Below are 56316 nucleotides of genomic sequence, written 5' to 3' on the forward strand. Positions count from 1 at the left end.
GCCTATGACTATCGGTGCGCGGCCAGTCGACTGCGCTACATTACACCCGACTATCGTTACCTTGTAGAAGCTGCCCACCTTGTGCCTTTTTCGGAAAGCCAAGATGATCGCCCAACGAACGGCCTGGCACTTACACCAAACCTGCATTGGGCAATGGATAACCATCTCATTGCTCCTGGGCCAGACCTTCAATGGCATGTAAGCCCAGGCATTGACCGCTTCGTGACCGATAATAGCTGGCTTTGGGAGCTAGATGGGCAGTCGTTAGTACTACCCAGATCAGCTCGCTACCAGCCTGATCGCGAGGCACTTGTGTGGCGTATGGATCACCTGCAGCAATAAATCATCTACAAAAAAACGCCCCAGCACCTAAAAGATGCTGGGGCGTTTATCATGCAGCGAATTGCATCGCTGTTACGGCTTCATATCTTCAAAAAAGCTCTTCACGCTGTCGAAGAAGCCGGTTTTCTTCGGCGAGTGGTTGTGGCTGTTGCTGTCGTCAAAGCTCTTCTGGAGCTGGCGCAGTAGGTCGCGCTGCTCGTCGTTAAGCTTGACCGGCGTTTCCACTACCACCTTGCACAGCAGGTCGCCGGGCATGCCACCGCGCACTGGCTTAACGCCCTTACCGCGCAGGCGGAACAGCTTACCGGTTTGGGTTTCCGGCGGAATCTTCAGCTTCACGCGGCCGTCTAGCGTGGGTACTTCAAGCTCGCCACCTAGCGCTGCGTCGACGAAGTTGATCGGCACATCGCACTGCAGGTGCTTTCCGTCACGCTGGAAGATATGGTGCGGCTTGATCGCCACTTGTACGTACAGATCCCCAGGCGGGCCACCGTTAACGCCGCTCTCGCCTTCGCCATTCAAGCGGATACGATCGCCGGTATCCACGCCGGGCGGAATCTTAACGGACAGCGTGCGTGTCTCACGTACCCGGCCTTCGCCATTACACTTATGGCACGGCACTTTAATGTGCTGGCCAGAGCCATGGCAGGTGGGGCAGGTCTGCTGCACGGCAAAGAAGCCTTGCTGCATACGCACTTGACCGTGACCGTGACAGGTCGGGCAGGTCTCCTTCGAGGAGCCTGGCTCGGCGCCACCACCATCGCAGCGGTCACACTCGATATGCCGCGGAACGCGAATATCGACTGTGGTGCCGGCAACGGCGTTTTCCAGATCCAGCTCTAGGTTATAGCGCAGGTCGGAGCCGCGTGCCGGGGCATTGGGGCCACGGCGACGACCACCGCCTCCGCCAAAAATATCGCCAAATACATCGCCGAAAATGTCGCTGAAATCGCCAGCGCCAGCACCGCCGAAGCCACCGCCGCCACCTTGGCCATCAACGCCCGCATGGCCGAACTGGTCATAGGCAGCGCGTTTTTCGCCGTCGCTGAGCACTTCATACGCTTCGGACACTTCGCGGAATTTTTCCGCTGAGGTTTTATCGTCCGGGTTTCGATCAGGGTGGAATTTTTGCGCCAGACGGCGATAGGCCTTCTTGATCTCTTTCTGATCGGCCCCTTTTTCGACACCCAGGACTTCGTAATAATCGCGTTTGGACATAGGCCCTACGCCTCCTGGTTAGCTACGCACTCAACTGCACATTTAGCGATACTCATTTAGCTACATACCTAGCTATATACCTAACTACGTGCGTCTTGGTCTCGGAAACAGCAACGCGGGAGTAAGCTCCCGCGTCACCGCTTTCCTTGGCAGAAAGAGGATGTTACTGCTTTTTCTGATCGTCGTTGACTTCTTCGTACTCGGCGTCAACCACATCTTCTTCTGGCTTGGAGGTGCTTTCAGCACCTTCGCCGCCTTCTTGCTGCGCTGCTTCTGCCTGCTCGGCGTACATCTTCTGAGCAAGCTGGCCAGAGGCTTCGGTCAATGCATCCAGTTTCTTCTGGATGTTATCGACGTCGTCGCCTTTAACCGCTTCTTCCAGTTCGCTGATGGCCGTCTCAATCGCCTGCTTCTCGTCGTCAGTGGCCTTGTCACCGGCCTCTTCCAACGTTTTGCGCGTGGCGTGAATCATGCCATCGGCTTGGTTACGCAGCTGCACCAGCGCTTCGAACTTTTTGTCTTCTTCAGCGTGCGCTTCCGCGTCACGTACCATTTGCTCAACTTCTTCGTCCGACAAGCCGCTGGAGGCTTTAATGACGATAGACTGCTCTTTGCCAGTGGCCTTGTCTTTCGCCGATACGTTCAGGATACCGTTAGCGTCCAAGTCAAAAGCGACTTCGATCTGCGGCACACCGCGCGGTGCGGGCGGAATGTCAGCGAGGTCAAAGCGACCCAGCGACTTATTCTGCGCGACTTGCTTACGCTCGCCCTGTACGGCGTGGATGGTAACCGCCGTTTGGTTGTCATCCGCAGTTGAGAAGGTTTGGGTCTTCTTGGTCGGGATGGTGGTGTTCTTGTCGATCAGCGGCGTCATGATGCCACCCAGGGTTTCGATGCCCAGGGTAAGCGGGGTAACGTCAAGCAGCAGTACGTCTTTAACGTCGCCACCCAGTACGCCGCCCTGAATCGCGGCACCCACGGCAACCGCTTCGTCCGGGTTAACGTCTTTGCGGGCTTCTTTACCGAAGAAGTCAGCGGCTTTCTTCTGCACCATCGGCATACGTGTCTGGCCACCGACCAGGATCACTTCGTCGATTTCAGATGCGGACAGGCCAGCGTCTTTCAGTGCCATTTTGCACGGCTCGAGCGAGCGCTGAACCAGTTCTTCTACAAGCGACTCCAGCTTGGCGCGCGTTACCTTAACGTTAAGGTGTTTCGGGCCAGTGTTATCGGCGGTGATGTAGGGCAGGTTCACGTCGGTCTGCTGGGCGCTGGAAAGCTCAATTTTGGCTTTCTCGGCGGCTTCTTTCAGACGCTGCATGGCCAGGTTATCGCCGGAAAGATCAATGCCGCTGTCAGACTTGAACTGGTCAACCAAATAGTTGATCAGCGCCAGGTCAAAGTCTTCGCCGCCCAGGAAGGTGTCACCATTAGTGGCCAACACTTCAAACTGGGTTTCGCCGTCAACATCAGCAATTTCGATGATCGAAATATCGAAAGTACCGCCACCCAGGTCGTAGACCGCGATGGTTTTGTCGCCGCGGGATTTGTCCATACCGTAGGCCAGTGCGGCAGCGGTCGGCTCGTTGATAATGCGCTTAACGTCTAGACCCGCAATGCGGCCGGCGTCTTTGGTCGCCTGACGCTGACTGTCGTTGAAGTAGGCCGGAACGGTAATGACCGCTTCGGTGACCGCTTCGCCCAGGTAGTCTTCGGCGGTTTTCTTCATTTTCTTCAGCACTTCCGCGCTTACCTGCGGCGGTGCCATTTTTTTGCCTTTTACTTCAACCCAGGCATCACCGTTGTCGGCTTCGGTGATTTTGTACGGCACCATTTTGATGTCTTTTTGAACAACGTCGTCTTTAAAGCGACGGCCAATCAGACGCTTGATGGCGTACAGAGTGTTTTCTGGGTTAGTGACGGCTTGGCGTTTAGCGGCCTGACCAACCAGCGTTTCACCATCATCGGTATAGGCGATGATAGAAGGCGTTGTGCGGCCGCCTTCGGCGTTCTCAATTACTTTAGCGCTGTCACCATCGAGCACGGCCACACAAGAGTTAGTGGTGCCCAGGTCGATACCAATTATACGTCCCATAGCAATACCTCGAATTCGGTTGTTACAAAACTGGAAATTTATCTTTTAAAGCGTGTCTGCGGGTTTCCCCGCGGGGTTGCTCTTTATTTGGGGGCCGCCGCTGACATTTCAAGGGCTTTTTTTCACACTCTTATTTAAGACTCTGTGCCGCCGGTGGCTTAATCGGCCTTTTTACTCACTACGACCATGGCTGGGCGCACCAGGCGTCCATTGAGCAAATAGCCTTTCTGCATAACGTCCATCACGGTGTTCGGATCAAGATCCGGGTTAGGCACCATGGTCATGGCTTCATGCACCTGTGGGTCGAAGGGCTCGCCATGGGGCTCAATGCTTTCCACGCCGAACTTGTTGAGTACCCCCAACTGCATCTTCAAGGTCATTGAGACGCCTTCCCGGTGAACCTCAGAGGCGCCCTCTTCCATGGTCTCAAGGGCTTTTTCCAGGCTATCCACCACCGGCAGCAGCTCTTTAACAAACTTCTCTAGAGCAAACTTGCGCGCTTTCTCGGCTTCCTGCTCAGCGCGGCGACGCACATTTTGGGCTTCAGCGGCGGCGCGCAGGGCTTGATCCTTGGCATCGGCCAGGCTTTGCTCTAACTCGCCTACTTGGGCGGCCAGCATTTCCGCTTCAGGGTTGTCGGAGCTGCCTTCTAGCGGCTCTTCGTCATTGATCAGGCCTTCCAACTCGCCCTCCATCAAGCGCTCTTCAACGACCCTCTCAGCCGCTTGCTCGGCGCCCTCGGCTTCATGCTCGTGGCGGGCCAGCTCATCGCCCATGGGTGTTTGCGGTTCTTTCGCCATGTTGTGCTCCTAAAATGTAAGGCGCTGCCACACCGGGCTTCGCGCAAAAAGTGAGGGTATTAAATAGCTATGCACGCTATATGGGGGCCATAAATTCCATCTCAAGAGGTGCATTGAAGTGAGTTATTAACTACTGTATAAATCAACAACTATTGGATAAGTATCCAGCTTCTATGCTGTACCGCCTCAGGAGGCGCCATGCTTACTCAGCTAGCTATTCAAGATTTCGCCATTGTCGATCACTTAGAACTCGACTTAACCGGCGGCATGACCGCAATTACCGGGGAAACCGGGGCGGGCAAGTCGATTCTGTTAGGCGCCCTTGGGCTGTGCCTGGGCGAGCGCGCTGATGCCGGTAGCGTGCGCCACGGCCGCGAGCGTACCGACCTCTCCGCGCGTTTTGATATTCAGCACCTGCCCGCCGCCGTCGAGTGGCTGACCGCCCGGGAGCTTCCGGCAGAAGAGTGCTTACTGCGCCGCGTGGTCACCGCCAACGGTCGTTCCAAAGCATGGATCAACGGCCAACCCGCGACCATCTCCGACCTGAAATCTCTCGGCGAGCAGCTGATTCAAATTCATGGCCAGCATGCTCATCACGCTTTGATGCGCGAAGAGACCCACCTTGCCTTGCTGGACGATTACGCCGGCCTAAACGATGCCACCGCTCAATTAGCCGAGACGTTCCGCGAATGGCGCAATGCACGTCGTCAGCTGAAGAAGCTAAGCGAAGAAGGCAGCGAAGTAGAGGCCAAACGGCAATTGCTGCGCTACCAGGTAGAGGAGCTGGATCAACTCGCGTTAGCAGAGGGCGAATTAGCCACGCTAGAAGAAGAGCAGCACACCCTCGCCCATGCTGAAGAGACGCTGCGCGAAACCCAGTTTGCCGCCGACTGCTGCGCCAGCGATGAGGGCGGCGCACTGTCTTTACTCAATCAGGCCTTCGCTCACTTAAGCGCACTACCAGGGAGTGATAAAGGCACCCTGGCCAACACGCTAGCCATGCTGAGCGATGCGCGCATTCAAGTGGAAGAGGCCTCCAGTGAACTCAACCGCCTCGCCAGCACCACCGAATTAGACCCTGAACGGCTCGCCTGGGTAGAAGAGCGCATGACCGATGTCCATCGCATTGCTCGCAAGCACCACGTTGCCCCTGAAGAGCTGTGCGCCCTGCATGCCGACTTACAGCGGGAGGTCGCGCAGCTCGAAGAGGGGGGCAATGACCTGGAGGCCCTCAGTGCACGGGTAGTCGAGCTCCGCGAAGCGTACCGCCAAAAGGCGAAGAAACTCACCGAGAGCCGTCAAAAAGCCGCGCTTCGTTTGGGCAAAGAAGTGCAGCAGCAGCTGGGCTTTTTAGCCATGGGTAAAGCGCGCTTTGAAGTGGAGGTTACCGCCAAAGACGCGCCCTCCCCTGAAGGCCTTGACCGCGTGCAGTTTTTAATTAGCGCCAACCCCGGCCAGCCTGCGCGCCCATTAACCAAGGTCGCTTCCGGCGGCGAATTATCGCGGATTAGTCTCGCCATTCAAGTCGTCGCGGCGACGCACTCAACGGTGCCCAGCCTGGTATTTGACGAAGTGGATGTGGGTATCTCGGGCGCCACCGCAGAGATCGTTGGCCAACTGCTGCGCAAACTGGGTGAAAACGGTCAGGTAATGACCGTTACTCACCTGCCGCAAGTAGCCGCACAGGCGCACCAGCACCTACATATCGAGAAACAGGCGAAACGTGACACCACGCTAACCCAAATGGCGCTGCTCGACGAGCAGGGCCGCATCAGCGAACTGGCACGCATGCTGGGCGGTGTAACGCTTTCAGACCAAACACTCGCCCACGCGCGGGAGATGCTTCACGCCAGCCAGCGTCCGCCACACTGATACCGGATACCTGATACGCCCAATAACTGGATAAACACAAACGCCCCTATCCACTGGGCGAATTCACTTAGCGAATTCGGCCCAGTAGATTAGGGGCGCTGACATTTCGAACAACGACTAACGCTTTAAACTAGCGATGACCTAGGAACGTTATTTTTTGTTCGTCGGCCCGCTGTCCTGGCGTGTTACGTCGGAACCACGCGGACGCACATATAGCACCAGGGCATGATCCACTAGTTCGTAGCCGTGCTCTTCAGCAATTTCTTGCTGACGACGCTCGATGATCTCATCAACAAATTCAATGATTTCACCGCTTTCAAGGCACACCATGTGGTCATGGTGATCCTCTTGGGTCATCTCGAATACCGCATGTCCTCCGTCGAAATTATGACGAATTACCAAGCCCGCTGACTCAAACTGAGTCAAAACGCGGTATACGGTTGCCAAGCCAACATCTTCGCCCGCATCGATCAGTGTTTTGTACACTTCTTCCGCGCTAAGGTGGTGCTGACCCGAAACATTTTCGAGAATTTGAAGTATCTTGACGCGCGGCAGGGTCACTTTTAGACCGGCTTTGCGCAATTCATGGTTCTGATCGGCCATGGTCGCTCTTCGCAGTAACTGGTTAGGTCGGGTATGATCAACCGAAACCACGATAGTGAAGAATAGGCCCAAATGCAAAAATTGACTCAAATCATCACGCTCTCCGTTGCCCTTACCGTCATTAGCGGCTGCAGCTACGTCGGCGTGTACAAGCGCGATATTCCCCAAGGCAACCTGATCACCCAGGAAATGGTCAGCCAGCTTCAGCCAGGAATGACCCAAGAGCAGGTGACTTATGTGATGGGCAGACCGCTGCTAGAAGCGCCCTTTGACGCCAGCCAGTGGGATTATGTGTTTCGTTTAGATAAAGCGTATGGCGATGTAGAGCAGCGCCGCGTAACGCTCACCTTCGATCCCCAGGGTCGTCTAGTGAACGTTGAACAAGAAGGCGATTTATCTAAGCCGTTGCCACTCGAAGGTGAGAGCAGCATGGGGCCTGCAACGGAAGGCGTTGACCCAATGGATGCGCTACCTGAAGAGAGCACCCAGACACGGCCACCAGCGAGCTTACAGCCAGTTCAACAGCTTTAGCTTTAGCGGTGCCCTAGGTCGCTCGCTTGGCGCTTAGCGCGCTCTAGTCGAGCGGCCTTGGGGTCAATGGCCAATGGCCGGTAAACTTCAACCCGATCCCCGTCACGTAACGGCTGGGTATCAGGGTTGCGTAGCGCCTTACCGAAGATACCCAGCGGTGCCTCGGCAAACGTATCGCCGGGCACCTCAGGAAATAGTGCGGGCAAATCAGCCAAGGCAACGGCCTGGCGCGCTGTAGTGCCCTCAGGCACTCGCAGAGCCACTATGCGCTGTTTTGATGGAAGCGCATAGGCCACCTCAATGGCGAGCGTTTCAGCGACCATACAGCTCGTTAGCGCGCTTGGTGAAGGCATCAACTAGCTGTCCGGCGATTTGCTGGAAGAGTTTTCCGAATGCCATGCCGAGCAGGCGATTGGCGAATTCAAACTCCATTTCCAAACTCACTTTGCAGGCGCCCTCTCCCATGGGGATAAACAGCCAACGGCCTTTAAGTCGCTTGAAGGGGCCTTTTACCAGCGAAAGCTCTATACGCTCGGGCGCATAAAGCTCGTTGCGAGTCGTAATAGTCTGCTCGACGCCGGCGCGTCCTAGGGTCATTTCGCCGATCAGATGCACATCATCATGCTCAAGCAAACGCGCCTGACGGCAGCCTGGCAAAAACTCCGGGTAGCGCTCGAAGTCATTAACCAGATCGAACATTTTCTGGGGGGTGTGCCGCACTAAGGCGGAACGATTGACGGTTGGCATTGACCTCTCCGCTGACTTCACAGTGCCCAAAGCGTATCATGGGAAACAATTTTCAGACCTTAAATGGTATCACGCCTCCCCAAATAACGAAGGGGATGCCACTGACAGATTAATTATGAGGTTCCATGGCCACTAAGAAAGGTAACAGTAAAGGTTCCGGTAGCAGCGTCATTGCCCAAAACAAGAAGGCCCGATTTGAATACCATATCGATGAAACCTTCGAGGCAGGTCTAGCACTCGCTGGCTGGGAAGTTAAAAGCATGCGGGCCGGTAAAGCTCAGCTCACCGATACCTACATTTTGGTACGCAACGGCGAGGCGTTTCTGCTGGGTAGTCATGTGATGCCGCTTAACACGGCAAGCACCCACGAGATTGCCGACCCGACGCGCACCCGTAAACTGCTGCTGCATCGTAAAGAGATCGCTAAGATCTTTTCAGTCACCCAGGACAAAGGTCATACCTGTGTGCCCCTTAAGCTTTACTGGAAGCGCAATAAAGTGAAGTGTGAGCTGGCGCTCGTGACTGGTAAACAGCTGCATGACAAGCGCGCGACAGAAAAAGACCGCGACTGGAACCGTCAAAAAGGGCGGATTATGCGGGAACATACCAAGGCTTAACTGGTCAATCAGCTGTGAGCACGTTAGAATGCTCACCTGTATTAAGGGGGCGACATGGTTTCGACGCTGGTGACAACCCTTGCGGTGCATGCCGAGAGCGTGATGTATCTCGTAAATCCCACATCACGAAAAAATAGTCGCAAATGACGAAAACTACGCTCAAGGCGCGCTAGCAGCTTAAACACTGTTAGCTTCTTGTCTGGCCCCAAGGTGATGTGCCTATTCATCGCTGCGGGGATACGAGCTAAAGCTGATAGGACCGCGTTTGGTGGTGTCTTCTCGCCAAGCGTTAAACTTTAGAAGGCTCGCGTTGCTGAATCCTGACCGTCGGAGTCAGTCGCGCTAAACTAAATGACGGAATCTAAGCATGTAGAGCCAATAGGCGCGTGCTGGCGGACGCGGGTTCAATTCCCGCCGCCTCCACCACCTTAATATAAAAATCAAGCACCTACGGGTGCTTTTTTTGTGCCTATGGGCTGTAAAAAGGCTGTTTTAGGCATAGTGTGGTCAGCTTTTTGGTCAACATTTCTGATTTATATTTTCAGTTAGGCAAGATTAGTTAGCTTGGCGCCCTACCCTCTCTGCAGGTTTATTGGTCATTGTGCTTCAATATTCTTTTCTGTCATGCGGCCTGCCTCCTGCACCGTACCGAATTTGACCGAGTACAGGATGCTTAAGGCAGCTGAGTATCGTAAGCTTGAGTTTTCTACATCCAACCGACCAGATGAGCAGTATCCACTATCGATAAGAAGGCCCTCAACGCGCTATCTGTATCAAGTAAATTACCCCTGTACTGGAGCAGATTGAGAGGGATATCGAAACGCAGTTTCGTTAAGAGGAAGCCTTTAACACCGGGCGGATCAGCTACTACTTTTAGCGGCACCACATTGTCCAAAACGTTGATTAGCTTATGATTTTCTGCGTCCAGCTCAAGGAACGCTTGAATCAAACTAGCGAACCACGCCGCCAGTTGGTGGTAGGGGCGGTAGAAAAATGACCGATTACTCCAAGCCCTGGCTTAGCCACCTTGAGCAATTGCAGCAGCTTAAGGATCGTGGCCTGACAGTCACGGACGACCAGCGCGCCCTAGCTCATCTTCAACGCATTGGCTATTACCGGTTAAGCGGGTACTGGTTCGCTTTTCGTCAGCGCTCAGGTGTATGCACGCCTTTAAATAAACACGGCAAGCCTCTGCTCAAAAAAGGCAAAACGGATCACCTAGTGCTAGATACGTTTAAGCAAGCTACGACCTTCCAGCAGGCAGTTGACCTGTATGTGTTTGATAAACGGCTGCGCCTTCTCGCGCTGGATGGCCTTGAACGTATCGAAGTTGCGCTGAGGGTAGATATTGCCCACACGCTGGGGCGATTAGATCCGTATGCTTATTTGAACCCTGAACTACTGCACGATGATTTTGCCTATAAAATTGATCAGAAAACAGGCGTAACCCGTTTGCACAAATGGCAGGAAAGCCACGCGCGTTTAATTAACCGTTCTCGGGAAACGTTTATTGAACACCATAAAAAGAAGTATGGATTGCCGTTACCGATCTGGATTGCCAGTGAAGTGTGGGACTTTGGCACGCTTTCACATCTGTTTGGAGGAATGAGAGAGGAGGAGCAAGATGCCATTGCCGCCCGTTATGGTATTGGTAATGGGCGCGTATTCGCTTCTTGGCTTCGAAGCTTGAATTATTTACGTAATGTCTGCGCCCATCACAGTCGGTTGTGGAATCGCAATATGACGGACCAACCTCGAAAGCCCGCCCATGGCGAAGCCGCTTTATTTTTCCAGGGCTGGCAAGATTCGCACGTTCAAGCGCGCCCTTTCCTGCTGCTCTGTATTGTTCAGTATCTATTAATGACGATTAATCCGACGACCACATGGTGGACTCGTATGTCAGAATTGTTATGCAGTTTCCCAGAGCTGGGTGAAGCCAGCCTAAATCTAAAAGGTATGGGAATTATAGAAGGCTGGGAGCAGTGGAAATGGTCAGAGACAATAAAAAACCCCTAAGCAATGCTACTGCGTGGCAGTCTCACTGATAGGGGCCGTGTTGATGTAAATACTAGGCCTCCACGTTTCGAAATACAACACTTTTTAACACCTGTAGGGTAGCGAATTACTATGGCCATTGAGCAAGGGATCTGGAAACTCGCGAGCACTCCTGGCAAGTTACCGCAAAAGCTACGCCCTGCAGGGCTGGCGGATGAAAGCTTGCTAGAAGAGCAGATTATGCAGGATGTTTCGATCTTGAATCGGGACTGGCTGCTGATTGGCCGCCAGGTGCGCACTGGCTTCGACAAGTTGATTGATCTTCTTGCTGTGGATGCCAATGGTACGGTAATCGTGATTGAGCTCAAGCGCGATAAGACACCCCGTGATGTGGTGGCTCAGGCTATCGACTACGCCTCCTGGATCGTGACGCTAGCCGATTATCAGTTGATCGATATTTACCAGCAGTTTGCCGAGCGCTATACGCGCCCCTACACCACGTTAGGTGATGCTTTCGAGGCCAAGTTTGGTATCTCGCTAGACGGTGTCACGCTCAATGAAAGTCACCAAATGGTGGTGGTCGCCACGCAACTAGATGCCAGTAGCGAACGGATTATCAATTACCTTAATGAGCACGCTCAACTATCGATTAACGCCATGTTCTTTAGTGCGTTTGAGGATAACGGCAATCGCTATCTCAGCCGTGCCTGGATGATCGACCCCGACGAGCCACCTAAACCGGCAGCCCTAAAAGCCAACAAAGAGCCCTGGAATGGCGAGTTCTATGCGTCATTTGGCGATGATAGGCCTTGGGAGCTAGCACAGCGCTTGGGCTTTATCGCAGGCGGTGGCGCGGCGTGGTATTCCAAAACCCTTTCAATGCTCTCAGAAGGCGACCGTGTGTGGGTCAACATTCCCAAAACGGGCTATGTCGGGGTCGGCGAGGTAATTGGCGAGCGCTGTCGTGCCACGAAATATCACTTTGAAACTGAAAGCGGCGCTAAAACGCTGCTAGAGCTTTCTTCAGCGGACGAGTACCCACATCTTTATCGAGTACTTGATGACGAAGACGATAGCGCTGAATATTTGGTCCCCGTGCGCTGGCTTTATACGGTAGAGCGCAGCGATGCGTTCAGCGAAGTGGGCTTATTCGGCAACCAGAACACGGTTTGCAAGCCCACTACACCGAAATGGTCGCATACAGTCGAACGACTGAAGCAGGCATGGAGCATGACGCGGTTATAAATATTCATCCCATCTATAGGTGTACTACATAAACCATAAAACTTTCTTACTTCACCGTCTTTATTCGTGAATATCACTTTCATAACGTCTTATCTCACGTGTGCCGGTCTTTCGAAGGCGGATAACCAAAATATAAATTTAAAACCCAGATGGACTACTTAACCTCTCTTCCTCCACTTTCGCGGATCAATGCGCACTTCGTACATGGGTAACTCCAGCACTGGGTCATCCTCTCGGAACTGGGACCACACACGGTTTAGGCCCACGGTGCCGAAGGTACGCACCCGCTCGACCTCGTCCAAGTTAAGTACATCGGTGAGTATGCCCGGTGTGGCGCCAGGCATTCGCGCGGGATGCGGCCTTCGGGGTCGACGATCAGGCTCTGCCCCTAACCAGAGGGCGTGGCCGCATTGGCGCTGACCATATACACCTGATTGAAAATGGCATTGGCCTGCACAAGGATTTGCTCTTGAGCGCGGTCACAGGTGGTGGCCACCTGATTGATGATTACATCGGCCCCCAGCCAAGCCAGTTGTCAACACCGTCTTGGGGAAACCAGATGTCGTAACAGATGACTAAGCCGACCCGGCCTTTCAGCCAACTGAAGTTCGCCCTCGACCAGTAGAATTCTCACCATAGCACCTCATATCGGCACCGGCGAGCGCTTACCGGGGCGATGACGGCTGTAAGCGCCGAGCATATTCGACTATAGGTTGCGGCAGCATTGCATTCCCGGTCAGAAGGATACTTTTGAGTCGATGGGTGTCCACTTAAGTGAGAGAAGTCCACTCTTTACCTTAACTACGAAATGGATGAGACTGATAATTTTCATATGTGCGCTCACTTCTTGCTATGTTGGGCGTATAGAAGAATATAGTAAAACCAAAAAAAGGTAGGGAACATGGATATAACACAAAAAATCGCTGCGTTGGCCAGCCGCGCAAAAGAGCAAATTGACCATATAGTTAACGAAGAGGCGACAAAGAACGCCATGGTTATGCCCTTCATCCAAAGCTTGGGTTACGACGTATTTAACCCAACCGAAGTGCTTCCAGAATTCACAGCGGACGTCGGATTGAAAAAGGGTGAGAAAGTGGATTACGCCATCAAAAATGAAGGCGTTCTATCTATACTAATCGAGTGCAAGCCCCGAACCACCGATCTTGCTAACGCTCAATTTAGCCAGCTATACCGCTATTTTAATTGTACTGAAGCCAAATTTGCCATTCTTACCAACGGCATTGAGTACCGTTTCTACTCTGATCTCGATGATGCCAATAAATTAGATACTCGCCCTTTTTTCACCTTCCGTTTAACCGACTACAATGAAAGAGATATTGAAGAACTGAAGAAATTTGCAAAACCGGTCTTCAATGTCGACACCATCCTCAGCACTGCCAATCGCCTTAAGTACACTAACCTAGCTAAGGCATCCTTCAGCAAGTTGATGAAAGAACCACCACGCGATTTTATCAAATTTATCGCTCAAGACTTCTTTGATGGACGAATGACACAACAGGTACTCGATGAGTTCACCCCCATCATTCGTGACGCAATGGCCCAGCACATCAAAGAACAAGTTTCACAACGCTTAAAATTGGCTTTAGCCACGACGAGTGGCGAAGAATCATCCACCGTCGTCGCACAACCCGGTCAAGACAATACTGAAGTGGCTTTAAAGCCTGAAGACGAGATCGTTACGACCCAAGAAGAAATTGATGGATACAACATGGTCAGAGCCATCGTAGCCAGCGCCGTTGCTCCCGAACGCGTATACATGCGAGACGCCAAATCCTATTGTGCAATTCTGCTGGATGACAACAACCGCAAACCTATTTGCCGCCTACATTTCAATTCAAAAACTCTTAAGCGACTAGAAATTCGCCAAGATGATCAGCAAGTTAAACATGACCTAGCCACGCTGACTGATATTTTCAGCCACAGTGAGGCATTATTGGCAGCTGTAAAAAGTTACGAATAGTTTTTTCGAGTCGGCTTTATGCCGACTTTCCATAAACAACCTTAATAACGTAATAACATAGTCAAATAAATATATTGTTCGCTTTCTGGCGATCACGTTGGCTTATAGCTCGCTGTAGGTTTTCGGGCAACACTTTGTCCATAGGTTGCATCCGTTTAACGTCCCGGCCTGTGAGCTCTCTTACTTCACCTGCTTTATTCGTGAGGCGCGTTTTCATAGCGTCTTATCTCCCATGCACGGGTATTTCTAAGGCAGATAACAAATATATAGATCTCAATTCCCAGATTGAGGCCGAGACCGCTTCCCGTAGAGCGTAAAAGGGGGAATTCCAAGCCCTAAACATGCGCTTTTTATGTGTTCGTCTCAATTAAAAATCGCACTGAATAAGGGCGCTATGGGCCATAACCAAGTTATTAACCTTTAGGTATTGTTTCAGGACGAATATATGGAAACATGTGGGCTACATAGTCAGCTTTTCCAAGTTCGATCTTCTCACTGCGCAATATTGAATAAGCGGTCATGAGGTGGAAGTAAAATTGGGCTAGTGTCCAATCACGGGCATATTGTTCAGCGGTCAGATCAAGAATCATACCGTTCGGAAGTTCGTGCACAATGGGTTTATCGGCGTTTGCATCCAGGGCGCTGGGAGCGAGGCCGTCTAGTAACACGATAGTTTCATCAATCCGAGTTTGAGCATCCGCGAGCGAACCAGGTCGCTCACCTGCATTTCGCCCTTCTTCAAGCAGCTCATCGATAGATTTAGGGAAAGCCTCTCCTTTCAGTCGGAATATTGCCTCTTGAGCCTGCACGCAGGCAAACCGAACCTGAGTCGATAGGGGAAACATGTCTGGCGCGAGACGCGCGGATAACAGCGCTTCCGCATCTGCTTTCGGCATTTGTTCCTGGGCTTTCTTCAACCAACCTGAGAGCGCTCTGAGCATTTGCGTATAGGTTGGGACGAGTAGCTTCGTTAATGACATGGATTTCCTTCCTTCTAAATTGATGGTTGCTACCGTCCGCTACTGAGAGCACATTTTGAAAACTAGGCTGTATGTAAAGGGTAGCAAGGCGGACGCTTCGAAACACGTAACGCTGAGCACAGCGGCGACCTTGGAATTGCACCGAAGGAGCCATGCAAAGGTCGTCCAGCGGCCATTGGCCGCGTACTGCTGCGACTTGTTATAAATCAGTAATTCTGGTGCTCATGAGAGCACTGTTCCCAGAAAAGCCGAACTTTTCGTACAACCCTTGAGCATCACGAGTTTGCAACACCATTTGAGTTCCCTTTACAGACGGGTGCGTAACCAAGCATTCCATCATCCACTGCCCTAAGCCGGTACCCCGATACTCGGACTCAACCACAATATCCGCTACCCAGGTAAACGTAGCACTATCGGTGACTGCCCGCCCAAAACCAATCTGAGTGGTACCACGGTAAAGACTGAAGCAGATGGAACCAGCAACCATGCGCTCTACAATTTCCCTGGGGCGGCGGTCACCCCAATAGGTTGCAGCAAGCAAGCGGTGGACGACATCTAATTGCACCTTGGATGTGTCGTCAGTGATTAGATAATTGTCCTTGCGCCATTCCATCGATGGCTACTCCCTGATTTATAACAGGTATTAGATTTCCCATCCTATGATTGGGTGAACGTGTCGGTACGTTTACCCGACAAATGCAGCCTACAAAACCTACTCTTACTCATTGATAAGCATAGTTGCTAATTTATATTAGGCTGCATATCCAAAACTCGCCCGCCTGCTGCATTTCCCACCACCTCTGCCTTGGGCGACACCTGTCTTGCTGTTTTTCTCATTCACCCCACCAAATCTAGATTAGCACAGGATTCTTAAGACGGCTGATTATCTTAGGTCTGGGCTTTCAGCTCCGACGTTGTAAGGTCAGCAGGAGCTGCTATAGATAAGAAAGCTGATAGCCGCGCCCATTCGCTGCCCTTGCAAGGAAGCAGACCGGAGGGATATCGAGACGCAGCTGCGGGAAGAAGTAACGTTTACCGCTAGGTGGGGTAGCTGCTCAGCTATTTGAACAACCAACGTATTGCAGGCAATAGCCATCACCTGGTGATGGCATATTGCACGGAGTGGGAATAACGCGGGGTTGGAGAGAGTCGGGATCGACTGTTTAATGCCTTTCCCTCCACTTACGTGGATCAATTCGCCCTTCGTACATCGGTAATTCCAGCACCGGGTCATCCTCCCGGAACTGAGACCACATACGGTTCAAACCTGCGGTGCCGAAGCTGCGTACACGCTCGACCTCATCCAGGTTGAGTACATCGGTGAGAATGCCCGGGGTGGCACCGGGCATTCTGACGCGGATACGGCCTTCGGGGTCGACGATTAGGCTCTGCCCCTCGCCAGAGGGCGAGGCCGCATTGGCGCTGACCATATACACCTGATTGAAAATAGCATTGGCCTGCACCAGGATTTGCTCTTGGGCGCGATCGCAGGTGGTGGTGGCCACCTGATTGATGATCACGTCGGCCCCCAGCCAAGCCAGTTGGCGCACCGTCTCGGGAAACCAGATATCGTAGCAGATGGCCAGGCCGACTCGGCCTATGCCTGGCACCTCGAACACTTCAAAGCGTTCTCCCGGTTGATAGGGTTCAAAAGGTCGCCAGGGGAAACACTTACGGTAGGCGGCTACGCGCTCACCTTCGGGCGAATAGACCGGCGCGGTGTTGTACAGGTGCCCATCCTCCCCCCGTTCACATACCGTGCCGGGCAGCAGCCATATCCCCAGGTTGCGGGCGATCCGTGACAAATGCTGGTTGCGTGGGCCATCTATGGGTTCAGCAGCGGCTTCCAGTTGCTCCTTGCGCTGCTGAGGCGTCCCCGTAGCAGCGCACAAATGGATCTCGGGATAGACCACCATTCTCGGCTGTTCAAAATCAGCGCCGAAGTCGCTCAGGTGCACCGCCAGTTCGGCCTCGAAGTCCCGCAGTTCGGTGTCAGTGCCATGCTGCCGCGAGGCTTCCTGCACCACGAGCACGGGCAAATATCTGGACATGGTCGGTCTCCGTTTTAAAGGGTCGCTTTTACCTAGCTGGATGCTGGCTCAGGCTCTGACTCATCAAAATCCACTTCCGGCGGTTCACGACGGAAAAAGCGGGTCAGATAGGCCAGTTGGGCAAGTCCGATGGAAAGCCAGATCAAGCCCAGAATAAAGGCGTTGACGTCTAGCTTACTCATCAGCCAAAGATTAACCAGGGCACCGATGAGCGGCACCAGCATCCCTCTAATAACACCATACTGGCGCCTTGCTTCGGCGTCTTTGCTGACCAGAAAGATCACCGACAGGTTCACCATCGTGAAGGCGATAAAGGCACCGAAATTAATAAACGAGGCAGCCGATAACACATCGAGGAACAAGGCGATGATGCCGATAGCGCCCGTGAGGACGATATTGAACACCGGTGTATGAAAGCGTGAATGCAGCGCACCGAACAGCTTTGGCGGCAGTACCGCATCCCGCCCCATAGCAAACAGCAGCCGAGAGGCACTGGCTTGAGCGGCCAGGCCAGAGGTGAACTGGGCGAGCACCATACCGGCCAGAAAAATAGCCCCGAAAAGATCGGCACCGATGGTTGTGGCAATTTCAAAGGCAGCGGAGTCGGAATTGACAAAACTGCTGCCAGGATGCACCAGCTGGGTTGTGTAACCCACCAACACGTAAATACCGCCACCGATCAGCGCGGTGAGCATAATGGCCTTGGGAATATTGCGCTTCGGGTCGATGGTTTCTTCGGTCAGTGTAGTAACGGCGTCGAAGCCAAGAAACGAGTAAGCGGCCACCGCGGCACCCGCAGCGATCGCGGTAAAGCCAGCCTCTTCACCCAAGAACGGCCCCAGGCTAAAAAGCGCATCGCTGCCGCCGGTTGCAAACACGTGACGCACCGACAGCAGCACGAAGAAAGCGATCACCAATATCTGGAACACCATCAGCAAAGAGTTCACTTTGGACGCCAGCTTGATGCCGTAGATATTCAGAAAGGTGGTGATACCAATGAAGCCGAGCAGAAATATCCAGCTTGGTACTTCAGGAAAGCGCGCGTTCAAATAAGCAGCGCCTATCAACCAGATCACCATGGGCAGGAAGAAATAATCCAGCAGCACGCTCCACCCCACCATAAAGCCGACTCGGGAGTCGATGGCCCTGCGGGCGTAGGTATACGCAGAGCCTGATACTGGATAGGTACGCGCCATAATGCCGTAGCTGTAGGCCGTGAATAGCATGGCTGCGGTAGTGATGAGATAAGCAGTGGGCACGGCGCCATTGCTCGTGCTGGCAATGACCCCGAAGGTGCCCAGCACGATCAATGGCGTCATATAGGCGAGGCCAAACAGCACCACCGCTTTGAGTGATAGGGTTCTTTCCAGTTTGATATTGTTATCCGTCATGATCCATCTCAAGGCAACGTTGCAACCGACACCGGACAATCGCCCTGTCGGCACAAAACGACGAAGTGGTTGACCAGGCCAGCCATTGAGGCTTGGCCCGCTTGAGCTCTATTCTTCTAATGGGCGGTCTGGCCCCGCAGTTGCTGATATTGTTGCTGTCCAGCTAGACTGCGATGAGAGGCCGCCGACCGTCTTAGCACGTTATTGGCAGCCCATTCGATCGTATATAACCCCAGCGTGGTATGGTTTTGCAGATGTGGACCTGGTGACACATAACGAATATGACCAGTTGCTGGCCAATGCCATCATGGCGTTGGCAACGCCTGAGTTACCTCAGCACTTCTCCAGATTGGTGAAGTGTCTGGCATCATTCGATAACTTGATCATCATCGCTTACCACGGCGAATACCGACCAGCGGTGCTCTACCGGGAGTACACGGATCCTGTCGTGTACTTACCGATGGATAACCAATACCTGGGAGGGGATTACCTGCTGGATCCTTTTTACCGTGAGCACCTCAGGGGTGGCGTGCAGGGCATACGTCGATTGGTGGATGTGGCACCTGACCACTTTAAACGTACCCATTACTATAAGAATTACTACCAGCAGACAACGCTTCTGGACGAGGTGGCAGTGTTTGCTCAAATCACTGAGGATGTTACGCTAACCGCCTGTTTTGGCAGAGATCGCTCAAGTGGAGAACCTTTTAATAGGCACGAGCTTGGGACGTTACAACAGTATGCAATGACCCTGAGTACCCTACTGAAAAAGCACTGGCAAGAGTACCGCTTTGAGGGTGTGATTGAAGCGGCGCCAGCGCCTCTAGAAGAGCGCTTGCGCGAAACATTAAATCAACAACACAGCATCCGACTGAGTCCCCGCCAAGCAGAAGTAGCCCTATTTATTCTGAGAGGCCACTCATCGCTTTCCATCAGTCTGCACCTGGATGTTAGCCTGCAAACTGTTAAAGTATTTCGGCGCCAGCTCTATGCTAAGTGCTGTATTTCGTCCCAAGCGGAACTCTTCGCGCTACTAATGCCGCTGTTCGCTCAGTTGACTGGGCATAAATAAGATATAACCGATACGACGCTGCCAGCTATTAACAGCTCAATTAAGCTGCTTTAGCTTCTGCTGATCATCTTCGATGACTTTGAAGTCACCATGTCTTAGGTCTAGCACATAGCTATCTCGGGCATTGCCCTGCTGATCGTTAGTGCGCTGTAAATACGCGTGGAGATTTTCAGGCTTACACATCTGTTTTATTTTATGGATGGTGGCCGCCCAAATGCCTTCCATTTCGTTAACTTCTGTTGTTTTCCCATAACCACTCACCATCTTTACCGCCATCCAGTTCACATGATAAAGAACGATGATGCCGGGATATAACTGGAAGTACCTATCTACATCGATTTTGTTTAACGTCACCGCGTACTGAGGATTGACGCCATATTTGCGTGATTGGAAAAACGGCGTTGTTTGGCTTTTAAGGTCAACGTACCTGCCTGATTCAGTATGAATAAAATCCGGCACTGTTGGGTCACGTAACTTTTCCTCATTGAGCCTCAAGCCCAATTTTTCACCATACAACGCTAGAAAACGCGTTTCTAAACGCTCTCCGTCTTTACACCACTCCTGCTTTTTTTGTAAATCGTTGTGGATAAGTTCATTGCCATCTTTGTCATAAAGCGTATAGGTGGCCATACTCGCTCCTATATTCCCGTCACTTTACTATCGGGCAGCTTCTTGGCCCTCCCCTGCTCAGAGCACCAGGTGCCACCTCTAAATTAATTTAGAAATACAACCATATCTGCTGAAATGAGGCAACAGTGATATATAAATTATATTTAGTCAGCAGGCCGTGCAGGAGGGTTTTAGCGTTAGAAGTGGTGCAAAAAACAAAGCGCTGGCATATAGCCAGCGCTTTGTAACCTACGTTTACAGAGGGACGCGAACGCAGGTGGAGGTGCTTTTCGTGTCAACCGATGCGGCTTAATGCGCCGTCATTTCTTCAACAATTTCTTCACCGCTCAGCTCCGATGGGTAATACGTCGGCCAGTGGGTGACTTCGTCTAATAGGGCTTCGCGATCATCGCCCCAGTAAAGATGAAAGTGATGGGCATCGGTGGGGTAAATGCTGTGGTCGCTAAACTGAATATATTGAGGTAGATCGTCGGATGGTTCTTCAAGTTCGAAAATAAACCGTACGCCGCGATTACCCGCTTGGTAGGTTAAAATTTCATAGCCAGCGTATTGGTATTCGCCCGCTCTCTCTTCGCCGTTTTCAAAGAAGGTGACGCTGCTTCCGTCAATGACGATACGCTCAACATCCGTTTGATACCCGGTGTCGTAGTACGCTTTGTACTCTTCGGCCGTCTTGTCGCCATTGTCTGCTTTATTCGCAAACACATCGTCGAGGGTGCCATCTTTTAGGTAGGGGTAAACAGACTGCCAGTCTCCCTCCCAGTCAGAAAGCGCGCGATCCTCAACCTGGTCATCATCAAAATAGCCCGAGTAGATATCGCTATCGTGGTCGTGGTCGTGGTCGTGGTCGTGGTCGTGGTCGTTATGAGCATGGTCGTGATCATGGTCGCTGGCGCTAACGCCCTGAATGCCTGTCAGTATCAAAGTACTCAATACCAATACGCTGGCGCCCTTAAGTGGCAATGCTGTCATATTCGATCTCTCCTTTTGGCGATTGCAAAACAATGCATCTTCGCCATAAAGATATATTATAACATAACATCAATCAAACCCATTCATACATCAGCTTGGCTCCAGGGCAAAGAAGGTACGTCTAAAGGGAAGAAAAAATTTAACAGGCACAAACGCATCGGGCCCCGCCTAAGCGGGGCCCGATCATCGAATCTAGAAGATTCGAGAACTTAAATGATCGCTAGGATCAAGAAAGAAGCTTAATGTTTGAAGCTTGAAGGCCTTTCTGACCTTGGGTAACGTCAAAAGAGACGTTAGCGCCTTCAGGCAGAGTCTTAAAGCCATCAGACTGAATTTCAGAAAAATGAGCAAAGACGTCGTCGCTGCCGTCAGAAGGAGCGATAAAGCCAAAGCCTTTAGAATCGTTGAACCACTTAACTGTGCCAGTTGCCATGATATTAAATCCTTTTCGCGAGTTGCGAATTGTAAAATCCTGGTATTACCCAGATAAATAGTGAGTAGAACAAGGAATACAATTACAGACTACCGAAAGAATTCGAATGTTTCTGGAACCATGCTTGCTTGCTAACTTACTAACTGCAAACATCTTGCCACGTAGTTGGCAGCAGGTCAAAGCCTTTGTGCTTTTTATTTTGTTGTTCTGCCTCTTATAGCCGTTTTAAAACCGCGCAAATTATTAAAAAAAGCCGTAATCTTGCTGCTGAGCTAGACACCACTAATTCGACCGTCTAGCGCGCTTGGCTTGCCCTGTGAATCCCGCGTCATTCGCGGCCTGGCGAGCACTTTGGAAGAGGCTTTAACATGCTATATGGACTTAGTTTGTTGGCGGGTATTGCCCTGTTAACACTCGGTGGAGAGTCGCTTATCCGCGGCGCCGTGGCTGGCGCGCGAAGAGTCGGGGTTTCGCCACTACTAACAGGGCTCGTAGTGGTGGGGTTTGGCACCTCGGCCCCTGAACTTGTCGTTTCGATTGATGCCGCGATGAACCAGCAGCCTGACATTGCGGTTGGCAACATTGTAGGTAGTAATATCGGCAATATCTTATTGATTTTGGGCATGTGCGCCATTATTAGCCCAATGGTGGTTCAACCATTAGCGCTGCGCCGTGATGGTTTGGTGGTGGTACTCGCCAGCCTGCTGTTTATTGGGCTTTCGTTTAACGGCGCTTTAGGGCGCGCAGATGCCGGGATTTTACTAGCAGGGCTCGTTGCCTACCTTGTTTGGGCTTACATCAGTGAAAGCCGCCATCACGTTCCTGCCGCGGATATGCACGCCGCGGAAGCGGATGAAATGACCAAACTACCCACCACAGGGTGGATGATTGCCGTGGCACTAGTGGTCGGTTTGGGCATGCTTATTGGTGGTTCGCAGCTGCTGCTCTTTGGCGCCATTGGCATAGCGCAGGCAATGGGGATTTCCGAAGCGGTGATTGGCTTAACCATTGTTGCTGTGGGTACGTCGCTGCCTGAGATGGCCGTATCGGTGATCGCGGCCATACGCCGCCATGCTGATGTGGCGGTGGGCAACATTCTTGGCAGCAATATTTTTAACCTGCTGGGTATTTTGGGCATCTCTGCCTTCTTGCAACCACTGCCGTTGGTCGAGCGGGTCGTCATATTTGATCAGTGGGTAATGCTAGGCGCAGCCGGTGTGCTGGTACTGTTCCTGTATACCGGCATGCGCTTATCACGTTGGGAGGGTGCCGCATTACTCGCAGGTTATGGGGCTTATATAGCGTTAAGCTTTACGATTTTTTGACGTTAATGGCTCTGGTAGTTCTTGGCGGCGAGCGTGCCGCCTGACATAGAAGCGGTGGAGCAATAAGCTAACGCAAAGCGTCAGACACCTCGAAACCCGCTTCTTGATAGTAACGCTGCGCTCCTGGGTGGAGCAGCCCGGTCATATTTGCCAACATATCGGGAGTGATACTGCTCCACCACGCAGCGGCTTCCGCCATTCCATCCAGGCTTTCCCAAAACGTTTTGGTTATCGTATAGGCAGTTTCGTCATCCATCGCCGTGGTGGTGTAGGCCATCACAGGGAGCGAAGTTGTTTGGACATCGTTGTTAACACCAGGGTAAGTGCCGCCGGGTATCGTTTGGCGTGAAGCCCCGGTTTGCTCGACTTGTGCGTTGGTCAGGCTGACCAACGAGATAGGCAAACTGCCAGCCGCCTCAATCACACCGGGAGAGGGATAGGCACTCGCGGTAACAAAGCCATCAATCTGGCCGCTTTTAATCGCATCGGGGCCGCTGTTAATAGCCGCATCAGCAATTCGGACGCTATCGTCCAGGTCAAACAACGCTAAGTAGCGAGCTGCCTCTCGAGCACTAAAAGTGCCTCGTCCAATCAGTATATGCTTGCCTTCGAGCGCGGAAAAATCAATGTCGCCGTTATCGCCTGCAAGCACAAAGTGCATGGTCATAGGAGGCAACGGCAATAAACCACGAATCTCTTGGAAACGAAGATGCGGGCGCTCGGCAAAAGCCCCCTCACCGGCCATAGCCTGCTCAATTAAAACTGACGGCGAGGTGAACACGTAATTGCCTTGGCGTGCCAATACTTCCATAACGTTTTGCACAGACCCCTGGCTCTCTTCCGAAGCAAAAATAATGGCGTCATCAGTCCCTTTGCGGACGACCTCAGCAAGCTCTAAGCCCATAAGGTAGTAGGACGTACCCGCCGCAGCAGATTTATAAGTTACACGGGTTTCAGCATGCGCGGAGAAAGCGAGGCTTGCCAGCGCTAGCGTCGCTACCGAAACGCCAAGCGTGTGGCGTAGGAAGCAGAAGGGGTTGCGCATCATGTTATTCCTTAGCGTAAATCGGCCTTGTTTTATCATCGCTAGCTGTTTTGGCTATTGATCAAGCTGAGAGTATGGCACTTTTCAACATAACACGACGGCGCTCAGCCAGGCACTCTTCACGGCTCGCCCTGCTTTTTGGTCATCAGGGTCGCACTGAGAGTTTTTTGCTTGAAACTTAAAATTAGCTATTAACGATATAAAATATGGGTAACATTCAAGAATGCTATTCATCGATAGTATAATACTTGCCTATTTATTCGCTCTAGGTAACAACTAATATGGCTATCGTTACTATTACCTAAAAGATTAATTTCCTAAAAAAAGATGCTATTACCTTAAGAAAATCTACTATCGTTCGTTTTTATAAGGTATTGCGACGCAATATAAACTGATAAAATAGGGTTGCTTTTATACCACTCCTGACAACTTGACCATGAGGAAGAACGTCACATGCCTACGTTGTGCCAACCCTCTTGCCAGCCTCGATTATATCGTCGCTGGCTTTTTTTGTTAGCGGCCTTACTATTAGGCGTTAGTCCCAGTGCTTTTGCCGTGACCGGTGAATTAGATCTAACCACCTCTGCGGTTGGCTTTTTTGCTGTTGCGATTTTCGTCCTGGCCTATGCGCTCGTCATGGCGGAAGAAAAGATCCACATGCGCAAGTCTAAGCCGGTATTAGTGGCGGCCGGTATCATCTGGAGCCTCATCGGCTGGGTGTATGTCCAAAACGGCATGTCGGACGCGTCTGAGTACGCTTTCCGCGTTACGCTTTTGGAGTTCACCGAGCTGATGCTGTTCTTGCTGGTGGCCATGACCTACATCAACGCCATGGAAGAGCGCCGCGTTTTCGATGCCCTTCGTTCCTGGATGCTGCGCAAGGGCTTCAACTACCGGACGCTGTTTTGGCTGACCGGCGGCCTTGCCTTTGTACTCTCGCCGATTGCCGACAACCTTACCACAGCCCTGCTGATGTGCGCCGTGGTAACCAAAGTGGCCGAAGGAGACAGGCGTTACATTAACTTAGCCTGTATCAATATCGTCGTGGCCGCTAACGCAGGGGGCGCGTTTAGCCCTTTTGGCGACATTACCACCCTAATGGTATGGCAAGCGGGCATGGTGGAGTTTCAGGAATTCTTCATTCTATTCTTCCCCGCTCTGGTCAACTTCTTGATTCCAGCATGCATCATGAGCCTGTTTATCAAGGATGAAAAACCCTCCAGCGTTTATGAAGATGTGTGGTTGAAGCGTGGCGCCCGGCGCATTGTGTTGCTGTTCCTATTAACGATTGTTACCGCCGTGTTGTGCCACGTTGTACTCCACCTACCCCCGGTGTTAGGCATGATGACCGGCCTGGGCTACTTGCAGTTCTTTGGTTACTACCTGCGCCGCAGCCTACCCCGCTCCTTGGAGCGCAAGCGCGAGCGCTACAGCCGCCGTGGCGACAACAAGAAGCTAGAGCAGTTGGGTGGCGTGGTGCCGTTCGATGTTTTTAACCGCGTAGCGCGAGCTGAATGGGACACACTACTGTTCTTCTACGGGGTGGTGATGTGCGTTGGCGGCCTTGGTTTTATGGGCTATCTTGGTTTGCTGTCAGAAGCGCTGTATACCGGTTGGAACGCTACGGCTGCCAACATTACGCTTGGTGTGGTCTCGGCGGTTGTAGATAACATTCCGGTCATGTTTGCGGTGCTGACCATGGAGCCGGATATGTCCCATGGCCAATGGCTGCTGATTACCCTAACCGCGGGCGTCGGGGGCAGTTTGCTATCGATTGGCTCTGCGGCCGGCGTGGCGGTGATGGGTCAGGCCAGGGGTTCCTATACGTTTATGGGCCACTTGCGCTGGTCGCCGGTTATCTTACTCGGCTACATCGCCAGCATTTTGGTGCATATGTGGCTTAACGCAGAGAGCTTTGCCCTGTTTAGTTAAGCACAGCTCAGTTAAAAACAGCACTTAATTAGCAGCACACTTAACCCCCTTTTTCACCTAGCTGGAAAGGGGGTTTTGCTATAAACGCTTAATAGCTTTCAAACAGGTACTCAATGGGCGTCGGGCGACCCAATAGGTAGCCTTGATAACGATAGCAGCCATGGCCTCTTAGCCAATTAAGCTGCTCTTTTGTCTCCACCCCTTCCGCTACCACGGTTAAGCCTAAACTCACCGCCAGTAGTATCGTGGTATCGACAATCGCTGCGTCTGTCTTATCGGTCAGCAGTTCTTGAATAAACGATTGATCTATTTTCAACTCATCCAGCGGCAAGCGTTTCAGATAACTCAGCGATGAGTAGCCCGTACCAAAATCATCCAGCGCAAAGCGGATCCCCCTGGCACGCAGTTTCAACATCGTGTTGCGCACTCTAACCGGCTCGTGCATCAACAGGCTCTCGGTCACTTCGAGCACCAAGCGGCTTGGCGGCGCCTGGGTTTCGGCTAGCAGCGCCTCGACATCACGCACGAACTCTGGCTGCTGAAACTGCACGGAGCTTACATTGACGGAAATACTTAATGGCGCGTAGGCAGCTTGGTGAGACCACTTGGCTAGCTGCTCGCAGGCTGACCGCAGCACCCAGTAACCGATCGGCACAATCAGCCGATTCTCTTCCGCAAGCGGGATAAAGGTCGCGGGTGAGACCCAGCCACGTAGAGGATGGTACCAGCGCAGTAATGCTTCTACGCCGGTAGTCACGCCCTGATGGTCGACCTGCACTTGGTAGTGCAGCGCCAGTTCGTTGCGTTCGAGCGCTTTATGCAGATCGGCCTCTAAACTGGCCCTTTCCAGTACGCTGGTTTGCATATCCGTATTAAAAAAGCACAGCGTATTGCCGCCTATGCTTTTCGCCTGCTGCAACGCCATATCAGCCTGTTGCAGCACGCTATCCATACTGTGCTCGCCGCCTCCCGTAAACAGTGCAATACCAATACTGGCACTGATCGGTAGCGAATGGTTGTTTCTTAATTGCGCAATGGTTTCCAACAGCTGTCGCGCCACACGCTCGGCTTTTAGTACAGCGTTGGTCTGTTGCTCGCCCAGGTTATTGATCAGCACAACAAACTCATCGCTACTAAAGCGAGCTAGCGTTTCCTCTGCGTCAAGCCGCTGGCGTAACTGTTCAGCAACGCTAATCAATAGCTGGTCACCACTCTCATGGCCCTGGATATCATTCACTAAGCGGAAATTATCCAGATCAATCACCATCACCGCGCTATAGGTCTCAGCCCACCCATCATGCTCAATAGCGGCCGTTAAGGAATCCATCAGCAGCCGCCGGTTGGGCAGACCTGTTAGCGAGTCATAGAAGGCCAGGTAGTGAGTGCGCGACTGCATTTCGAGGTAGTCAGTCAGTTCGGTCGAAATACCGCACAGGGAAGGGGGAGCGCCAGGCGACATGGAAAGCGGCATTTTAATCGATAAGAATGTCCTTACCCGGCTTTCGCCCTTCAAGACATTGCTCTCTTCTACCGTCACTTTTTTTCCTGAATCCAAGACATTGCGATCAACCTGATTGATCTCAGCGGCGCTCCCAGGATCAAAAAACGCCTCATCACGCTTACCGATAATTTTTTCGGCAGGCAGGCCAAATAGATCGCTAATGCGACGATTAACGTATTGGTATTCTAAGGTCGGGGATTTGATATAAATAAACGCATCGACGCTATCCAGGATCGTTGCCAGCATCTCTTTATTGGACTGGAGTAACGCCCGGTTATGCTGCATACGCCGCTTGAGCAATAGATTGCCCAGCAGCGCCAAAAGAAGGAAAACGAGCAGCAAGGCGATCCCCCAACGCCCCAGGTAGCCATCAATACTGCGTAGCAGCTCCGCCGGAAGAGCTGCAAACGAGGCAAAATAGTTCATGGTGGCTGTTTACTGGCCCGGCATGGTAAGTGGCCCCGCCCGCTCGACCACTCGCTGCCAGGCGGCATCTTGCTCAATGCGTGAGACAAAAGCGGCAATGGCAGGATAGCTCTCCAGCGACCGTACGGCGGCCACCGCCTGTAGTGGAAAGCTCATTTGCATATCCGCGCCGCTGGGCCACTGCCCGCCAAAATTACCCTCTGCCAACAAGTGTTGGTTAATAAAGTTAAGGTGTCTTTTAAGCTGCGGCGCCAGAAAGCGTTTGCTGACGGTATCGCTAATCCCTTTCGCCACTGGCTTAATCAGCCAGGGAGACTGTTTAGGAATTTGGCTGAACACAAGCTGCATCACCAGCAACGGCATTAATGAGCCTTCGGCATAGTGCAACCAATAGCGGTAATCTACCCAAGCACGTACATCATCCGGCGCAGGCTGACAGCGGCCCTGTCCATAGCGCTGCAGCAGATAATCAATGATTGCGCCTGACTCAGCCACGGTGATGTCGCCATCGGTAATCACCGGAGACTTACCTAGCGGATGGATTTTTTTCAGCGCATCAGGCGCTTGCTGTGTTTTACCATCGCGCTGGTAAACCACCAACTCGTAGTCCAGTTCAAGGGCTTCAAGTAGCCACAGGATGCGGTGCGAACGAGACTTTTCCAGATGGTGAACGTGGATCATAAACACTCCATGGGGGCTGAGTTGCGCGCCAGCGTTGCACTGGCGACACTTATCCTTTGTTTACAGGCACATTTAGCTTAGTACCATAAAGCCCATCATCATAGGAGCAATAGAATCAACGCAGCGCCGAACCCCATGGAAGTATCAACAAAAGCAGCGCTGATTAATTAGGTACGCTATGACCGGTGCGCGTGGCGCCAACGCGCCAATAAATCCAGCGGTGACCATTTACCTTGCAGCCAGGGCGCTAATAAACGCATAGAGAGCGGAATAAACACAAACACCATCACTGGCGTCAACATTAGCGTGCTCACCACCACCCGCGGCAGCAGCGCCCAATCGGCCAGTACGCCACCAAATACAAGTTGAAAGATTAGCGAGATAGGAAAGAAAGCCAGCCACACGGCCACGGCCTGTTTCCAGCGCGGCGGTGCGCTGCTGCCGGTTTGAAACCACGCATCCAGCCCGGTGGCACGGTGCTCATGGGGCGCTTCATACAAGCCCTTACCGCGCGCCAACCACGCATGCCGTGAGGCTGAATGTTCCCAGGCGGCTAGGGTTTCGCTACTGCTAAAGCGGAATATGATCTGATACTCGTCGTCATCGGCAGGGGGAGCCAATACGCCGGAGCCGAGGTAGCCAGCAAAATCGGCCGCCAGCTCGCGCCCTTCGTTAAGCCAACGATTAAAGTCGGCGTAGCGGCCGTGCTCAACGCGACGAGCCACCATCAATGTGACAGGTGAGGCAGACATGGTATATCTCCTAATGTGACCACAGCCAGGGCCGGGTAGGCAGGCTGTTTGCTTTCAAGGGGGTAACCCAGAAAGTCAGAATTGCCACATTATACAAGCAATGATGATGCCATGTTGTGAATGTTACGCTATGACAGTCTGCGCAGCGTAGCTTCACGCCCAGGTACAGGGTTGGGACGCTCTCCGCGTTGAAACGCGCATACATGAATATAGATATCCACAGCACAGCGGATGGCATCGGCCTCTTGGGGGTCAGGGTCAACTACCGGGCCGGTATATTCGCCCTCGCTACGTAGCACGACATCTAGTTCCGTTCGGTAACGGCCTAGCAGGTGCTCCAGGTTGATGTGTATACGATGAACTTCCAGACTAAACGCTTGGCGCTGCTCGGTGCGTTTAAGGATATCCAAAGGGTTTGAAGCAGCTTCAATCAAGCTTTCTAACGTAGCGAAAACTAACTTTTCAGCGCTGTTTAAATTGGGAATAATGGAATAAATGAGGTCATTTAAGGTGATCGGTGTTCCATGGCGGTGCATAGGCAATTCAACGTCCGGTTAAGGGATCTATGCTAATGAATCGACCCTGCTCAGAAAAACTTAATCGATAAATACCGCGTACGCCATCACGCCCCACCACTCGGCGAATCGCCTCGGCGGGAAATATTACCCAACGACCATCAACACTGCGGGTACGTACATTGGCAATACGCCCTTCGTAATGGGCTAGGCACTCGTCGTAGTTAAGATTAATGAACACATCAATGGTTTGCATAGGGTCGGCATCGTGCAAACTTGCACTCTCGGCATTGCTCGCTAATACTTCATGGTATCCCAACTCGTACTTAGTCGGTAATTAACTATGGCCGTTTCTTCCATTAGCACTGTGTCCCTCGCTGCCTGGGCGTACCCTTCAGCGAATACAATCTCCCCGCGGGTTGAGCAAGCCGCTAAAAGCCGTGCACTTGAAGAAGATACGGCGTCTACCGACGACCCAAAAACGACTAGCGCTAGTGAAGAGAGCAGCGAAGAGATTAGCAGTGCTGAGGCTGGCCCCAAACGGGCGGACGGCACGCCTATGGCGCCGGAAGAGATTCAGTACTTAGATCAACTTAAACAGACCGACCGCGAAGTACGCCAACACGAGATGGCGCACCAAATAGCGGGCGGCGCCTATACGGGCGGCGCCAGCTACGAGTACGAAGTTGGCCCCGATGGCAAGCGCTATGCAGTCGCGGGGGAGGTACCCATCGATTATGGCCCGGTGCCCAACGACCCCCAAGCCACTATCGAAAAAATGCAGACGGTGATCGCTGCGGCAATGGCACCTGCAGATCCGTCCCCGACAGATTACCAAATTGCCGCCCAAGCACGGCAGTACCTGCTGGAAGCTAAGCTCGAAGCGTCCATGCAGCGCAGTGAAATGGAGCAAGCTCGCAGCAACGGCGCCGCGGCAACCTCACCCACTGCTACATCCACTAACACGCCCCCCTCAGATGCATCAGCCGCTGATGAGCTAGCCGCTTAGTTGGTCGACACTGCGAGGGAATTCCACTCCCCGCGACTAGGCCAATTCGCCAGCCAGGCAGGCAGTGCTTCGGCAGGCATCGGGCGGGCAATACCATAGCCTTGAGCTAACTCGCACCCCAGCGACATCAAGGCTTTGGCATGCTCTAAGGTTTCTACACCTTCTGCCAACATAGGCCGTTTAAAGCGATTAGCCATATAAATAACGCTCTCCACGATCGCCATATCGTCTTGATCGCTGAGCATGTCGCGGACAAAGCTCTGGTCTATTTTGATCAGGCTGACCGGCAGCTGCCGTAGGTGGGTTAACGACGAAAACCCGGTACCAAAGTCATCGATAGCAAAACTCACGCCCAGTGACTGACAGCGCGACATATTTTGCAGTGCGGCCTGGATGTCGTGCATTGCAGCACTCTCCAGCACTTCGAGTTTGAGCATTGCGGGCGGCACATCGGGGTGGCGTGCCAGCAGTTCGCCTAAACGTTGACTAAAGTTATCCACTAGCAAATGCGTAGGGCTTATATTCACATTGATCGGCAGCGCAATGCCTTGAGCATGCCATTTAGTTAACTGGCGCAACGCCTGCTCAATGACCCACTCGCCAAGATCCACTTCTAACGGCGTATTATCGATAATGGGTAGAAACTGCGCGGGCGCAAGCAATCCCTCTTCAGGGTGTTGCCAACGAATCAGCGCCTCCAGGCCCACCACGTTGCCACTACGCATATCAACCTGGGGCTGATAATACAGGCGCAGCTCCTGGTTATTGAGTGCATCTATAAAACGCTGGCGCTGCTCATGGCGCACCTGCAGTAAGCGGTCATGGTTCGGGTCAAAAAAGTGAAAGGTATCGCGGCCACGCTGTTTGGCACGGTACATCGCCTGATTGGCATGACGTAACAGTAGATCGCCCTGAACGTTGTCATTTGGGTAGAGCGTCACCCCCAAACTTGCCGTCAGGTGAATACTCTGCCCGTCAATCATCAGTGGTTGGCGAATGGAGGCTAACAACTTCTCAAAAAAATCGTCATCGACGCCATGGTGGAGTAACAGTACAAACTCGTCGCCCCCCACTCGCGCCAACACATCATCCCCAAACAGCAGATGGCTTATACGCTGCGAAAAAGAAGACAGCAGCGCATCGCCCACGGTGGAACCCAAACGGTCATTAATATTTTTGAAGAAATCGATATCCAGCGAGCACACCGCCAGGGGTAGCTGCTGCGCTTCTACATGCTGCATGGACTCTTGAATCAATTGGGTCAGCAATTGCAGGTTAGGTAGCCCGGTAAGGGCATCAAAATAGACTTCTCGATTAAGGTGTCGGGCATGTGCTGGAATAGCTGAAAGGTCAGCCAACACAATCACATGGTGATCGATCTCACCGTGCTCATCGCGCACACGATTAATCGACATCATCCCCGGATAAAACTGGCCATCGTGGCTACGGTAGCTCACCTGGCTTTTGCTACGGTCACGCAATTGCAGCTCTTCACGCATCAATCGCGTGGTGCGGCTATCATCCAGCGGTAAAATGCTGAATGCTCCCGGCGTTTTGCCCTGTACATCACCCTGGGTAAACCCCGTTAACTCACAAAAAGCGGGGTTCACCTCCACCACCCGATTTTCCGCATCGGTAATAATGATCGCTTCATTGGCGTAGCAAAATACCGATTCAGCGGGAGACGCTGTCTGGTCGACGGATGCTGTTGGCATCGCGTTCACACGGGGCAGTGAAGGTGTTGGCTGGGAGTGCTGTTGAGACAAAGACTGTTCCTTCGATAAATTCAAGGATTCAAACATACGTCTTTGCTCTCCTCGTCGTTTTATTGAGCCATCGCCATATAAATTCGTTGTTATCTAGAGCCGTTATTAGGTAAATAGCGTCGTTATTATGAAGGCAGTAGTGTTGCCAGGCATAATAACACCCTATGAAGGCGAAGGTACTTTACCCTGCGGAGTACTTTACCCTGAGGAGTACCTTATCGGCTGACGAGACAATAAGTTAAGGCGCTGGACTGGCCGCACCCAAAAAGCGCGCCTGCCAGTAATCGATATCTAACGGCACGCTGACTACTGCACGGCCATTGCCAGGTGCATGAATCATTTGGCCGTTGCCACGATAAATCCCGACATGAGTAGCTTTGCGGCGCTCGCCAAAGAAAAGCAGATCGCCGGGGCGAGGGGCTTCCACCTGGGGCAAGGCACGAAACTGCTCCTCAGCGGTACGCGGCACGCGAATACCCGCCGCTCGGTAGGTCATTTCCACTAGGCCAGAGCAGTCCAGACCATCGGGCGTATTGCCCCCAAAGCGATACGGTGTGCCAATGGCCTGCTGGGCATGGGAGAGAATCAGCGCACGCTCCATAGAGAGGCCTGCGCGGCTAGGCGGTGCCTCAATGGGGGTAAGATCACGGCTGGCGCAACCCGCTAACGCCAGCAGCAACAGACCGGTTAGCAGCCACCTTCCAGAAGGTGCCGACCCGCAAGATAGAGACCACAGACGAACCAACAGCATGGGCAGCCGCTCCAATAAACCAACGTGCTTTCATGATGGCCCAAAGCCTGCCTAGCCGCCAATGGTTAGCGGCCGATCCACTCGACAAAGCTGGTTTCACCCAGCGCATGACGCTCATGGCGCACCCGGCTCATTGCCGCGTAGGGTAAATCCATTGCCAATACTCGCGAAAGCGGCTGCTCAATCACCTGGCGCAGCAGGCCATTGCAGACAAACAGGTGCGCCACCACCAGCACATGCTTGCCAGGTGGATGACGTAACAGCTGCTGCCAGGCCTCGGCCAGTCGTGCGTCAAAGGCGTGCAGGGTTTCGCCGCCGGGCGGAGACACCGCAGCGGGGTCGTGCCAAAACGCACTCATTCGCCCAGTGCCCTCTTCGGCAAACACCTGGGCATGGGTTTTGCCCTCCCAACGCCCCAGATGCAGCTCGGCAAAATCCTCTTCCACCTGAACCGGCAGATCAAACTCTTCACCCAGCCATAGGGCGAATTCGCGGCAGCGCGTTAATGGCGAAGTGACAATCGCATCGTAGGGTAAATGCCCCTCTACGGTTTGGCGCATCACTGCATCGGTGACCTGCTGCCAGCCGGTTTCACTGAGCGGGTGGTCGGTAGAGCCGCGCAGCATACGCCCGCCCACCGGCTCACCGTGGCGCAATAAATCTATCGTTGTTTGTTCGGCTTCAGGAAAGCGCATAGGGGTAACCTCGCCGATCTAGGCAGTTTGCAGATTAGGAAGCCGATGATTAGATAATCGCGTGGCGCACCCGCGCGGAGATCCACTCCGACACCAGCACAGTGGCAAAAATCATGATAAAAATAACGCTGACCTGATCCCAGGCGAGGCTGTTGATCGAGGCATTCAACTGCAGACCGATACCACCGGCACCGACCAAACCCAGCACCGTTGACTCGCGGATATTAATGTCCCAACGGTAGACGCTAATGCCGGCAAAGGCGGGCATGACTTGCGGTAATACGCCGTAGTTCATCACCTGCATGCGGCTTGCGCCGGTCGCGCTAATCGCCTCTACCGGTGTGGGGTGAATCTCTTCAATCGCTTCGTACAGCAGCTTGCCCACAAAGCCGATGGAGCGCAGGGCGATAGCGATAATCCCCGCCAGTACGCCGGGGCCAAGAATGGTCACCAGCAGCATTGCCCAAATCAGCGAGTTAATCGAGCGCGACGAGACAATCACCATCAGCGCCACGCTTCGAACCAGTGGGTGCGGCGTGGTATTACGAGCAGCCAAAAACGCTACCGGAAATGCCATCATGACGCCGATGACAGTGCCCAGCGTTGCAATGTTAAGCGTGTCCCACATGGGCTTCCACAGCACATTGGCATACTCCCAACGCGGCGGCATCATGCGACTAATTAAGTCACTGCCCTGGCGGCCAGCATCCTCGACGAACACCCACATGGTATTGTCGGAGATTAACTTCCAGCACAGTAGAAATAGGCTGACACCCGCTAGCCACGCCAGGTACTGCAACCACTGCGCGCGCGTGGTGCGCCGTCGCCAAACCGGCAGACCCTGTGATGTAAATGAAACAGGCATTTAATGTCTCCAAAAATTACTGGGTCCAGCGACGGACATGGCTTGAGCTGTACTCGCACAGCAGCACGATGGCGATGATGATCAGCAGAATCGCCGCAGAGGTATCGTACTCATAGCGGCTTAGCGAAGTGTTCAGCGTAGCGCCGATACCGCCCGCCCCGACAATGCCAATCACCGCCGACTCGCGGAAATTAATATCCAGCCGATAAACCGAAAGACCGATCAAGCGCGGCATGACCTGTGGCTGAACCGCTTGGTTAATGATTTGCAGCCAGCCTGCGCCGGTTGCGCGTACAGCCTCAACCTGACGCCAATCCAAGTCTTCGATATCTTCCGCCAGTAGCTTGGCCATAAAGCCAATCGTCGCAAAGGCCAGCGTGATCATGCCCGCCAGCGGCCCAAAGCCGAACATCACCACAAATAGAATCGCGATGATGATCTCTTGAAACGTGCGTGAAACGGCAATAATGGCGCGGCAGATAAAGTAGATCGGCAAGGGTGAAATATTACGCGCTGCGCCCAGGCCAACCGGTATCGCGAGCAGCACACCCACAACCGTAGAGGTGAGCGTCATGGTTAAACTTTCCATCAACCCCGCGACAATATCGTCGTAACGGCTGATAAAATCGGGCTGCATAAAGGCGCCCAAAAAATTCACCGCCCGCGCTGACCCTTCGGCAACCCGCGCCCAGTTAACCTCTACCGAGGCAAGCGCTAAAAAGAGATACACCACCGCGCCGATAGCGAGCCCCCAGCGCAGGCGTGGATTTTCGATCACCGCTAGACGCCGCCACTGGCCACGCCGCGCTGCCTGCTGCCGCCGTTCGGCCAATGTATTCGCTGTGTTCATCGTGCGCCTCCCGTCGCTAAAGCGGGCATTACCTCATGCGACGTCGAACGCACTACGGCGGGTTGCTCTTCTTCGTCTTCTTCCATCGGTTCGGGCGTGGTATCCCAATCTTCTTCACCATAAATCGTGGTGAGTATCTCGCTCGTCAGTTCGCTCGGCTGACCGTCAAAGACGATTTCACCCGCCCGCAGGCCGACGATACGATCCGCAAACTGCTTCGCCAACGCTACGTCGTGAATATTGATGATCGCCGCCAGGTCTCTCTCTGCGCACAGCTCGCGAATCAGGCGCATAATCTGGCGCGAGGTTTTTGGATCCAGACTGGCTGTCGGTTCATCTACTAACAGTAACTTAGGGCTTTGCAACAGCGCGCGAGCAATCCCCACCCGCTGTCGCTGCCCGCCTGATAGCGCATCGGCACGCTTATCAAGCGCATGGGGGAGGCCCACTCTTTCCAGTAACCGGAAAGCTTCAACCACGGCTTCCTGCGGGTAGCGACGTAAAAAGCTGCGCCAAAAACCGACATAGCCGAGCTGCCCTGACAGCACGTTTTCCATCACGGTGAGCCGATCGACCAGCGCGTACTCCTGAAAAATCATGCCCATCGAGCGGCGCGCATGACGCAGCTTCTGGCCTGAAAGCTTGGTGAGCTCAATGTCTTCCAGGCGAATGCTGCCCTGGGTAGGTTCAACCAACCGGTTCACACAGCGAATCAGCGTGCTTTTACCCGCGCCCGATGGCCCAATCAGCGCCATGACTTGGCCTTTGGGCAGCGTGAGTTCAATATCCGTCAGCGCTCGATCCCCGGTGGGGTAGCGCTTGCCTACGCCACTTAGTGTCAACATCGTTCCACCTCATATGTATAGCGAAACGGCCAGAAGGTGAGCCCTCCTGGCCGAATAAAACGCGTTGGCTAATCGATTAATCGCAGTCGTACGTCACGCCAGTGGCATCCGCGATGGTACGAATGACCGACCAATTTTCCTCGTAGGAGATCGGAATGAACTGTGACTCACCGGAGTTAGCAAATTCCGCTTCGAGAGGAGTACCTTCCCAGTCATAGCTGAAGAACGCGTCCCGGATGCTCTCGGCAAGCTCAGGCTTCAGGTTGTGGGCCAAACCGTAAGCCGTGGTGGGGAAGGTTTCTGAGGTATAGATAATCTCGTAGTCACCTTCATTAACGACACCACGAGCAATCATCCGAGTGCCAACAGAGTTGGCAATAGCTGCGGCTTCGTAATCTTTGTTCACTACACCGAGAATGGAATTATCGTGAGAGCCTGAGAACGCGGTGCTGTAATCTTTATCGGCTTCCAATCCATACTCAGAAAGCAACAGTGCAGAGGGCGCGCGGAAACCAGAATTTGAGGTTTCAGCGGTAAAGGCCATCTGACGCCCTGCGAGATCTTCAACCGACGCGATACCGCTACCGGGATAAGTGATGATCTCCATTTCGTAACCAAAGCTACCGTCGTCAGAAGCCATCATGGCAAACGGGCGGAAGCCACCGCAGTTAACGGCCACGGGCGTGCTACCGGTATTAAACCCGGCGACATGCAAACGACCCGCGCGTAGCGCTTCCAACTGTGCAGCGTTGGACTGAACCGGGAAGAACTGCACCTCTTTGCCAGTGGCTTCGCTAAGATGTTCTAAAAAGTCAGACCAGACACCAGCGTAAACCGCAGGATCTTCAACCGGGGTATAGGCAAACACCAAGGTATCGGGGTCGGCCCACTGCGACTCATCGCTAGGCGCATCGGCGACCATATCGCCATCGTTATCCACATAGCGTGATGAGAGATCTGCAGAAGCGTTCACCGCAGCTAAGGCGAAAGCACTGGCAACGGCGGCGCTAATTAATGTGCGGGGAAGCACATGGGAAAAAAAGGATGTCTGCATGGGTCACCTGTCGCGTTGTTAGAAGATGCCGATATCCTGACGATTTAAAATGACAAATAGGGGGCACTCTTATGACCAGTTGGTGACGTCTTTATGAACACCCGGTGACAGAGCCCATCAGTTTGCCCTCGGGATCCGAGCAGTGATCACGACGCTCCACGAACAAACTGTTGCCAGGGATCTTCTTAGCTTGGCGCTTCAACTCAGACAGCTCGCTGGCGATATCCAGCGATTGACAGCGGGTCGTATCGGGAATGGGCTTCACCGCTATCGAGACGCTAACAAAGGGGAAGAACGTTAGTTTATTCTGGCGGTTTTCGATTTGAATCCCGCCCTGAAGGCGGTCGGCCTCTTCATAGAAGCCCGGCGCCATCACCTCGAATGAGTGCAGAATTTGCTGGCAGACACTCTCCCAATGGCCGAGCGGTAACAGCATCATAAAATCGTCACCGCCAATATGGCCGATAAAGCCTCCGGCACTGTCTACCTGCGCTTGCAGTAATCGTGATAGCGAAATGATGATGTGATCGCCTCGTGCGTAGCCGTAGGCATCGTTAAAGGCTTTAAAGTTATCCAGATCAACGTAGGCCGCCGCAAACCCCTGCCCAGCGGACAAATAGGTCGCCAGGGTTTCATTGATCAGAATATTGCCCGGCAGGCCGGTCAGCGGATTGGCATGGCGCGCTTGGCGTACCTGGATGGCGGTAATTTCGCGCAAAAGGTCAACGATATTGCCCATCCCCAGGTAGTCACCAATGGCATTAACAATGACGAAATCTTCCTGCTCAATATCCCGGCTATCGGTCAGTTGCTGGCTTAAAATCTCCAGTGGCGTATCCGCTTCCGCCACCAGCATACGTGCGTCAGCAACGTCCAGAACGCGGCGCTTGGCATACAGCGAGTGACTATAGGGATTGGTAAACAGGGTTAAAAACGCATTACGACGCACCACCGCCACGGGCTTACCATTTTCTAGCACGGCCACGCAGCGCAAGCTGGGCTGTTGGCGAAACCGTTCGGAGATAGACGGCACCGCGCAATCCGTCGTTATAGCGTCAATCGCCCGTAAAATAGACCGCGCGGTGCGCCCTGCGGGGCTTTTTAGATGCGTGGTGGCGGGCAGCAGCATATTGAGTTCTAACGGCGGCTGCTGGCTGGGCCGGGCGAAGTAGAAGCCTTGCAGCAGCGCCAGCCCGCGATCGAGCTCCCACAGGCAAAGATGCTCAGCGGCGGTCTCCACGCCTTCGGCAATCACCTGGCAGTCCAGACTACGGGCTACATCAAGAATCGAGCGCAGAAATTCTCGCTTGGCCGGCTCCTGGTCGATCCCGGAGATAAAGTGGCGGTCGAGCTTAACGAAATCAGGGCGTAGCTCAGACCAGTGGCGCAGGCTTGAGTGCCCGGCGCCAAGATCATCCAGCGCCACCTGGAAGCCCATGGTGCGGTAGTGATCCACCGCTTGGCGCATTAGCTCGTAGTCATGGATTGGCACGTGTTCGGTGAGCTCAATCACCACCCGCTCTGGAGGCAAACCGCTGTCACGAATAAACCCCAGCGTTAAGCCTTCGCGGAAATCGCGCTCGACGATGGTCAGTGGCATCACGTTAAGAAACAGCAGACCGGGCAGATCGAGCTCTGCGAAACGCTGTATTGCCAGGCGCCGACAAAGCAAATCTAACTCGACTAACTTGCCTGCCTGAGTAGCTACCTCAAACAGCCGTAACGGCGAGTGCAGCGGCGACGTTTTAGGCCCTCGGATCAGCGCTTCATAACCATAAATCGCCCGTTGGCTGGCATCCACAATGGGTTGAAAGAGCACGTGCAGTTCTTCTGCCGCAATAATTTGGTTAAGCCACTGCGCTTCTTGTGCGGTCATTTGCCTGCTGCCCTCTTCTGCCACCCTGACAACCAGCGGTGGTGCTGATGATGAGTCACCTTCCCTGGAGATTGTTGATAAGCTGCAAGCGTGCGTCATTTTTATGACGCTATCATGACAATCATGAAGAGCATCAAGTAGTTGGCGCTAAACGGAGGTCAAGAGAGAGGTTTTTCGGGGGCTGGAAACACCACTTCGCTGCCGTCGGCGTCAAGCTGACGGATATCGATAGGCCGGCCTTTCTCGTCAAGGGTTACCAGGCCAATACCGCTGGCATTCCAAAGCCGCTCACCGGCGCTGGCACGGTCAGGGTCGCGGGGGTGAACGCTTAGCTTACGGCGCTTGGTAAATATATTGAGAGGCGACCAAGGGGCGTAGAGCCAGCGGTTGAGGCGGTCAAAGGTATTGAGCAGGTTTTTGGGGAAGGTATTTTTGATCCCGCTCGAGGTAATTTGCCACAGGTGGGGCGCGCGGCGCTGATGGCGAACCACAATGTCGTAGACAAACGAGTAGTGCACATCCCCAGACAAAATCACATAGTTGCCGGGGGTTTTGGAGTGCCGCCAAATCTGCAACAGCGTATTGGCCGCGCCCCTATGGGCCATCCAGTTTTCGGCGTCTACCACCAGCGGCTTACCGGCGAGGGTAAACAGCTTTTGAATTCCCTCTATCAGCTTGACACCGAACATCGGCGCGGGAGAGACAATCACCGCGCTTTTGGCGCCCATTAGTGCCTGCTGCATCTCCATTAGCGCCTCCCAGTCCATCAAGCCTGAAGGCCGATGCGGGCTGCGTTCGCTGCGCCAGCGGCGGGTGCGGGTATCGAGCACAATCAGCGCGGGGGTGCCCTGCACCTGAAACTCCCAACCCTGAAAACGCAGCAGCCGTTCAATTAGCCCATCCTGCTCAGCGCAGACTAGCGGTTGGTCGCCATCGCCCATCAGCGTCGAGGCGTGGTGGACTAACGGATTCATTTTATCCGGGTCATTACCCCAGGCTTGGCAGAGCAGATAGGCCACCAGAGCGTTACCGATAATGCGTTTAGAGAACGGATGGCCGTAGGCGGCACGCTCCCAATCGGCAGTTAGGTTCCAGTCGTCGGTAACATCGTGGTCGTCAAAAATCATCAGGCTGGGCAGGTGCGCCATTAGCCGCGCGCACTGGGGCAAACCGTCAACAAAGGTATCGATCACCGCCTGTTCCTGACGATACAGCGCGGCGTCTTTTTCATCCAAGACAGGCGCTTCAAGGGCAATCACTTGCCAGGGCGTCGGCGACCACACCAGGCAGTACATGGCAAGCATTTCAGCCAGTGTCATCAAATGGTTATGGGCATTCGCGGAGGTAAACACCGGCTTTTTGACACCGCCGAAAAAGCGTTCGCGCAACGCCGCGTTGCTGGTCACATCAGGCAGCAGCTGTGCACGCCGGTAATAGCTATCAGGCGACTGATAAAGCGCCTGACTATCATCGACTGTAGCGCCTTCCAGCCACTCATCTACCAGCCCTAGCCGTTCAATCAGCGCATGCACGGCGCGCAGCATTGGCCCGGCCACGTCATCGGCGTAGACCTGGTCACCGGTCATCAACAGCCAGGCGGGCCATTCGGTGGGCGCAGACTGCTGCTCGGCAAGCCAGCTATCGGCGCGCACCAGCCCATCGGCACTATCGTGATGAGGCTTGCGACAGGAGCCGTGCATCAGACGGTGATGGCGCGAGGCAATCACAAAAGCGGGATAGGCGGCACCGTCATAACACAACCACGGCGCCCATTCGGGCAGAGAGCGCCAATCACCCTGCGGGGATTCCACCTGCAGGTCGTATTCGATGCGCTCGTCGCAGGGCAGCGGCGATTCAAGCCCACAATTGTCAAGCTCGCAATCGATCAGGTAAATAAATGCGCGTTCACCGATAGCGATGCATTGCTGGTGGTGCGCTAAACCAATCGACTGGCTATCGGAGCGCCCTGGGCGCAGTACCAAGGCCATGTTCAGCGGCCGGGTGGCGACCAGCCAAAGCACTAGACGGGTAGCGCTGATGCGTCTTAACAGGGGGCCGGCGACTATATCGGGCAGCGTATCTGTGCCATTCATTCGATGCGGTCTCCATTATTAATATGAGACGATTGCGCGAGACGATTATGCGCGACGAGTACGCGCAACGACGGGCAGCTCGATCACCACTTGCAGCCCGCCAGTGCTGGCACGGCTCAGCTGCATATGGCCGCTGTAGAGAGCAACAAGGTCAGTCACAATGGCCAGCCCCAGGCCGCTGCCCGAGCGCTGTTCGTCCAACCGTTTACCGCGCTGTACCGCCTGCTGGCACTCCGCTTCAGACATGCCGGGGCCATCGTCGCTAACGGTTAAGGTTAACCGCTGCTCGTCAATCGCTACTTGTAGCTGCACATCGCTGTGTGCCCAGCGCAGCGCGTTATCCATCAAGTTGCCCACCAGCTCCTGGATATCCTGATCATCCATATGCACCTTAACGTCAGGTGACCAGGTTTGGCACAGCGCAATGCCACGGCGCTGGGCAAGTCTGGCTAGCCCATTGAGCAACGGCGTCAGGGTGGCATGTAAATCAATCGGCGCAAAGCGTACGCCCTCGCCTGCTGCTGATGCCCGCGCCAGGTGGTGGCGTACCGCGCTATCCACGCGTGCCAACTCAACCTCCCAGGCAGCGCGGTTCGCTTCCGGCAACTGGCGTAGCTGTAGGCGCATCACACTTAACGGGGTTTTCAGCGCATGGGCAAGGTTGCCAGCGGTATGGCGGCCACGTTCGATCAAGCGCTGATCGCGGGCCAGCACCGCGTTCATTGAGGCAGCCAACGTCGCCAGCTCGTCGGGCAAGCGGGTATCCAGCTGTTCGGCGTGCCCCTGTTCTACATCGTGCAGATTGGCATGCATACGCCGAAGCGGCGCTAGCCCCCAGCGTACTTGCAGCGCCAATACACCGAGCAACAGCACGCCCAAACCCACTAAACCGCCCCACAAAAGACGTTGAAATTCACCAATATCGCGGGCTAACACATTGTCCCGAGCCGCCACGCTAATATGCAGCGGCGCCTCTAACGGCGCCAGATAGATATCCCGCTCCACCACGCGCAGCGACTGGCCACGGGGGCCAGGTATCGAGCGGGCGCTAAGGGTGTCATTGTCGATGACCGGTAGGCGCTGATCCCACAGCGAACGCGAAGCCAGGGTGTTTGCCGCGCCATCGGTGATTTGCCAGTACCAGCCGGAATAGACACTGTCAAAACGCGGGTCGCCAAGCGCCCGGTCATGGACTAGCTGCTGTTCAATATTGTCGTAGGTGACGCCCGCAATGATGACGTTTAGGGTGGCGCTCAGGCGCTCGTCAAAGGCTTGAGTTGCGGCGGCGCGGTAATGATGAGATAGCAGCGTGCCCGCGATGGGCAGCGCCAGCCCAACCATCACCAGCACCGCCAGCAGTAGCCGCACGCTGATGGAGCGCTTTGCCCAGCGATCTTTCCATGCGGTGGTGGCTTGACTCATTCGCTAGCGGGCTCTTCTGCTAATAGCCGATAGCCCTGGCCACGCAGGGTGGCAATGCGCCAACTGCCCAATTTGCGGCGCAGGCGGCTGACTTGAACATCGATCACGTTGGAGTCCGGCTCGTGGTCGCGGTCATAAACGTGCTCTGAAAGCTCGGTACGGCTGATGACCCGCGGCGCGGCGTGCATCAAATAACCCAGCAGACGGGTCTCCTGGGCGGTCAACCCTACCGGACGCCCTGCGAGTGAAACGTGCTGGGTGTGGGTATCCAAGCTCAGCTCACCCACCTTCAGCACCGGGTGGGCATGGCCGTGGCTGCGGCGCACCAGGGCACGCAGGCGAAAGAGTACTTCCGCCGATTCGAACGGCTTAGTGACGTAGTCATCGGCGCCGGCGGTAAATCCTGCGGCTTTATCAGCCCAGCGCTCCCGGGCGGTCAGGATCAGCACTGGCAGGTCGATACCATCTTCCCGCCATGCGGAAAGCCAGCGGGTACCATCGCCATCGGGTAGCCCGACATCCAGAATCAGCGTGTCGTAGGCCTCCGTGCGCACTAGGAAATCGGCGTCCTGGCCTGTCGCTGCATGCTCGACTAGCCAATCTCCGTCACGCAGCGCCTGACTTAGCTCACGCGCCAGCGCCTGGTCATCCTCTACCAACAAACACTTCATTGGCTAACTACCCTTCTTTTTATATGGCAAATGATGGCAACGAGCTAGCGGCGCATATCGTTGATACGTACGCCCTCTATCGACATCAGTTGACCGTTATGGCCATCAAATTCAAACTCGACGACTTGCCCTTGCGGGCCAAGCAGCTTGATTTCGTACTCGACATATCCCCCTTCACGCTCAACCTCAACCTCAAGCACTTCACCTATATAGTGGGCTTCCAGCCAATCCAAAATAGAGTCAAGAGGCACCACTTCACCCCGGCGCACTTCGCCGTGCAACGATTCCCAATGCTGGTCACCCACAGCACTGCCCACCAGCAATAGCACTAGGGCTAAACCAGTGACGTTGCGACGAGTGCCTCGTTGGAAGCTGCGCAGCGGTTTAATAAGATGGCAGAAGAGTTTACGCATGGCGCCAGCATGCCAAAAGCAACATGAACGCTAGATGAACAGTTTTGTCAGCTTAAGGAAAGTATTGCAGTGGTATAAATTCCCTGTCGCATTCGCTGAATGCCGTTTATGCACTGTTGTATAAACATAGTTGTATAAACATTGACGTATAGACACTCACGTTTAAATACGTAAAGAAGGAATTTGCTATGAATACCATGAAAAAAATGCTGCTGATCCCGACCTCTGCTCTACTGCTTGCCGCGGCTGCCGGTAGTGCCCAGGCCGATTCGCTGCCGATGGATCGCATCGATGACGTATTGACCCACGCCAATGATTACGGTTTCAGCCACTACGAAGAAGTTAGCATTAAAAGCCGTGGCCGTGTGGAAGTAGAAGGCTGGCTGGATGATGAATGGTACGCCGATGTGGAAATCTCCCTCGACAACGGTGACACGCTAAAAGAGAAACGTGAGCGTCTGATTAGCGGTGCCTGGGGCATGAGCGAAGACGATATTCGCCAAGCGTTAGACGTTGCCAGCCAAGAAGGCATGGTCGAGTTTGAAGACCTCGACATCGATAGAAGCGGCATCATCGATATCGAAGGCCGCGATGAAAATGGCCGCGAACTAGAAATCAGCGTTCGTCAGGGCTCTTCCGACGTTACCCAAATTGATCGCGACTAATAACGTTAGCTAAAACTGTTAGCTAATCGCTTTGCGGGCTCCCTACGGGGAGCCCGCTGCGTTTATGGTAGGCTGTTCAATCATATAGCTAACTTTATAGTGCCGACCTTATCAAGGTACTGGGGAGAAATCCGTGCTGAACGATAGCCTTCATGGCGTGCTGGAGAATGAAGCACTCGGCAACGCGATGTCAGTACTAAACACGGAGTCAGCATTAAGCACAGTGTCAGCACTGAGAGACTTAGCTTGGTTGGTCGCCACGCCTGACCTGGCTGAGCTGCCGCCCCCCATCCCTTGCGCTGGGCGCCCGACACTTAAAGAGCTAGGCTTGGCGAATGCTCTACTGCCCTGGCTGCGCCAGCTTGGCCGACCGCCATTGGCCGCTTTGAACGGCAGCCGCGCTACCCGCATGGGCCATTACCACGAACGCCTGTGGCACACGCTGTTAGACCATGCACCCAATACGCGATTGCTCGCCCGAAACGTGCGCATCACCCGCAAGCGCACTACCTTAGGCGAGTTGGATATGCTCTATCGCACCCGCGATAACCCGGCGCCGGTGCATTTGGAAGTGGCGATCAAGTTTTACCTGGGGCTACCTGAAGGGCCTGGCGCGCCCACCAGCCAAAGCCGCTGGATTGGCCCCGGCGGGCTGGATAGCCTGGCGCTCAAGTGCACTCATTTACAGCGCCACCAACTGCCACTCTCCAACACACTACCCGCGCTGGAAACGCTCGCCCATTGGTTAACGCCACGAGATCTGGGCGTTTCTCAAGCAAGTTTAAGCGAACAGTTAACCCAACGGCTGGCAATGCCTGGCGTGCTGTATTACCCCTGGCACGCGGAGATGCCAGCCCCGGAGGGGGCAACGGCAGATCACCGCCGAGGCACTTGGTGCTATTTACGCCATTGGCCTGAGCTGGCCGCCAGCCTTCCCGTCATGCCGAAGATGGTATGGCTGGAAAAACCCCACTGGCTATCACCGCCACTACGCAGCGCTTTTCGGCCAGCGGCGGAGGTGCTGCCAGCGATTATCGAAAAGGTTCACGCCTGGCGCTCACCTCAGCAGCTTATGCTCTGTTACTCGGAGAAGGAACCAGAGGAACAACGCTATGAACGACTATTTTTGGTGCCCGACGACTGGCCACGGCAAGTGCCACTACCGCCCCGCGTTAGGGGGTAAATAACCACCTTCGCGGCTAAATCACCACCAAGTTATCGCGATGGATCAGCTCATGAGCTTCCACGTAGCCGAGGATCGCCTCAATCTGGTGGCTGGGCTGCCCGGCCAACTGGCGTGCTTCATCGGCGCCGTAGTTGACCAAGCCTTTGGCTACTGAGGCGCCCTGCTCATCCACGCATACCACCATATCGCCACGCTTAAAGCTGCCCTGCACATCGCGCACGCCGACCGCCAGCAGGCTTGAGCCTTTATCGCGCAGCACTTTGACTGCCCCGGCATCCAACACCAGCGTACCGCGCACCTGCAGCTGGCCCGCCAGCCAGCGCTTGCGCGCCGCCATGGGTACCTGATCAGGGCGCAGCAACGTGCCCAACGCCTCGCCGGCCATTATCCGATTAATAGCATCAGGCTGGCGGCCGCTGGCAATGACCGTGACCGCCCCAGAGCGCGCCGCCAACTGCGCCGCGCGTACTTTGGTGCTCATACCGCCGCGACCCAGCGCTCCGCCGCTGCCTGCGACGGCGGCTAAGCGCGGGTCATCGGCGCGCCCTTCGGCAATCATCTGGGCATTGGGGTTGTGGCGTGGATCGGCGTCAAACAGGCCTTCCTGGTCGGTTAGCAACAGCAGCGCGTCCGCTTCCAGTAGATTGGCGACCAGCGCCCCAAGCGTATCGTTATCGCCAAAGCGGATCTCATCGGTAACCACGGTGTCGTTTTCATTTATCACCGGCACTACGCGCATTTCTACCAGAGTGCGTAGCGCTGAAAGGGCATTCAGGTAGCGCTTACGGTTGGAAAGATCGTCGTGGGTAAGCAGGATTTGCGCGGTGAGCATGTCATGGCGAGCAAAATGATTTTCATAGCACTGGGTCAAGACGTTTTGACCCACCGCCGCAGCGGCCTGGAGCTCGTGCACAGCACTAGGGCGCACCTGCCAGCCAAGACGCACCATGCCCGCTGCCACGGCGCCGGAAGAGACCAGCACCACTTCAATCCCCTGCTGGTGCAAGGCGGCGATTTGATCCACCCAGCCGCCAATAGCGGCTTCGTCCAGGCCGCGGCCATCGTTGGTAAGCAGCGCACTGCCGATTTTGACCACGACTCGCCGTGCACGGCTAAGCGCGCTGCGTCCTAGTACTTGCTCGTTATTTTCCATGCGACCCCACCTCAATCAGGCACTTACAAAAGGGGCCGCGCGAACGCAGCCCCCTTTTAGCTTATAACTTTAAGCTTACTACCGAATGCACCCATTCAATACCACTAAGGCGCGTACTCGACTTCAACATCGTAATCATCGTCGTCGAAATCTTCGTCATCTTCATCGTCGCGCTTACGTCGACGACCCAAACGATCTTCGGTACGCGCAACCGACTCCTCTTCCATACGGCGACGCATCTCTTCTTCACGCGCCAGCGCCTCTTCATCTTCGTTCTCAAGGCGGCGCTGCTCGGTCAACCAGCGGTAGGCCGCTTGCACCAGCTTATCGGTGCCGTCGCTGCTGATCGCCGAAATGCGGAATACCGGGCCTTCCCAGTTCAGCGCCTGGATAATCTTCTGGGCACGCTCTTCACGCTCATCTTCCGGCAGCAGGTCAAACTTGTTCAGCACCAGCCAACGTGGCCGCTCGGAAAGCGCCGGCGAGAACTGCCCCAACTCGTGAACAATGGCCTTGGCCGCTTCCACCGGGTCAGACTCATCAAACGGCGCGACGTCGACCACGTGGAACAGCAGACGCGTGCGGGTCAGGTGCTTCAAAAAGCGCAGCCCTAAACCAGCGCCTTCAGAGGCTCCTTCGATCAAGCCGGGTACGTCGGCCATCACGAAGTGCTCGTGCATCCCCAGTTTTACCACGCCCAAGTTGGGCACTAAGGTAGTGAACGGGTAGTTAGCGACTTTGGGCTTGGCGGCGGACACCGAGCGAATCAGCGTCGATTTACCCGCGTTGGGCATGCCCAGCAGGCCCACATCGGCCATCACCTTCATTTCCAGGCGCAAATTGCGACGGTCGCCATCGGTACCTGGCGTGGTGCGACGCGGCGCGCGATTGGTCGACGACTTAAAGTGGATATTACCCAACCCACGTCGACCACCTTCACCTACCAACACGACCTGACCAATTTCGGTGACATCGGCGATGACTTCCAGGGTGTCTTCATCGATCACCGTGGTGCCCACCGGCACTTTGACGTGCAGGTCTTCACCGGCCTTGCCGCTCATTTGTCGGCCCATGCCGCCCTGACCGTTCTGGGCTTTATAGAAGCGCTGAAACTTAAAATCGATCAAGGTATTCAGCGCATCGTCACCAATCAGGTAAACGCTGCCACCATGGCCGCCATCGCCCCCATCGGGGCCGCCTCTGGGCACATATTTTTCGCGGCGAAAGCTCAGACAGCCATTGCCGCCTTTGCCTGCCTCAACAATAATCGAGGCTTCATCGACGAACTGCATTGGATTCTCCCGGCCGCTTCCGCCGCCCTAATATGCACTACTTTTTTTTCTTCACCCTGCATTCCCAACAGCCTGCTGATATAGAACTGTGGAAACACGGATTGGAAAACAGATTTAACCGACAAAAAAGCCCCGCCATAGCGGGGCCTTTTTTTCTCGCAACCGCGAGCATAGCACTAGCCGTTTAGGCAGAAACGATGCTAACAAACTTGCGGTTTTTCGGGCCTTTGGTCTCGAATTTCACAAAACCGTCGCTCAGTGCGAACAGTGTGTGGTCACGACCAAGGCCAACGCCTGTGCCCGCGTGGAAACGCGTGCCGCGCTGACGAACGATGATGTTACCCGCAGTCGCCGCTTGGCCACCGAAGAGTTTCACACCTAAGCGTTTGGACTCGGAATCGCGACCGTTACGCGTGGAGCCAGCTGCCTTTTTATGTGCCATTGCAAAATCCTCCTAAGGGAATTGACCGCTTACGCAGAAATTCCGGTAATTTTGACTTCAGTGAACCACTGGCGGTGGCCCTGACGCTTCATGTGGTGCTTACGACGACGGAACTTGATGATGGTAACTTTATCGCCACGGCCGTGGGAAACCACTTCGGCAGAGACTTTAGCACCACTGAGCATCGGCGCACCGATGTTGAAGTCATCGCCGTCTGCGACCATCAGCACTTCGTCAAACTCAATCGTTTCGCCGGTAGCGACTTCGATTTTCTCAAGCTTGAGGGTTTGACCTTCTTGAACGCGGTACTGCTTACCACCGCTTTTGATAACTGCGTACATGTCGCTCTCCGGACTGTCGTTAATGCCGTTCTAACGGTTAAACGGCACTCATCTCCTACGCTCTTTCGAGTCGTGCTCTTATCGACCTGCTGCGAGTGGCGCCCCTTTTGGAGCCATCTGACAGGGAGCAAGATGAGTGGGTCGCGGATTATAGCGACTATCTACTCTTACCACAAGACTACTGATCAATGTCAATTGCCAATGATGACTAATGCGATACCTTAAACCTTGTACGTATCTTGACGCCCAACAGGCAGCCCCATAGCATGGCTCCAACGACGTAACCACAGCTACGTGAAACAACTACGTAACACAAACTACGTAACACAACTTCGGGCGGCACTTCCCGCCTCCATCTGCCGCGATGAACGTATCCCATGACCGCTAACGCTTCCTCAGCACAGCCTGACAGCCCAACGCCTTCACCGCTGCACGCCGTGGTGGCCGATGATTTCGCAGCCGTCAACCGGACGATTGTCGAACAGCTTAACTCCAAAGTGCCGTTGGTCGAAACCATCGGCCAGTACATCACCGAAAGCGGTGGCAAGCGTTTGCGCCCTTTGTTGGCGTTACTCGCCGCCCGATCCCTCAACTATACCGGCGACAAACATATTCCGCTGGCCACGTTGATTGAGTTTATGCACACCTCCACGCTGCTCCACGATGACGTGGTGGATGAGTCGCATATGCGCCGGGGCAAGAAAACCGCCAACGATGCCTGGGGCAATGCACCTTCGGTACTGGTCGGTGACTTTCTTTATGCCCGCTCGTTTCAGATGATGGTGGATGTGGGCTCCATGCGCATTATGGCGATTCTCTCTGGCGCCACCTGCATCATCGCGGAAGGGGAAGTGCTGCAGTTGACCAACATCGGCAACCCCAGCATCTCTGAAGAAGATTATTTCGAGACCATTTTGGGTAAAACCGCTAAATTATTCGAAGCGGCTTCCCACAGTGGCGCGGTGCTGGCGGAGGCTACGCCGGAGCAGGAGCAGGCGCTCCAGTATTATGGCCGCTACCTGGGCCTCGCCTTCCAGCTTATTGACGACCTGTTGGATTACCAGGGCGACGCCGAGGCCATGGGCAAAAATGTCGGCGACGACCTCGCCGAAGGCAAGCCAACGCTGCCGCTGATCCACGCCATGGAGCAAGGCACACCGGAACAGGCCAAGCTGATTCGTCAGGTGATTCGCGATGGCGGGCTTGAGCAGCTCGACGCCGTGCTGGAAATTGTTCACGCTACCGGCGCACTCGACTACACCCGCCAGCGCGCCGAAGAGATGGCCGATAAAGCGCTACAGCAATTGGATGCCCTACCGCCCAGTGCCTACCGCGACAGCATGGCCCAGTTAGCCCGCTTAGCGGTTGATCGCCAAGCATAAAATTTGCCGCACCACGCCGCCGAGGACTTGAAAAAACACCTCTAGCTAAGTATGATCCATCTCCGTTGTTGAGCACAGGCAAACACAGCTCGGCAGCTTTCGGAATATAGCTCAGCTTGGTAGAGCGCTGCCTTCGGGAGGCAGAGGTCGTAGGTTCGAATCCTGCTATTCCGACCAAAAATTCCATGAAAAACGGCCACTTAGCTAATACAGCAGGTGGCCGTTTTTTTGCGCAATGTTTTCTATTCCTAAACTCAGCTTGACTCCCAAAAAGGGAGAAACTAAAATTCTCCCAAAACGGGAGGCCGCATGAGGATTATCGCTAAGCGAACGTTGCGTCAATTTTGGGAGCTGGGTTTCGTCGACGCCGAAACACCTCTCACTGAGTGGTACAACATGATGAGTAAAGCCTCATGGGCAACTCCTCAGGCGCTCAAAGCTGAGATTGGCACGGCCAGCATCCTCAAAGGAGGCAGGGTCGTTTTTAATATCGGCGGTAACAAATACCGAGTGATTGTCTCTGTTCGATACACGCAGCAGATTGCCTGGATTCGATTTGTTGGCACGCATCAACAGTACGATCAGGTAAATGCGGAGACTATATGATGAATATCCAACCTATCCGAAACGATGCCGACCTTGATCGCACATTTGCCCGCCTGGAAGAGCTGTGGGCCGCAGAAGATGGGACTGCAGAAGCTGATGAGCTTGAAGTACTCTCTATTTTGATCGAGAAGTACGAAAATGAGCACTATCCTATCGGCCCCTCGGATCCCATCGAAGCGATTAAATTCCGCATGGAGCAGCAGGGGCTGACCCAGCGTGATTTAGAGACTTATATCGGTAGCAGTGGTCGTGTATCAGAAGTACTTAATCGTCGCAGGGGCTTGAGCCTCGCCATGATCAAACGCCTCCATAACGGGCTGAAAATTCCATACGAGAGCCTTATGGCTGATACCCCCGCTTGATCCGATCAACTGCATTCCCCTAATTAGCATCAATCTCATTATGCCGCGATTGACGCGGCATAATCATTTCTAATTGAGCGGAGTCAAACACTGTCGATTACCAACGTTGAGCAAAGTAGCCTGCTAACAACTATGCTACGATAAGCGTTTGTGTTTGAACCTTCTTACTTTTCATTTGATGTGGAAGCCGCCCCATTAGCCAGTTAACGCATATTAAGGCCGTACTCCTCTTCGCCAGCACCATGACCGTGATGTCGGGGGCGATTATCGCGCCTGCGCTGCCGGGTATCAGCCGTCACTTTCCTGACCAGCCGCAGGTGCTGATCCAGCTCATTCTGACCATTCCGGCGCTGATGATTACCCTGTTCAGCCCGCTGATGGGCTATTTGGCCGATCGGTTTGGGCGCAAAAAACTGCTGCTGACGATGCTGTTTATCTACGGTTTTGCCGGGGTATCGGGCTTTTTCATCGACCGCGTGGATTTGCTACTCAGCTCGCGGGCACTAATGGGAATAGCGGTAGCGGGCATTCTTAGCATTAGCACCACGCTGGTGGGGGATTATTTCGATAGCGCCGAACGCGCGCGCTTTTTGGGATTGCAGAGCAGCTGCATGGCCTTGGGCGGGGTTATCTTTATCAACCTTGGCGGGATACTTTCCGACTGGAGTTGGCGGGGCCCGTTTTTACTCTACCTAACCGGCGTGCTGTTACTGCCCTATGCCTGGGCAATGCTTAAAGAACCTCGCATTCAGAGTACCGCGAACACTGGCGTTACCGATGCCCCCGTTAAGGTGGATGTTGGGCGTACTGCGCTGGGTTACTTTATCGCCATGATCAGCATGGCAATGTTTTATATGTTCCCCGCCCAGTTGCCCTTTTTGCTCTCTCAGCAAGGCCAAATCAGCGGCATGGCAATTGGCATTGCGCTCTCCATGTCGGCACTTACGGCGAGTATCGTTGCCTTTGGTTATGGCTACTACAAACCGTTTCTGTCGGTGATGACGATCTACGTTTTAGGCTTCTTGCTATCGGCCGCTGGCTTCTTGATCGTTGGTTTTACCAATAGCTACGCCATGGCCATTGTGGGCGCGGCCATCTCGGGCTTTGGCCTGGGCGCCTTTATGCCCAACACTACCACCTGGCTGATGCGCATTACCCCTCAGCGGGTGCGGGGCCGAGTATTTGGCGGCTTTACCTCAACCTTCTTTTTCGGCCAATTTATCTCCCCGGTGGTGGTCGCCTCGGCAATGATTTGGCTGGACTCGTTGCGCAGCGTCTTTATCGCAATGGCGCTGATCTGCTGCCTGTTCGCTATCACCCTGACTATTTTGAGTAAAACGACGCTCCAGGCAGACAGCCAACTTTAAACAGAGACGACTCCCTCCCGGCTAACCAGGGGGGTGGATTAACCCCACCACGCTGACCAGAATCAGCACCGCCCCCAGCACACGAAAGAACAGCCCAGTGTCCGCTTTCAACATATAGCGGTGGGCTCTTTCGCCCACTAAATGGCCAATAAAAGCGCAGGGCAACAGCCACAGCTGATGAATAAGTTGAAGGTCGACGCCTGCAATCAAGAACGACACCATTTTGATCACAACCAGGATAAACCACAGCACAAACATGGTATCCCGCAGTTGCTCTTTGGCGACGTGAGTGGCGAATACCGCCACAATCAGCGGCGCACCAATGAGCGAGGTGCCGCTGACATAGCCGCCCAGTGCCAGCAGCACGTAATCCACGTATTTATTCTTGCTCTTGAATGGCCGGTTCAGTACGTAACCAATGGCATAGATGAACACAATGCCGAAAATGATGCTGGTCATAACCTGGGCGGGCAGCGTCAACAGCCCCACCACCCCAATAAGTTTGGGGATAATCATGATTTTCAGAGCTTTGCGTAAATAAGCCCAATCAATATTGCTTTCTGCGGGGCTTGTGGCACTGCCCTCTCTCTGCAGTTGGCGATGCCCGTTCCAGGCAATCCAGCTAGAGAAAATCAGCAGATGGATGGCGATAATCGGCAAGAACACCAGGGGTTGATTGGTCACTAAAAGCAAGAAGGGCAACGCCAGCACAGCGCCGCCAAAGCCCAGGCTCGTCCTCACAAAGCCGCTCCAGGCAAAAATCAGCCCGATCAGCGCGTACTGGTACCAGAGTAGATCTGTCATTGGTTCGCCTAACCATCATCGTTATTGAAAGCCGTTAGTGGGTCATCGTCTCCACCGCCCACCAGGAAGGGAGTAGCGCACGTACATTAGCTTGTGCGAAACGATCATCCATTAATACCACAACGCCTTCATCTTCTGGACTGCGAATCACCCGTCCAGCGGCCTGCACGACTTTAATCATGCCAGGAATGCGGTAGGTGTAGTCGTCCCCCTGACCAAAGCGCGCGCTTAAACGTGCTTTAAGCGCTTCGTTGAAGTCGTTAAACGGCGGTAACCCCAGGGTGGCGATAAAGGCGCCGATTAGCCTGTCGCCGGGTAAATCGATACCCTCTGCGAAGGCACCGCCCAGCACCGCAAAGCCGATACCTTTTCCACCGGGGGTAAAGCGCGCCAGAAACGCCTCGCGTTCGGCCTCCGGCATCCCGCGGGTTTGGCTGAACACGGGCACCTCCGGGTGCGCCTCGCGAAACCGCGCCAGCGCTGCCGCCAGGTAGGCAAAGCTACTGAAGAACGCCAGGTAGTGGCCCGGCCTGCGCTGATACTGCTGCGCCATGGTAGCGACGATGGGCTCAATGGAGGCGTCCCGATCACGAAAACGGGTGGAAATATCGCGCCTTATGCGTACCTCAAGCTGGCGGGCGGCAAATGGCGAAGCTACTTCGCGCCAGACGGTCTTTTCCGGCAAGCCGAGCAGATCCCGATAGTAGTGGCCTGGCGTGAGCGTTGCCGAGAACAGCACCACTGAGTGCGCGGCGTTAAAGCGCGGGGCCAAAAAATCAGCGGGAATCAGGTTGCGAAGTCCCAGCACCGCCCGCCCCCGCCCGTAACGGGTAAGGTCGCACAGCGAATGCTCGCCAAAACGCTCGGCGAGGCGGCAGAACGCCAGCGCTTCAAACAGCAGTTCCTGGAGTTCTAGACTGGCGTCTTCAGGGTGCTCACCCAGATGATCGGTCACCGACACCCCCACCTGCTGAGCGGCGGCCACCAGCTTGTCGGGCAGCGTCGTGAGCAGCCGATAGACGGGCTTACCCGGCTCGCCTACCTCATCCAGCCCCGCGTCTTTAAGCGACGTGTCATTAAAGAATGTCTCTTTAAACAGTGCCTGCCACTGACGGGCTAAACGGTTCAAAGGCCGTGAAAGCGCTGGCGGCGCGCCACGGCGCACCCGGTTAAGGCGCTGCTGGTCGAGCTCGGCGCTGTACATGCCGCGGGCTCGCTCCACCAGGTTATGCGCTTCATCGACCAGCACGCCCGTACGCCAGTCGTTGGCCTGAGCCAGGCCGTGCAGCAGCGCGTGGCTGTCGAACCAGTGGTTAACGTCGCCGACGACTACGTCCGTCCAGCGCGCCAGTTCCTGGCCCAGGTAATACGGGCACACGTCATGAGCCAGCGCCACTTCCCGCAGCGCGTCGCGATCCAGCCAGGCTTGCTCTACTGCCGCTTGCCGGGCGGCTGGCAGGCGGTCGTAAAAGCCTGCCGCCAACGGGCACGACTCGCCGTGGCAGGCGCGGTCAGGGTATTCGCAGGCTTTGTCGCGGGCCACCAGTTCCAGTACCCGCAGCGGCTGGGCTTCCTCGCCCGGGCTAGCGCGCAGCGTGGCGAGCGCATCCAGCGCCAAACGGCGGCCGGGGGTCTTCATGGTGAGAAAGGCGATACGGTCGAGTTGCTGGCGCGGCATGGCCGAGAGCATGGGGAACAGCGTCGCCACCGTTTTGCCAATGCCCGTGGGCGCCTGGGCGAGCAGGCAGCGCCCGGTACTGGTGGCTTTATAGACGTCTTCAGCGAGCTCGCGTTGGCCGGGGCGAAACGTGCTATGAGGAAAACGTAGCGTTTGCAGGCGGCTGTCGCGGCGCTGGCGATGGTCGGCCTCCTGCTCCGCCCAGGCGAGAAAGCGTTGGCACTGGTCGGTAAAAAACGCCTGCAACTCGGTGGCGGACGCCTCCTGACTAAGCAAGGTCTCCTTGCCACTGGCGATCTCCAGGTACACCAGCGTCAAAGTGATGTGTTCCAGGCCGCGCTCGGCACACAGCAGCGCGCCGTAGACTTTCACCTGCGCCCAGTGCAGCGCGCGCTGGTTATCGGCCATGCGCTCCAGGCTGCCGCGGTGGGTTTTGACTTCTTCCAGACGGTTGGCCGCTGGGTCAAAACCATCGGCCCGCCCCGTCACCGTCAGCCCCTCAAAGGTGCCTGACAGCGGCAGTTCGGCCATATAGTCTGCCCCGCGGCGGCTGGCCACCAGCGTATGCCCTTGTATGCCTTCCTGGGCACTGGGCGCAGGGGTAAAGCGGTGGTCGAGATCGCCTTCGCGGGCGGTGAAATCGCACAGCGCCCGCACCGCCACCCGATAAGTCGCGCTCATGGCATTGGCTCGGCGCTATCCGCCCAGCGGACGTAGCATACCGCGACGGGGATCTCATGACGGTGAAAGAACGTTAGCCAGCGGCGCTGGTTATCCTGTAGCCGATCGCCAGGGCCTTTAACTTCAATCATCCGGCAGCGCGGCGTGCCCGCGGGGGCATCGGGCAATAACTGAATCAGATCCGGCAGCCCGGCCCGGTTGGCCTTGAGATCCCCCAGCAGCCGCTCAAAACAGACCCGTAAATGCTCAGCAGGGATACACTCAAGCGCCAGCTCGACAAGCGCCTCTTCGACAA

57 protein-coding genes, 1 tRNA gene and 1 other RNA gene (2 of these 59 running past the window's edge) are annotated in these 56316 nt (G+C 54.5%); 20 read left to right on the top strand and 39 right to left on the bottom strand.

All coding sequences use genetic code 11. From position 1 onward, the window contains the following. Positions 1–342: the end of an HNH endonuclease gene (locus tag J7J49_RS02340; protein ID WP_215089904.1), read on the top strand. It extends 606 nt beyond the left edge of the window; only the last 342 of its 948 coding nucleotides appear in the window; the start codon falls outside the window, past its left edge; it ends in the stop codon at positions 340–342. Between the two features lie 72 nt (positions 343–414). Here J7J49_RS02340 and dnaJ read toward each other — a convergent pair whose 3' ends face one another. From dnaJ to grpE, 3 genes are all read right to left on the bottom strand, one after another. Next, complete coding sequence (gene dnaJ, locus J7J49_RS02345) at positions 415–1560, bottom strand: molecular chaperone DnaJ (protein ID WP_007111846.1); 1146 nt, start codon at positions 1558–1560, stop codon at positions 415–417. Between the two features lie 163 nt (positions 1561–1723). Continuing rightward, positions 1724–3655, bottom strand: coding sequence for a molecular chaperone DnaK (dnaK, locus tag J7J49_RS02350; RefSeq protein ID WP_064234960.1), 1932 nt, complete (start codon positions 3653–3655; stop codon positions 1724–1726). A gap of 158 nt (positions 3656–3813) precedes the next feature. Beyond that, positions 3814–4455: a nucleotide exchange factor GrpE gene (gene grpE, locus J7J49_RS02355; RefSeq protein WP_215089906.1), complete on the bottom strand. Its 642-nt coding sequence runs from the start codon at positions 4453–4455 to the stop codon at positions 3814–3816. A gap of 198 nt (positions 4456–4653) precedes the next feature. On the opposite strand from grpE, the gene recN reads away from it, so the two are divergent. Next, on the top strand, positions 4654–6327 hold the full coding sequence (recN, locus tag J7J49_RS02360) for a DNA repair protein RecN (RefSeq protein ID WP_215089908.1): 1674 nt from the start codon (positions 4654–4656) through the stop codon (positions 6325–6327). A 150-nt stretch (positions 6328–6477) separates the two neighbouring features. Here recN and fur read toward each other — a convergent pair whose 3' ends face one another. Further along, positions 6478–6930, bottom strand: a complete 453-nt coding sequence (fur, locus tag J7J49_RS02365) for a ferric iron uptake transcriptional regulator (protein WP_007111850.1) — start codon at positions 6928–6930, stop codon at positions 6478–6480. Between the two features lie 72 nt (positions 6931–7002). Here fur and J7J49_RS02370 point away from each other — a divergent pair, with 72 nt between their 5' ends. Continuing rightward, positions 7003–7461: an outer membrane protein assembly factor BamE gene (locus J7J49_RS02370; protein WP_215089910.1), complete on the top strand. Its 459-nt coding sequence runs from the start codon at positions 7003–7005 to the stop codon at positions 7459–7461. A 2-nt stretch (positions 7462–7463) separates the two neighbouring features. Here J7J49_RS02370 and J7J49_RS02375 read toward each other — a convergent pair whose 3' ends face one another. Together J7J49_RS02375 and J7J49_RS02380 are read right to left on the bottom strand one after the other, a co-directional pair. Continuing rightward, complete coding sequence (locus J7J49_RS02375) at positions 7464–7784, bottom strand: RnfH family protein (RefSeq protein ID WP_215089912.1); 321 nt, start codon at positions 7782–7784, stop codon at positions 7464–7466. Beyond that, complete coding sequence (locus J7J49_RS02380) at positions 7774–8208, bottom strand: type II toxin-antitoxin system RatA family toxin (RefSeq protein WP_064234972.1); 435 nt, start codon at positions 8206–8208, stop codon at positions 7774–7776. The genes J7J49_RS02375 and J7J49_RS02380 overlap by 11 nt, the downstream gene beginning before the upstream one ends. Before the next feature lie 125 nt (positions 8209–8333). On the opposite strand from J7J49_RS02380, the gene smpB reads away from it, so the two are divergent. From smpB to J7J49_RS02400, 4 genes are all read left to right on the top strand, one after another. Then, positions 8334–8825 carry an SsrA-binding protein SmpB gene (gene smpB / locus J7J49_RS02385; RefSeq protein ID WP_215089914.1) on the top strand — a complete coding sequence of 164 codons (492 nt, stop codon included), beginning with the start codon at positions 8334–8336 and terminating at the stop codon, positions 8823–8825. Between the two features lie 45 nt (positions 8826–8870). After that, positions 8871–9251: a transfer-messenger RNA gene (gene ssrA, locus J7J49_RS02390) on the top strand. A gap of 567 nt (positions 9252–9818) precedes the next feature. Further along, the gene (locus J7J49_RS02395) at positions 9819–10841 is read left to right on the top strand and encodes an Abi family protein (RefSeq protein WP_215089916.1); all 1023 of its coding nucleotides are present in this window, start codon (positions 9819–9821) and stop codon (positions 10839–10841) included. Positions 10842–10952: 111 nt separating this feature from the next. Continuing rightward, positions 10953–12065: a DUF8606 domain-containing protein gene (locus J7J49_RS02400; protein ID WP_215089918.1), complete on the top strand. Its 1113-nt coding sequence runs from the start codon at positions 10953–10955 to the stop codon at positions 12063–12065. A 158-nt stretch (positions 12066–12223) separates the two neighbouring features. Here J7J49_RS02400 and J7J49_RS22395 read toward each other — a convergent pair whose 3' ends face one another. Further along, positions 12224–12409, bottom strand: coding sequence for a hypothetical protein (locus J7J49_RS22395; RefSeq protein WP_251048103.1), 186 nt, complete (start codon positions 12407–12409; stop codon positions 12224–12226). Between J7J49_RS22395 and J7J49_RS22400 the strand changes: the two genes are divergently transcribed. Beyond that, entirely contained in the window at positions 12394–12633 is a 240-nt protein-coding gene (locus J7J49_RS22400; RefSeq protein ID WP_251048104.1) for a hypothetical protein, read from the top strand. The two genes, J7J49_RS22395 and J7J49_RS22400, sit on opposite strands and share 16 nt — an antisense overlap. Positions 12634–12966: 333 nt before the next feature. Next, a complete protein-coding gene (locus J7J49_RS02410; protein WP_215089920.1) occupies positions 12967–14046 on the top strand; it encodes a type I restriction endonuclease in 1080 nt (359 codons plus the stop codon). Between the two features lie 413 nt (positions 14047–14459). On the opposite strand, the gene J7J49_RS02415 is transcribed toward J7J49_RS02410, so the two are convergent. The 4 genes from J7J49_RS02415 to J7J49_RS02430 all read right to left on the bottom strand — a co-directional run bounded on the left by J7J49_RS02415 (position 14460) and on the right by J7J49_RS02430 (position 18468). After that, the gene (locus tag J7J49_RS02415) at positions 14460–15026 is read right to left on the bottom strand and encodes a DUF1993 domain-containing protein (RefSeq protein WP_215089922.1); all 567 of its coding nucleotides are present in this window, start codon (positions 15024–15026) and stop codon (positions 14460–14462) included. Positions 15027–15225: 199 nt separating this feature from the next. Next, positions 15226–15639, bottom strand: coding sequence for a GNAT family N-acetyltransferase (locus J7J49_RS02420; RefSeq protein WP_215089924.1), 414 nt, complete (start codon positions 15637–15639; stop codon positions 15226–15228). A gap of 550 nt (positions 15640–16189) precedes the next feature. Further along, the gene (locus J7J49_RS02425) at positions 16190–17077 is read right to left on the bottom strand and encodes a carbon-nitrogen hydrolase family protein (RefSeq protein WP_215089926.1); all 888 of its coding nucleotides are present in this window, start codon (positions 17075–17077) and stop codon (positions 16190–16192) included. A gap of 32 nt (positions 17078–17109) precedes the next feature. Beyond that, a complete protein-coding gene (locus tag J7J49_RS02430) occupies positions 17110–18468 on the bottom strand; it encodes an APC family permease (protein WP_215089928.1) in 1359 nt (452 codons plus the stop codon). Between the two features lie 265 nt (positions 18469–18733). Between J7J49_RS02430 and J7J49_RS02435 the strand changes: the two genes are divergently transcribed. After that, a complete protein-coding gene (locus J7J49_RS02435; RefSeq protein ID WP_353048326.1) occupies positions 18734–19540 on the top strand; it encodes a helix-turn-helix transcriptional regulator in 807 nt (268 codons plus the stop codon). 36 nt (positions 19541–19576) lie between these two features. On the opposite strand, the gene J7J49_RS02440 is transcribed toward J7J49_RS02435, so the two are convergent. From J7J49_RS02440 to J7J49_RS02450, 3 genes are all read right to left on the bottom strand, one after another. Next, on the bottom strand, positions 19577–20170 hold the full coding sequence (locus tag J7J49_RS02440) for a hypothetical protein (protein ID WP_064234988.1): 594 nt from the start codon (positions 20168–20170) through the stop codon (positions 19577–19579). A 288-nt stretch (positions 20171–20458) separates the two neighbouring features. Further along, entirely contained in the window at positions 20459–21142 is a 684-nt protein-coding gene (locus J7J49_RS02445; protein WP_215089932.1) for a metal-binding protein ZinT, read from the bottom strand. A 226-nt stretch (positions 21143–21368) separates the two neighbouring features. Then, entirely contained in the window at positions 21369–21575 is a 207-nt protein-coding gene (locus tag J7J49_RS02450; protein ID WP_007111857.1) for a cold-shock protein, read from the bottom strand. 368 nt (positions 21576–21943) lie between these two features. On the opposite strand from J7J49_RS02450, the gene J7J49_RS02455 reads away from it, so the two are divergent. Further along, complete coding sequence (locus J7J49_RS02455) at positions 21944–22900, top strand: calcium/sodium antiporter (RefSeq protein ID WP_215089934.1); 957 nt, start codon at positions 21944–21946, stop codon at positions 22898–22900. A 67-nt stretch (positions 22901–22967) separates the two neighbouring features. On the opposite strand, the gene J7J49_RS02460 is transcribed toward J7J49_RS02455, so the two are convergent. Further along, positions 22968–23945 carry a TAXI family TRAP transporter solute-binding subunit gene (locus J7J49_RS02460; protein WP_215090247.1) on the bottom strand — a complete coding sequence of 326 codons (978 nt, stop codon included), beginning with the start codon at positions 23943–23945 and terminating at the stop codon, positions 22968–22970. Between the two features lie 453 nt (positions 23946–24398). Here J7J49_RS02460 and nhaD point away from each other — a divergent pair, with 453 nt between their 5' ends. After that, entirely contained in the window at positions 24399–25877 is a 1479-nt protein-coding gene (gene nhaD, locus J7J49_RS02465; RefSeq protein ID WP_064234997.1) for a sodium:proton antiporter NhaD, read from the top strand. An 88-nt stretch (positions 25878–25965) separates the two neighbouring features. Here the strand turns inward: nhaD and J7J49_RS02470 are convergent, their stop codons facing one another. The 5 genes from J7J49_RS02470 to J7J49_RS02490 form a co-directional block, all read right to left on the bottom strand. Continuing rightward, positions 25966–27804: a putative bifunctional diguanylate cyclase/phosphodiesterase gene (locus J7J49_RS02470; RefSeq protein WP_064234999.1), complete on the bottom strand. Its 1839-nt coding sequence runs from the start codon at positions 27802–27804 to the stop codon at positions 25966–25968. A gap of 9 nt (positions 27805–27813) precedes the next feature. Continuing rightward, on the bottom strand, positions 27814–28485 hold the full coding sequence (locus J7J49_RS02475) for a glutathione S-transferase (RefSeq protein ID WP_215089936.1): 672 nt from the start codon (positions 28483–28485) through the stop codon (positions 27814–27816). Between the two features lie 176 nt (positions 28486–28661). Further along, positions 28662–29237, bottom strand: coding sequence for an antibiotic biosynthesis monooxygenase (locus J7J49_RS02480; protein WP_064235004.1), 576 nt, complete (start codon positions 29235–29237; stop codon positions 28662–28664). A 128-nt stretch (positions 29238–29365) separates the two neighbouring features. Continuing rightward, positions 29366–29773 carry a hypothetical protein gene (locus J7J49_RS02485; RefSeq protein ID WP_064235006.1) on the bottom strand — a complete coding sequence of 136 codons (408 nt, stop codon included), beginning with the start codon at positions 29771–29773 and terminating at the stop codon, positions 29366–29368. Positions 29774–29780: 7 nt separating this feature from the next. Continuing rightward, positions 29781–30008, bottom strand: a complete 228-nt coding sequence (locus tag J7J49_RS02490; protein ID WP_064235008.1) for a DUF2835 family protein — start codon at positions 30006–30008, stop codon at positions 29781–29783. An 87-nt stretch (positions 30009–30095) separates the two neighbouring features. Here J7J49_RS02490 and J7J49_RS02495 point away from each other — a divergent pair, with 87 nt between their 5' ends. Next, positions 30096–30761: a putative metalloprotease CJM1_0395 family protein gene (locus J7J49_RS02495; RefSeq protein ID WP_064235010.1), complete on the top strand. Its 666-nt coding sequence runs from the start codon at positions 30096–30098 to the stop codon at positions 30759–30761. On the opposite strand, the gene J7J49_RS02500 is transcribed toward J7J49_RS02495, so the two are convergent. The 12 genes from J7J49_RS02500 to J7J49_RS02555 form a co-directional block, all read right to left on the bottom strand. Next, positions 30758–32563: a putative bifunctional diguanylate cyclase/phosphodiesterase gene (locus tag J7J49_RS02500; RefSeq protein ID WP_082906679.1), complete on the bottom strand. Its 1806-nt coding sequence runs from the start codon at positions 32561–32563 to the stop codon at positions 30758–30760. The genes J7J49_RS02495 and J7J49_RS02500 overlap by 4 nt on opposite strands. Positions 32564–32765: 202 nt before the next feature. After that, positions 32766–33278, bottom strand: a complete 513-nt coding sequence (locus tag J7J49_RS02505; RefSeq protein WP_064235012.1) for a C40 family peptidase — start codon at positions 33276–33278, stop codon at positions 32766–32768. Between the two features lie 65 nt (positions 33279–33343). Then, on the bottom strand, positions 33344–33973 hold the full coding sequence (locus J7J49_RS02510) for a histidine phosphatase family protein (protein ID WP_215089938.1): 630 nt from the start codon (positions 33971–33973) through the stop codon (positions 33344–33346). A gap of 49 nt (positions 33974–34022) precedes the next feature. Further along, positions 34023–34838, bottom strand: coding sequence for a phosphonate ABC transporter, permease protein PhnE (gene phnE, locus J7J49_RS02515; RefSeq protein WP_040479492.1), 816 nt, complete (start codon positions 34836–34838; stop codon positions 34023–34025). Between the two features lie 16 nt (positions 34839–34854). Continuing rightward, positions 34855–35688 (bottom strand): phosphonate ABC transporter, permease protein PhnE, encoded by an 834-nt coding sequence (gene phnE / locus J7J49_RS02520; protein ID WP_215089940.1) that lies wholly within the window; start codon positions 35686–35688, stop codon positions 34855–34857. Beyond that, complete coding sequence (gene phnC / locus J7J49_RS02525) at positions 35685–36533, bottom strand: phosphonate ABC transporter ATP-binding protein (RefSeq protein ID WP_007111875.1); 849 nt, start codon at positions 36531–36533, stop codon at positions 35685–35687. Before phnC ends, phnE (J7J49_RS02520) begins: the two co-directional genes overlap by 4 nt. 76 nt (positions 36534–36609) lie before the next feature. Further along, entirely contained in the window at positions 36610–37587 is a 978-nt protein-coding gene (gene phnD / locus J7J49_RS02530) for a phosphate/phosphite/phosphonate ABC transporter substrate-binding protein (protein WP_215089942.1), read from the bottom strand. Positions 37588–37678: 91 nt separating this feature from the next. Continuing rightward, positions 37679–39463 carry a bifunctional diguanylate cyclase/phosphodiesterase gene (locus J7J49_RS02535; RefSeq protein WP_215089944.1) on the bottom strand — a complete coding sequence of 595 codons (1785 nt, stop codon included), beginning with the start codon at positions 39461–39463 and terminating at the stop codon, positions 37679–37681. A gap of 158 nt (positions 39464–39621) precedes the next feature. Next, positions 39622–41556 (bottom strand): alkaline phosphatase D family protein, encoded by a 1935-nt coding sequence (locus J7J49_RS02540; protein ID WP_215089946.1) that lies wholly within the window; start codon positions 41554–41556, stop codon positions 39622–39624. 45 nt (positions 41557–41601) lie between these two features. Next, the gene (locus tag J7J49_RS02545; protein ID WP_215089948.1) at positions 41602–42978 is read right to left on the bottom strand and encodes a sensor histidine kinase; all 1377 of its coding nucleotides are present in this window, start codon (positions 42976–42978) and stop codon (positions 41602–41604) included. Then, on the bottom strand, positions 42975–43649 hold the full coding sequence (locus J7J49_RS02550) for a winged helix-turn-helix domain-containing protein (RefSeq protein ID WP_215089950.1): 675 nt from the start codon (positions 43647–43649) through the stop codon (positions 42975–42977). The genes J7J49_RS02545 and J7J49_RS02550 overlap by 4 nt, the downstream gene beginning before the upstream one ends. A 44-nt stretch (positions 43650–43693) precedes the next feature. Beyond that, positions 43694–44062, bottom strand: coding sequence for a PepSY domain-containing protein (locus J7J49_RS02555; RefSeq protein ID WP_064235022.1), 369 nt, complete (start codon positions 44060–44062; stop codon positions 43694–43696). A gap of 188 nt (positions 44063–44250) precedes the next feature. Between J7J49_RS02555 and J7J49_RS02560 the strand changes: the two genes are divergently transcribed. After that, a complete protein-coding gene (locus J7J49_RS02560; RefSeq protein WP_064235023.1) occupies positions 44251–44727 on the top strand; it encodes a hypothetical protein in 477 nt (158 codons plus the stop codon). Positions 44728–44914: 187 nt separating this feature from the next. Continuing rightward, positions 44915–45910 carry a DUF1853 family protein gene (locus J7J49_RS02565; protein ID WP_215090249.1) on the top strand — a complete coding sequence of 332 codons (996 nt, stop codon included), beginning with the start codon at positions 44915–44917 and terminating at the stop codon, positions 45908–45910. A 16-nt stretch (positions 45911–45926) separates the two neighbouring features. Here J7J49_RS02565 and proB read toward each other — a convergent pair whose 3' ends face one another. The 4 genes from proB to rplU form a co-directional block, all read right to left on the bottom strand. Further along, positions 45927–47066: a glutamate 5-kinase gene (gene proB / locus J7J49_RS02570; protein WP_064235024.1), complete on the bottom strand. Its 1140-nt coding sequence runs from the start codon at positions 47064–47066 to the stop codon at positions 45927–45929. A gap of 104 nt (positions 47067–47170) precedes the next feature. Continuing rightward, complete coding sequence (gene cgtA, locus J7J49_RS02575) at positions 47171–48358, bottom strand: Obg family GTPase CgtA (protein ID WP_035582832.1); 1188 nt, start codon at positions 48356–48358, stop codon at positions 47171–47173. A 184-nt stretch (positions 48359–48542) separates the two neighbouring features. Beyond that, positions 48543–48800 carry a 50S ribosomal protein L27 gene (gene rpmA, locus J7J49_RS02580; protein ID WP_008957069.1) on the bottom strand — a complete coding sequence of 86 codons (258 nt, stop codon included), beginning with the start codon at positions 48798–48800 and terminating at the stop codon, positions 48543–48545. Between the two features lie 29 nt (positions 48801–48829). Further along, on the bottom strand, positions 48830–49141 hold the full coding sequence (gene rplU / locus J7J49_RS02585; RefSeq protein ID WP_035582831.1) for a 50S ribosomal protein L21: 312 nt from the start codon (positions 49139–49141) through the stop codon (positions 48830–48832). Positions 49142–49518: 377 nt separating this feature from the next. Here rplU and ispB point away from each other — a divergent pair, with 377 nt between their 5' ends. From ispB to J7J49_RS02610, 5 genes are all read left to right on the top strand, one after another. Beyond that, the gene (ispB, locus tag J7J49_RS02590) at positions 49519–50523 is read left to right on the top strand and encodes an octaprenyl diphosphate synthase (protein WP_064235025.1); all 1005 of its coding nucleotides are present in this window, start codon (positions 49519–49521) and stop codon (positions 50521–50523) included. Positions 50524–50623: 100 nt separating this feature from the next. Beyond that, positions 50624–50700, top strand: a tRNA-Pro gene (locus J7J49_RS02595). Positions 50701–50832: 132 nt separating this feature from the next. Next, complete coding sequence (locus tag J7J49_RS02600; RefSeq protein ID WP_215089952.1) at positions 50833–51129, top strand: type II toxin-antitoxin system HigB family toxin; 297 nt, start codon at positions 50833–50835, stop codon at positions 51127–51129. Then, entirely contained in the window at positions 51126–51491 is a 366-nt protein-coding gene (locus tag J7J49_RS02605) for a helix-turn-helix domain-containing protein (RefSeq protein WP_251048105.1), read from the top strand. The genes J7J49_RS02600 and J7J49_RS02605 overlap by 4 nt, the downstream gene beginning before the upstream one ends. Before the next feature lie 212 nt (positions 51492–51703). Further along, on the top strand, positions 51704–52858 hold the full coding sequence (locus J7J49_RS02610; RefSeq protein ID WP_502793501.1) for an MFS transporter: 1155 nt from the start codon (positions 51704–51706) through the stop codon (positions 52856–52858). A 21-nt stretch (positions 52859–52879) separates the two neighbouring features. Here the strand turns inward: J7J49_RS02610 and J7J49_RS02615 are convergent, their stop codons facing one another. The 3 genes in view from J7J49_RS02615 to J7J49_RS02625 are tightly spaced (at most 34 nt apart) and all read right to left on the bottom strand, a layout consistent with a single transcriptional unit that may run on beyond the window. After that, positions 52880–53662 carry a sulfite exporter TauE/SafE family protein gene (locus J7J49_RS02615; protein ID WP_215089956.1) on the bottom strand — a complete coding sequence of 261 codons (783 nt, stop codon included), beginning with the start codon at positions 53660–53662 and terminating at the stop codon, positions 52880–52882. A 34-nt stretch (positions 53663–53696) separates the two neighbouring features. Then, positions 53697–56021, bottom strand: a complete 2325-nt coding sequence (locus J7J49_RS02620; protein ID WP_215089958.1) for an ATP-dependent DNA helicase — start codon at positions 56019–56021, stop codon at positions 53697–53699. Continuing rightward, positions 56018–56316, bottom strand: the 3' portion of a protein-coding gene (locus tag J7J49_RS02625) for a VRR-NUC domain-containing protein (protein ID WP_215089959.1). It continues 1393 nt past the right edge of the window; 299 of the gene's 1692 nt are visible here — the last part of the coding sequence; its start codon lies beyond the right edge, outside the window; it ends in the stop codon at positions 56018–56020. The genes J7J49_RS02620 and J7J49_RS02625 overlap by 4 nt, the downstream gene beginning before the upstream one ends.

Origin of the sequence: Halomonas sp. ISL-56 (assembly GCF_018612805.1) — a bacterium.
Lineage (GTDB): Bacteria > Pseudomonadota > Gammaproteobacteria > Pseudomonadales > Halomonadaceae > Vreelandella.

Excerpts from the sequence above, each read along its gene's own strand:
- J7J49_RS02370 (WP_215089910.1), top strand. The coding sequence starts at position 7,003 with ATGCAAAAATTGACTCAAATCATCACGCTCTCCGTTGCCCTTACCGTC.
- J7J49_RS02605 (WP_251048105.1), top strand. The coding sequence starts at position 51,126 with ATGATGAATATCCAACCTATCCGAAACGATGCCGACCTTGATCGCACA.
- J7J49_RS02505 (WP_064235012.1), bottom strand. The coding sequence starts at position 33,278 with ATGCTGTTGGTTCGTCTGTGGTCTCTATCTTGCGGGTCGGCACCTTCT.
- J7J49_RS02450 (WP_007111857.1), bottom strand. The coding sequence starts at position 21,575 with ATGGCAACTGGCACAGTTAAGTGGTTCAACGATTCTAAAGGCTTTGGC.
- ispB (WP_064235025.1), top strand. The coding sequence starts at position 49,519 with ATGACCGCTAACGCTTCCTCAGCACAGCCTGACAGCCCAACGCCTTCA.
- cgtA (WP_035582832.1), bottom strand. The coding sequence starts at position 48,358 with ATGCAGTTCGTCGATGAAGCCTCGATTATTGTTGAGGCAGGCAAAGGC.
- J7J49_RS02620 (WP_215089958.1), bottom strand. The coding sequence starts at position 56,021 with ATGAGCGCGACTTATCGGGTGGCGGTGCGGGCGCTGTGCGATTTCACC.
- J7J49_RS02445 (WP_215089932.1), bottom strand. The coding sequence starts at position 21,142 with ATGACAGCATTGCCACTTAAGGGCGCCAGCGTATTGGTATTGAGTACT.
- J7J49_RS02375 (WP_215089912.1), bottom strand. The coding sequence starts at position 7,784 with ATGGTCGCTGAAACGCTCGCCATTGAGGTGGCCTATGCGCTTCCATCA.
- J7J49_RS02495 (WP_064235010.1), top strand. The coding sequence starts at position 30,096 with ATGGCCGTTTCTTCCATTAGCACTGTGTCCCTCGCTGCCTGGGCGTAC.
- J7J49_RS02560 (WP_064235023.1), top strand. The coding sequence starts at position 44,251 with ATGAATACCATGAAAAAAATGCTGCTGATCCCGACCTCTGCTCTACTG.
- J7J49_RS02470 (WP_064234999.1), bottom strand. The coding sequence starts at position 27,804 with ATGAACTATTTTGCCTCGTTTGCAGCTCTTCCGGCGGAGCTGCTACGC.
- rpmA (WP_008957069.1), bottom strand. The coding sequence starts at position 48,800 with ATGGCACATAAAAAGGCAGCTGGCTCCACGCGTAACGGTCGCGATTCC.
- proB (WP_064235024.1), bottom strand. The coding sequence starts at position 47,066 with ATGGAAAATAACGAGCAAGTACTAGGACGCAGCGCGCTTAGCCGTGCA.
- J7J49_RS02425 (WP_215089926.1), bottom strand. The coding sequence starts at position 17,077 with ATGTCCAGATATTTGCCCGTGCTCGTGGTGCAGGAAGCCTCGCGGCAG.
- phnE (WP_040479492.1), bottom strand. The coding sequence starts at position 34,838 with ATGCCTGTTTCATTTACATCACAGGGTCTGCCGGTTTGGCGACGGCGC.
- smpB (WP_215089914.1), top strand. The coding sequence starts at position 8,334 with ATGGCCACTAAGAAAGGTAACAGTAAAGGTTCCGGTAGCAGCGTCATT.
- J7J49_RS02460 (WP_215090247.1), bottom strand. The coding sequence starts at position 23,945 with ATGCGCAACCCCTTCTGCTTCCTACGCCACACGCTTGGCGTTTCGGTA.
- J7J49_RS02475 (WP_215089936.1), bottom strand. The coding sequence starts at position 28,485 with ATGATCCACGTTCACCATCTGGAAAAGTCTCGTTCGCACCGCATCCTG.
- J7J49_RS02380 (WP_064234972.1), bottom strand. The coding sequence starts at position 8,208 with ATGCCAACCGTCAATCGTTCCGCCTTAGTGCGGCACACCCCCCAGAAA.
- J7J49_RS02490 (WP_064235008.1), bottom strand. The coding sequence starts at position 30,008 with ATGCAAACCATTGATGTGTTCATTAATCTTAACTACGACGAGTGCCTA.
- J7J49_RS02410 (WP_215089920.1), top strand. The coding sequence starts at position 12,967 with ATGGATATAACACAAAAAATCGCTGCGTTGGCCAGCCGCGCAAAAGAG.
- recN (WP_215089908.1), top strand. The coding sequence starts at position 4,654 with ATGCTTACTCAGCTAGCTATTCAAGATTTCGCCATTGTCGATCACTTA.
- J7J49_RS02540 (WP_215089946.1), bottom strand. The coding sequence starts at position 41,556 with ATGAATGGCACAGATACGCTGCCCGATATAGTCGCCGGCCCCCTGTTA.
- J7J49_RS02550 (WP_215089950.1), bottom strand. The coding sequence starts at position 43,649 with ATGAAGTGTTTGTTGGTAGAGGATGACCAGGCGCTGGCGCGTGAGCTA.
- J7J49_RS02615 (WP_215089956.1), bottom strand. The coding sequence starts at position 53,662 with ATGACAGATCTACTCTGGTACCAGTACGCGCTGATCGGGCTGATTTTT.
- nhaD (WP_064234997.1), top strand. The coding sequence starts at position 24,399 with ATGCCTACGTTGTGCCAACCCTCTTGCCAGCCTCGATTATATCGTCGC.
- J7J49_RS02600 (WP_215089952.1), top strand. The coding sequence starts at position 50,833 with ATGAGGATTATCGCTAAGCGAACGTTGCGTCAATTTTGGGAGCTGGGT.
- J7J49_RS02545 (WP_215089948.1), bottom strand. The coding sequence starts at position 42,978 with ATGAGTCAAGCCACCACCGCATGGAAAGATCGCTGGGCAAAGCGCTCC.
- J7J49_RS02420 (WP_215089924.1), bottom strand. The coding sequence starts at position 15,639 with ATGGAATGGCGCAAGGACAATTATCTAATCACTGACGACACATCCAAG.
- J7J49_RS02480 (WP_064235004.1), bottom strand. The coding sequence starts at position 29,237 with ATGTCTGCCTCACCTGTCACATTGATGGTGGCTCGTCGCGTTGAGCAC.
- J7J49_RS02415 (WP_215089922.1), bottom strand. The coding sequence starts at position 15,026 with ATGTCATTAACGAAGCTACTCGTCCCAACCTATACGCAAATGCTCAGA.
- J7J49_RS02400 (WP_215089918.1), top strand. The coding sequence starts at position 10,953 with ATGGCCATTGAGCAAGGGATCTGGAAACTCGCGAGCACTCCTGGCAAG.
- J7J49_RS02455 (WP_215089934.1), top strand. The coding sequence starts at position 21,944 with ATGCTATATGGACTTAGTTTGTTGGCGGGTATTGCCCTGTTAACACTC.
- J7J49_RS02430 (WP_215089928.1), bottom strand. The coding sequence starts at position 18,468 with ATGACGGATAACAATATCAAACTGGAAAGAACCCTATCACTCAAAGCG.
- J7J49_RS02485 (WP_064235006.1), bottom strand. The coding sequence starts at position 29,773 with ATGCACCGCCATGGAACACCGATCACCTTAAATGACCTCATTTATTCC.
- phnD (WP_215089942.1), bottom strand. The coding sequence starts at position 37,587 with ATGCAGACATCCTTTTTTTCCCATGTGCTTCCCCGCACATTAATTAGC.
- J7J49_RS02395 (WP_215089916.1), top strand. The coding sequence starts at position 9,819 with ATGACCGATTACTCCAAGCCCTGGCTTAGCCACCTTGAGCAATTGCAG.
- dnaJ (WP_007111846.1), bottom strand. The coding sequence starts at position 1,560 with ATGTCCAAACGCGATTATTACGAAGTCCTGGGTGTCGAAAAAGGGGCC.
- J7J49_RS02510 (WP_215089938.1), bottom strand. The coding sequence starts at position 33,973 with ATGCGCTTTCCTGAAGCCGAACAAACAACGATAGATTTATTGCGCCAC.
- J7J49_RS02500 (WP_082906679.1), bottom strand. The coding sequence starts at position 32,563 with ATGTTTGAATCCTTGAATTTATCGAAGGAACAGTCTTTGTCTCAACAG.
- phnC (WP_007111875.1), bottom strand. The coding sequence starts at position 36,533 with ATGTTGACACTAAGTGGCGTAGGCAAGCGCTACCCCACCGGGGATCGA.
- J7J49_RS02440 (WP_064234988.1), bottom strand. The coding sequence starts at position 20,170 with ATGGCCACCTATACGCTTTATGACAAAGATGGCAATGAACTTATCCAC.
- dnaK (WP_064234960.1), bottom strand. The coding sequence starts at position 3,655 with ATGGGACGTATAATTGGTATCGACCTGGGCACCACTAACTCTTGTGTG.
- J7J49_RS02555 (WP_064235022.1), bottom strand. The coding sequence starts at position 44,062 with ATGCGTAAACTCTTCTGCCATCTTATTAAACCGCTGCGCAGCTTCCAA.
- J7J49_RS22395 (WP_251048103.1), bottom strand. The coding sequence starts at position 12,409 with ATGCCTGGCGCCACACCGGGCATACTCACCGATGTACTTAACTTGGAC.
- J7J49_RS02565 (WP_215090249.1), top strand. The coding sequence starts at position 44,915 with ATGTCAGTACTAAACACGGAGTCAGCATTAAGCACAGTGTCAGCACTG.
- grpE (WP_215089906.1), bottom strand. The coding sequence starts at position 4,455 with ATGGCGAAAGAACCGCAAACACCCATGGGCGATGAGCTGGCCCGCCAC.
- fur (WP_007111850.1), bottom strand. The coding sequence starts at position 6,930 with ATGGCCGATCAGAACCATGAATTGCGCAAAGCCGGTCTAAAAGTGACC.
- phnE (WP_215089940.1), bottom strand. The coding sequence starts at position 35,688 with ATGAACACAGCGAATACATTGGCCGAACGGCGGCAGCAGGCAGCGCGG.
- J7J49_RS02535 (WP_215089944.1), bottom strand. The coding sequence starts at position 39,463 with ATGACCGCACAAGAAGCGCAGTGGCTTAACCAAATTATTGCGGCAGAA.
- rplU (WP_035582831.1), bottom strand. The coding sequence starts at position 49,141 with ATGTACGCAGTTATCAAAAGCGGTGGTAAGCAGTACCGCGTTCAAGAA.